The sequence below is a fragment of the Streptomyces sp. NPDC002055 genome, assembly GCF_040296705.1.
Taxonomy (GTDB): domain Bacteria; phylum Actinomycetota; class Actinomycetes; order Streptomycetales; family Streptomycetaceae; genus Streptomyces.
Window position 1 is genome coordinate 1 of record NZ_JBEOXS010000021.1, and the last position, 57671, is coordinate 57671.

Here is a 57671-nt window from a genome sequence, read left to right on the forward strand (position 1 = left end):
CCTCGATCTTGCATGAGGGGCCGTCAGCTTGCTGACGGCCCCTCATGCAAGATCGAGGCTGGTCTCCATGTTTCACCGCCGCGACCTTCCCCACTAGAGATCGCGCGTGGGATCCCGGGCCAGGACGTGGGCGAGCATGAGCATCCAGTTGGCCAGCTCGTCGATGAACTGCTGGGCCGTCGGCAGCTTTCACCAGTCTTCGGGCCACGCCAGCAGGCGGTCTACCGAAGCTTCAGTCGCCGCGACGCGCCAAAATAAGCGATGTCTAAAAGGCTGAGGCCTGCACAGATCGCAGTGGGGCGACAAGGTCTGCCTCTGGGCGCACTATGCGGATATCGATGCCTGACCGCGTGACAAAGCGCCGTCGACGAAGAGACAGCCTGAGCTGAACGGCATCCTCCGCCTGCACGAGTGTCGGTTTCCGACGGCTTCAGCCGCGACCAGGACGTCCTCCCGCTGGCGTTCCGGGGACGAGGTGGCAGCTTCATCCGGGACAGGCGGCGCACACCGAGTAGGCACTTGCCGCACCCGTCGTAGGGGCGTTCGAGCATGTTCAGGTCCGTACCGCGCAAGATCTCTCCGTTTCGGGCACGCAGGGTACGAAGAATTCACGGCCACCCCCGGGACGATCTTGGTCAGCCCAGGAAGCTCAGCCGCACCTGACGGTTGGGGTTGTCCTTGTTGGTGTCCACCAGGCATACCGACTGCCAGGTGCCCAGTGCCAGTCGGCCGCCGATGACCGGCAGGGTTGCGTGCGGGGCCACCAAGCCGGGGAGGACGTGGTCGCGGCCGTGGCCGTGGCTGCCGTGCCGGTGCTGCCAGCGGTCGTCGGCCGGCAGCAGGGTGTGGAGGGTGGCGAGGAGGTCGTCGTCGCTGCCCGCGCCGGTTTCGATGACCGCGATGCCGGCCGTGGCATGCGGGACGAAGACGTTGAGCAGACCGTCGCGGCCGCGGGCCGCCTCGCGGAGGAAGTCCTCGCAGGAGGCGGTGAGGTCGTGGACCGTCTCGGACGAGCCGGTGGAGAGGTCGATCAGGCGAGTGGTGAAGGCGTCGGACATGTCTCCATCCTCACTCACCTCGCGGAAAAACGCGTCCGCCTGGCGAGACGGCGATTGACCGTGTCGTACGGGGCTCGCTACCTTCCTCGGCATGTTGCGTTCAGCCCTGCTCACCACGCGCGGTCACATCGACCTGCTGCGGGTGGCTTCCGCGTCCTGTCGCGGTCGCTGACGCCTCGGGCGCGTCGCGGGCGCCGTTTCCACCGGTTCGGCGAGTCGGCTTCCCACTCCTGATGTCTGCCGTCCCCGACGGTCGGCGTTGAGTACCGGGTGGCATCGGCGCTCCGGACCGGACCCCATCGGACAGGCCGCTATCCGGTCGGCGTCCACATCCCCCTGGTGCTCGCGTCTCTCCGACGAGCCGCGGATGACTGCGGCCTCCTCGCTCCATTGCCCCGTTGCTGTGCCTCCGACGTGCGCTGATCCGGCGTACGGGCGCTGAGGCACAGCGGTGGGGTGGGCAGGCCGTGCCGTTGTCCGTTCCGTCCCCCCTGGCTCTCCTCCTCTCCTCTTCCCCCCCTCGGCCCTTGTCGGCCGTTCCCCCGCCCTCTGCCTCCCTGGAGTCCCTTGTGGCCACTGCCACCGCGCCGCCGGATATATCGCCCACATCACGAGATCGGCCGGTGGAGCTGGAACCCGTGGTTCCTGCGTCCGGCCGCCGTCGTCCGGTGCCTCGCTGGGTGCGGCGGACCGTCGGTCCCGTCGGACTGCTCCTCCTCTGGCAGGTGTTGAGCAGTACGGGAGTCCTCCAGCCGGACATCCTCGCCGCGCCCGGGACCATTGCCTCGGCCGCCGCGGACCTGGTCGCCGACGGGACGCTGCCGTCCGCGATGGCCGTCTCGCTGCAACGGGTCGCCGTGGGGCTGCTCATCGGCGGTGTCACGGGCACGGGCCTGGCGCTGCTCTCCGGCCTGTCGCGGCTCGGGGAGGATCTGATCGACGCGACCGTGCAGATGCTGCGCACGGTTCCCTGGGTGGGGCTGATCCCCCTGTTCATCATCTGGATGGGCATCGGTGAGGCACCGAAGATCGCGCTGATCGCGCTGGGTGTCGCCTTCCACCTGTACCTCAATGTCTACGCCGGGATCCGCGGGGTGGACGAGCAACTCATCGAGGCCGGAACGTCCCTCGGGCTGTCCCGCGCGGCGCTGATCCGCCATGTGGTGCTCCCCGGGGCGCTGCCCGGCGCGATGACCGGGCTCCGCTACTCGCTGGCGACCGCATGGCTGGCCCTCGTCTTCGGTGAGCAGGTCAACGCCGATGACGGCATCGGCTTCCTGATGAACCGGGCCCGGGAGTTCTTCCAGACCGATGTGATCGTCGTCTGCCTGGTCGTCTACGCCTTCCTCGGCCTCACCGCCGACATCGTCGTCCGCACTCTCGAAAGGCTGCTGCTGCAATGGCGACCCAGCTTCACGGGCCAGTGACCCGCACCGCGACCGGCCGCGCCGGTTCCTCCACCGGCAACGATGACGCCCTCGCCGAGGGGCCCGTCACCAAGCCCTCTGGCGCCGAGACCCCCGACATCGAGACCTCCGGCGTCGAGACCTCCCGCGTCGGGACCTCCGGCGCCGAGGCCCCCGACACCAAAGTCCCCGACTCCGAAGTCCCCAGCACCAGGGCCCCCGTCGCCGATGACACCGCTCTCAGTGACACCGCTCTCAGTGACGCCACGCCCGGTGACCCCGCTCCCAGTGAGGCCGTCTCCCGGGACGCCGCGCCGGGTGACGCCTTCTCCCGGGACGCCGAATCCGAGCGTGCCGCGCCCCAGGACGCCGCCGTGCGGATCGAGGGGCTGCGCCGGTCCTTCGGCGGGAAGCCGGTGATCGACGGACTCGAGCTGACGCTGCGGCCCGGGGAGTTCACCGTGCTGCTGGGGCGCAGCGGCTGCGGCAAGAGCACGTTGCTGCGGGTCCTCGCCGGGCTGGACCGGGAGATCGAGGGCGAGGTGCTGGTGCCCCGGCGGCGTGCCGTGGCGTTCCAGGCGCCGCGGCTGATGCCGTGGAAGCGGGTCTGGCGCAATGTGCTGCTCGGTCTGCCGGGGCGTCCCGACCGTGCGGTGGCCGAGCAGGCGCTGGAGGAGGTGGGGCTGGGCCACCGGTCGGGGGCCTGGCCGAAGACGCTCTCCGGCGGTGAGGCGCAGCGGGCCTCGCTCGCGCGGGCGCTGGTCCGGGAGCCCGATCTGCTGCTGCTCGACGAGCCGTTCGGCGCCCTGGACGCGCTGACGCGGATCAAGGCCCAGCAGCTGGTCGCCGAGTTGTGGCAGCGGCGGGGGTGCGCGGTGCTGCTCGTCACCCATGACGTCGAGGAGGCGCTGCTGCTCGCCGACCGGGTGCTGGTCATGCGCGACGGTGCCATCGCCTGGGAGACCCGGGTCGGGTTGGACCGTCCGCGGGCCGTGGGCGGTGCGGAGTTCGCCGCGCTGCGGGCCCGGCTGCTCGCGGAGCTCGGCGTCGCGGAGCCCGGAGCCCCCGCCGCGCGCGCCGCCTGATGTGCCCCGCCCGGCGCCCCGTCCCTGTCCCCGGCCGTCACCGGCTTCACCCCCACCGGCCTCACCCCCACGGGCCTCACGCTCACCGGCCTCACCCGCTCCGGCCTCGTTCACGGCCGGCCTCGTTCACGGCCGGCCCTCAACCGAAAGACGCACGATGAAGATTCCGAAGTCCGTGCTGCCCGCGCTGCTGCTCCCGTTGTCCCTGCTCCTGAGCGCCTGCGGCGGTGCCTCGACCGCAGCGGGCGGTGCCGGGGGCGACACCACCGACGGGAAGGGGGACGTCACGCTGAACGTCGGTGACCAGAAGGGCGGGGCCGAGGCCGTGCTGCGGGCGGCCGGCGAGCTGGACGACCTGAAGTACCGGATCAAGTGGTCGACGTTCACCTCCGGTCCCCCGCTGCTGGAGGCGGTCAGTGCCGAGGCGGCGGACATCGGCGGGGTCGGCAACACGCCGCCGGTGTTCGCGGCGGGGTCGAAGTCGAAGATCAGAATTGTCGGCGCCTTGCACGGCACCACCGACGGCGAGGTGATCGCCGTGCCGAAGGACTCCCCGCTGAAGAAGCCGAAGGACCTCAAGGGGAAGACGATCGCCGTCGCCCAGGGCAGTTCGGCCCACTTCCAGCTGATCGCCTCCTTGAAGCGGGCCGGGCTGTCCGTGGGAGACGTCAAGGTCAGCTATCTGCAGCCGGCGGACGCGCTGGCCGCGTTCAGCCGGGGCAAGGTCGACGCCTGGGCCATCTGAGATCCGTACACCTCGCAGGTGCTGCGGACGGCGGACGCCCGGGTGCTGACCACCGGCAAGGGAGTGTCCAACGGCCTGAACTTCCAGGTCGCCTCACCGGCCGCGCTGAAGGACCGGAAGAAGTCCGCGGCCATCGACGACTATCTGAAGCGGCTGCAGCGGGCGCAGAACTGGGTGTTCCGGCACCCCGAGGCGTGGGCGAAGGTCTGGGCGAAGGAGACCGGACTGCCGTACGAGGTGGCGCTGGACTCGGTCGAGCGCACCAACGGGACCCGGGTGACGGTGGCGGTCGACAAGCCGGCCGTGGCCTCCGAGCAGAAGATCGCCGACACCTTCGCCGCGCTGAAGCTGATTCCCCGGCGCTTCTCCTTCGCCGACTACGTCGACACCCGCTACAACCGCGGTCTCCCCGCGTCCTCCACCCCGCCCCGCAGCTACGGAAAGGCCCCGCGATGACAGTCCACCTGCACTGGTTCCTGCCCACCGGAGGTGACGGGCGGACGCTCGTCGACCGGCACGCCTACACCGACGGCGGGATCAAACGGTCCCGGATCACCCCGGTGAGCGGCGTCCGGGCGCCCGACATCGACTATCTCGCGCAGATCGCCAAGGCCGCGGAGCGGCTGGGCTTCGAGGCGGTGCTCACGCCGACCGGTACGTGGTGCGAGGACGCCTGGCTGACCACCGCCGCGCTGGCGCAGCACACCGAGCGGCTGAAGTTCCTGGTGGCGTTCCGGCCCGGGGTGATCTCACCGGTGCTGGCCGCCCAGATGGCGGCGACGTACCAGCGGATCACCCGGGGGCGGCTGCTGCTCAATGTGGTGACCGGCGGGGATTCGACCGAGCAGCGGCGGTTCGGCGATCACCTGGACCACGACCAGCGGTACGCCCGGACCGCCGAGTTCCTGTCGGTGGTGCGGGGCGCCTGGAGCGGCCGGCCGTTCGACTTCGAGGGCGAGCACTACCGGGTCGAGGGCGGGCTGACGGCGCTGCCGCCGGACCCGCTGCCGGAGATCTTCTTCGGTGGTTCGTCCGCCGCGGCCGGGCCGGTCGCGGCCGGGCATGCCGATGTGTATCTGACCTGGGGCGAGCCCCCGGAGCTGGTGCGGCAGAAGATCGACTGGATCCGGGGGCTGGCGGAGCAGCGGGGGCGGACGGTCCGCTTCGGCATCCGGCTGCACACCATCAGCCGGGATTCGGCGCGCGAGGCGTGGGCCACCGCGGACCGGCTGCTCGACGATCTCGACCCGGAGACGGTCGCCGCCGCTCAGCAGGCGCTCGGGCGCAGTGAGTCGGTGGGCCAGCAGCGGATGCTGGCGCTGCACGGCGGGTCGCGCGACGAGCTGGAGATCTCGCCCAATCTGTGGGCCGGGGTCGGACTGGTGCGCGGGGGTGCGGGCACGGCGCTGGTGGGCAGCCACGCGGAGGTCGCGGACCGGATCGAGGAGTACCACGCGCTCGGTGTCGATCACTTCGTGCTGTCCGGCTATCCGCATCTGGAGGAGGCGTACTGGTTCGGCGAGGGGGTGACGCCGGAGCTGGCGGCGCGTGGTCTGCTCGCGGCGCCGCCGTCCCCGCTGGAGCGGGTTCCGGCGGCGAACGGGCGTCCGGCGTCGGCGCCCGGTGGGGCTCCGTTGCTGGTGGCGGGGGGTCGCTGAGCCGTTCCGGCCGGACCGGGAAGGATCCGCCCGCCCCCTGAGTTAGTAGAAACATGAACGACTCTGGGGTGCGTGCGGTGGACGTGGCCGTGGTGGGCGCCGGGCAGGCAGGACTGTCCGCCGCCCACCACCTGCGCCGGGCCGGATTCGAGCCGGACCGGGACTTCGTGGTCCTCGACCACGCACCGCGGCCCGGCGGCGCCTGGCAGTTCCGCTGGCCCACGCTGACCTACGGCAGGGTGCACGGCCTGCACGAGCTGCCCGGGCTTCCGCTGACCGGCGCCCGGGAGGACCTGCCCTCCGCCGAGGTCATCGGCGACTACTTCGCCGTCTACGAGCACGCCTTCGACCTGCGGGTGCACCGGCCGGTGGACGTCCGGGCGGTGCGCGAGGGCCCGGACGGCCGGCTGCTGGTGGAGACCACCGAGGGCGCCTGGGCGGTACGGGCCCTGATCAACGCCACGGGCACCTGGGACCGCCCGTTCTGGCCGCGCTATCCGGGCCAGGAGTCCTTCCGCGGGCGGCAGGTGCACACCGCCGGGTACCGCGGTCCGGAGGACTTCGCCGGTGAGCGGGTGATCGTCGTGGGCGGCGGCACCTCGGCCGTCCAGAACCTGATGGAGATCGCCGAGGTGGCGGCCGGGACGACCTGGGTGACCCGGCGCCCGCCGGTCTTCCGCGACGGGCCGTTCGACGAGGACCGGGGCCGGGCGGCAGTGGCGCTGGTCGAGGAGCGGGTCCGCAGCGGTCTGCCGCCGCAGAGCGTGGTCTCGGTGACGGGCCTGCCGATGACCGAGGCCATGCGGCGCGCCCGCGAGCGGGGAGTACTGGTCCGACGGCCGATGTTCGAGCGGATCACCCCCGAGGGGGCCGAATGGGCGGACGGCGGCACCGTCGCGGCCGACACGATCCTCTGGGCGACCGGCTTCCGCGCGGCCATCGACCATCTGGCGCCGCTGCGGCTGCGCGAACCGGGCGGCGGGATCCGGATGGCGGGCACCCGCACCCTGCGGGACCCGCGGGTGCACCTCGTCGGGTACGGGCCGTCGGCCAGCACCATCGGTGCCAACCGGGCCGGGCGCGCCGCCGTCCGCGAGATCCGCGCACTGCCGGCCGGGGCGGGGCCCGGCGCGCCCGGGCCCGCTCAGGTGTCCAGCGGCTTCCTCGAGGTCTCCGGCAGCGCCAGGTAGACGCCGAAGGAGACCAGGCACAGCAGCGCGACGTACCAGGGGAACCAGTCCGGGTGGCCCGCCTGGGCGAACCAGGTGCCCACATAGGGCGCGGTGCCGCCGAAGAGGGCCACCGTGAGGGAGTAGGGGAACCCGATGCCCGCGGCCCGGACGCGTGCGGGGAAGATCTCGGCGTTCACCGCGGCCGCGACCGAGGTGTAGCCGGTGAGGAGCACCATGCCCGCGCACTGCACCAGCAGCAGGGAGACGAAGGCGTCGGTGACGAGTCGCAGCAGGGGGACGGCCAGCAGCGCGAAGCCGAGGGAGAAGCCGAGCAGCAGCGGCTTGCGGCCGATCCGGTCCGAGAGCAGGCCGCCCAAGGGCTGCAGCACGGCGAAGAACGCGAGGGAGATGGTGCCGACGAGCAGTGCGTCGCCCTTGTCGAAGCCCGCGTTGACGGTGGCGTACGTCGGCAGGTAGGTCGTCCACGTGTAGTACGCGATGGTGCCGCCGGTGGTGACGCCGCAGATCAGCAGGGATGCGCGGGGGTGGTGGCGGAGCGCTTCGAACAGGCCCGGCCGCGGGGCGGACCGCTGTTCGGCGCTGCGGGTCTCCTGCGCGCCGCGCCGGATCCAGAACCCGACCAGGCTGATCACCGCGCCCAGCGCGAACGGCACCCGCCAGCCCCAGTCCGCCATCTGGTCGTCCGTCAGCTGATGGGCGAGGAGTGCCGCGACACCGGAGGCGACGAGCTGGCCGACGGTCGTCGAGACGTACTGGAAGCTGGAGAACAGGCCACGCCGCCCCGGTCCGGCCGACTCCACCAGGAACGTCGTGGAGGCGGCGAACTCACCGCCCACCGACAGCCCCTGGAGCAGCCGGGCGGCCACCAGCACCACGGGGGCGAGCAGTCCCGCGGAGGCGTAGGCGGGGGTGAGCGCGACGAGCAGGCTGCCGCCGCCCATCAGCAGGATGGTGACGGTCAGCGCCGCCCGCCGGCCGTGCCGGTCCGCCACCGCGCCCATCAGCAGCCCGCCGACCGGGCGCATGAAGAAGCCGACGGCGAAGACCGCGAAGGTGGACAGCAGCGGAACGAGCGAGTTCCCGGAGCCCGGCGGGAAGACCTGGTCCGCGAAGTAGACGGCCAGGAAGGAGTACGCGTACCAGTCGTACCACTCGACCGCGTTGCCGACGGAGGCCGCCGCGAGCTGGCGCACGGCGGAGCCCCGGGAGCCGGTCGCGGGGGCGTCGTGCCCCGGAGCCGCATGTCCTGTGCTTGTCATGCCCCTGGACCTCCCCGGGCGGGGAGTCCCGCACACCCGTACGGACACCAGGATGCGGTTCCGCAGGCCGGCCGCTTCGTGGTCCGTGCCCGGGCCGGGCTCAGGTGGCGGCCGGTGCCCACGGCTGCCCGCTCGGGGCGAATCGGGCATCCGCGTCCCGGCGGAGCAGTGCGGCGTACCGGCCGTCCTGGGCCAGGAGTTCCTCGTGGGTGCCCTGCTCCGCTATGCGCCCGGCGTCGAGCACCACGATCCGGTCGGCGTCGCGGACGGTGGAGAGCCGGTGCGCGATGGTGATGGTGGTCCGGCCGGCGGACAGCGCGTCGATGGCCTGCTGCACGGCGTGTTCGGTACGGGTGTCGAGCGCGCTGGTGGCCTCGTCGAGGATGAGGACCGGCGGGTCGCGCAGGATGGTGCGGGCGATGGCCAGGCGCTGCTTCTCACCGCCGGAGAAGCGGTGGCCCCGCTCCCCCACCAGGGTGTCGTAGCCGTCGGGCAGGCCGGCGATGTGGTCGTGGATCTGCGCCGCCCGCGCCGCGGACTCGATCTCGGCGTCGGTGGCGTCGGGTTTGGCGAAGCGCAGATTGTCGGCGACGGAGGCGTGGAAGAGGTAGGTCTCCTGGGAGACGACGCCGACCGCGCGGGCCAGGGTGTCGAAGTCGAGATCGCGGACGTCCGTCCCGTCCAGGGTGACCCGGCCGGCGGTCACGTCGTACAGCCGGGGGACGAGATGGCCGAGCGTGCTCTTGCCGGAGCCGGTGGGTCCGACGACGGCCAGGCTGCTGCCGGCGGGGACGGCGAGCTCGATGGCCCGGAGCGTGTCCGCGCCCTCGGCCCCGTAGCGGAAGTGGACCGCCTCGAAGCGCACGTCGCCGCGGACGGTGGGCAGCCGCACCGGGTCGGCCGGTTCGGCGATGTCCACCGGCAGGTCGAGGTACTCGAAGATGCGCTGGAAGAGCGCCAGCGACGTCTGCATCTGCACTCCGGTGGAGAGCAGGCTGACGGTGGGGCGGAGCAGCCCCTGTTGCAGCGAGACGAAGGCGACCAGGGTGCCCAGGGACACCATCGGACCGCCGAAGTGCTGGGCCATGCCCGCGGCCCAGTAGATGACGGCGGGCATCGCGGCCATCACGATGCCGATCACGGCCATCCGCCAGCGGCCCGCCATGCTGGAGCGGACCTCCAGCCCGACGAGGCGTTCCGACTCCGCGGCGAAGTCCCGCGTCAGTGAGTCGGCGCGGCCCATGGTGCGGCCGAGCAGGATGCCGCTGACCGACAGCGACTCGGTGACCATCGCGGCCATCGCGGCCAGCTGCTTCTGCCGCTGCGCGGTGATGCGCTTGCGCTCCCGGCCGACGCGCCGGCTGATCCAGACGAACAGCGGCAGCAGGGCCAGCGAGACCACCGTCAGCCGCCAGTCGAGGGCGAGCATCGCCACCACCGTGGCGACGACGCTGGTGAGGTTGGAGACCAGCGAGGTGGCGGTGGACGTCACCGTGGCCTGCATGCTGCCGATGTCGTTGGCGATCCGGGACTGCACCTCGCCGGTCCGGGTGCGGGTGAAGAAGGCCAGCGACATCCGCTGGAGCCGGGCGTAGACGGCGGTGCGCAGGTCGTGCATGACGCGCTGGCCGACCGTGGTCGAGATCAGGGTCTGCAGGACTCCGAAGACGCTGCTCATCACGGCCGCCGCGATCATGCCGAGCGCGAGCAGGCTCAACAGACCCGTCCGGGCCTGCGGAATGGCCGTGTCGAGCACTTCGCGCAGCATGAACGGCGACGCCACGGTGGTCAGCGAGGAGGCGCCGACCAGCAGCCCGACCAGGGCGAGGCGGCCGCGGTACGGGCGGAACAGGCGGAGGATGCGACGCAGTTGAGCGGGCGGCTCCCCCTCCGGTGAGGGCGCATCGGCAGCCGTCCGGTCCGGCGGGTTCGCGACCTGCGGGTGAAGCGGGTTCCTGTCGGGGTGCATGGGCTCCTTCGATGGGTGTCGGCAGTCGTCGGCCGGCGCCCTTCCGGTGAGCGTGGGCGCCTTCCGGTGACGGCTCGCCGTCGGGGCAGGACCGTCCGTCCGGGATGGCTCCCCGGGACGGGCCGCGCCTCGGGGGCGCCGCCCTTCGGGTCGGGCATCCGGCCGCCACCCGCACACAGCCGGTGCCGGCGGGGCGGCCGAAGAGAGCTTAGCTCATTGTTACCTAAGCTCACAATGAACACAGTCCTGATAGTCTGGCGGACATGCCCTCCTCGTCCGACCGCCCCGGCACCGGCTCCTCCGGTACCGACTCCTCCGGCACCCTCGCCGAACAGCTCCTGCGGCTCACCCGACGGCTGCACCGCGCACAGCAGCGGCACCTGGAGCCCCTGGGGCTGACCCCCGCGCAGTCCCGGCTCCTGCGGGCCGTCATACACTTCGCCGAACCGCCGCGGATGGCCGATCTCGCCGAGCGGCTGGAAGTCGTGCCGCGCGCGGTGACGACGCTGGTGGACGCGCTGGAGGCGACGGGTTCGGTGCGCCGCGTCCCGGACCCCGCCAACCGTCGCGTGGTGCGCATCGAGGTCACCGACGCCGGCCGGGCGACGCTCCGGCAGTTGCGCACGGCCCGCCGCGCCGCCGCCGAGGAGATCCTGGCCCCGCTGACGGCGGAGCAGCGCGAGGTGCTCGACGGCCTGCTGACCGACCTGTTGACTTCCTCCCCCGCCTAGCTGTACTGATCGGGGAGGTTGATCAACCGCGAGAACGGGGGCTGGTTGCCGCAAGCGCCGTGCGGACGGTGCTGGTTGTACTGGTGCAGCCACGGTGGCAGAGCGTCTCGGCGTTGTTGCTCGCTGGTGTAGCAGCGGGCGTAGGCCCAGCCGTCGGCCATGGTGCGGTGGAAGCGTTCGACCTTGCCGTTGGTCTGCGGACGGTAAGGGCGCGCGTACTTCGGTGTGATCGAGAGGGTGTCGCACGTGTCGCGCCAAAGGTAGGACCGGTAGGCGCCGCCGTTGTCGGAGAGAATCCTCTCGATGGTGACGCCGCGCTCGGCGAACCACTCCACCGGCGATGCAGCACGCCGACTGCGGTCACGGCCGTCTCGTCATCGTGGACCTCGGTGTAGGCGACGCGGGAGTGGTCGTCGATGACGGTGTGCACGAACGCATATCCGAGCTTCGGGCCGCCGCAGGCGTTGCGTGACTTGCCCGGTGTCGCGACGCGGTGCTTCTCGCCTTGGCGGCGACCGACGTACCGCCAACCGCCTCCATCGGGGATGTTCCCGAGCTTCTTCACATCCACGTGCACGAGCGATCCCGGGTGGTCGTGCACGCACCGGCGGACGGTTCACCCGTCGCTCGATCGACGTAGGCGAGTCGGTTCAGTCGGACCGATCGCAGGATTCGGTGCACTGTCGACGGGGCGATGTCGAGTCTCGCGGCGAGCTGGACGGGCCCTTCTCGCAGGCGCAGTCGCAGGCTGACGCATCGCTTCGTCACGTTCTTGGGTGTTTTGGTCGGAGATCCCCGGGGTCATGAGGATCGGTCCTGCATGGACTCGCCTGCAAGGCAGCGATCGGCCCAGCGCTTTACGGTTGGCCAGGACACCTGGAATCGGGCCGCGACTTCGCTGATCGGCCAGCCGTCGTCAACGACGAGTCGAGCGACTTTCAGACGGTGGCGCGGGGTGAGGACGGCGTTCGGATGTGACAAGTTTGAGCTCCTGGACAGCCTGAAGGGCCGACCATCGGGTGCGGGCGGCCCTTCGACAACCAGAAGTGTGGGTAGAGGGCGTGAAGATCAGTCCACCGGGGAGACCCGGATGAGGTTGCCGTCGGGGTCCGTGATGACGAACGTGCGACCGAAGACAGCGTCGTGTGGCTCCTCCGCGACATGGACTCCCTTCGAGACCCAGCTCGTGAAGATCTCGTCAATCGCGGTCGCTCCTCCTGGGACCATCAGTCCGACTTCGCTCGTTCGAGGGGTGCTCGGGACCGCATGCTCGCTGTAGCCCGTCCACAGCGCGAACAGGACGCCGGGGGCAACCTCGAAAGCTACGTAGTGGGGACTGATGAAGGTCGGTTCGATCTCGAACAGGTCGCTGTAGAAGGCGGTAGCGGTCTCGGCGTCGCGGACGCCGATCAGGAACAGGTTGGGTGCGGGCATAGTGCGCTCCTCAGATCGTTGAATGCTCGGTACTGCTCCAGTTGACCGCCGCATCGCGACAGAGCCTGTCACCTTTTCTGCAAAGGTTGGTCAGTATGAAGGCTTCGAGGCTGTTGCATCTCTTGCTGCTCCTGCAGACCCGTCAGCGCATCACCACCACCGAGCTCGCCGGACGTCTGGAAGTGTCTCGGCGGACCGTGCTGCGGGATGTCGAGGCGCTCTCGACAGCAGGTGTGCCTGTCTATGCCGAACGCGGGCGGAACGGCGGGATCGCCTTGCTCCCCAGTGCACGGCTCAACGCATCGCATCTGGAACCATCAGAGCTGGAGGCACTCTCCGTAGCCGGTTTGGACAGCGCGCAACTTGAGCGTATGGGTCTGTCTGCGGTGTGGGAGTCGGCCGCGCGCAAGATCGCCGCTCGGCAGGCTGCAGCACCTGGATCGCCGAGCCTGCCGCAACTGGCGGACCTGGTGCTGGTAGACAGCACCGCGTGGTTTGCTGACTCAGAGGCAGGGGTCGACGTATCGGATCTGGCCTCGGCACTGCGACACCGCCGCCGGCTGCGAATCCAATACCGGCGCAGCGCCGAGCATCAGGCCTCAACGCGGGTGGTCGACCCGTACGGGATCGTCGCGAAATCCGGTCGCTGGTATCTCATCGCCGATGACCAGGGGAACGGTCGGCTGTTCGCTCTGGAACGACTCTCGTCCTACGAACAACTCGACGCGCCAGCTGCTCTCCGACCAAGCGAAACCCTCCGCACCAGATGGGCCGCGTTGAAGGAACGCACCGAGGGGCAAGGTTGCGTGAGCGTGACCGTCCGCCTGCCAGAAAATGGACTCGACCTGGCGCGGCGCATCCTCGGCAGCCGCATCCACGACGTCTCCGACGCGGAAAACGGCTGGTGCACCGTCGTCGTCCGCTACCCCGACATCGAGTCAGTGCGTCAGCTCCTCCAGTTCGGCGACCACATCGAGATACTCACCCCAGAGACAGCCCGCGAACGCATCAGTCAGCTCGCCAGAGACCTGGTTGAAAGGCACTCAACCCCGGCCTCGTGACTGCCGAGCGGAACGCCCTGCTCTCAATCAACGTCTCCGGTCAGTACACCTAGCGGCGGGGGATTCCAGCGGTCGCCCGCTGGGTTTCCTGCTTCACCGACGACCGCCCCGTCCGGGACGACTCCCGTTGAGGTCTTACACCGTCTCCACAGGCAGAAGCCGCCAGCCCGGCGGCCAGGATGTTGAGTGCCGCGTTCACATCGCGGTCATGCACGGCGCCGCACTCGCACGTCCACTCACGGACGTTCAGCGGCAGCTTCTCGCGGACCGTGCCGCAGGCCCCGCACAGCTTGCTGGACGGGAACCACCGGTCGATCACCACGAGTTCACGCCCGTACCAGGCGCACTTGTACTCCAGCATCATGCACAGGTCTGCCCAGGCCACATCCGAGATGGCACGCGCGAGCCTGCCGTCCGCCCCCGACCGGGCCGCATCCCCGCCGCCGGCCGTCACCGCCTTCCACCGCACCCGGGACGATCCGGCCCCACGGCCGCACAGGCCCCGCCGGCGCTCCGCACCGGAGTCCATCAGCCCGGCGGGAGAGTCCAATTCGGATCTCTTGCGCATCACCAGCCCTACCCAGCAGGGTCCTGACCGAGGTGTGGCTCGAGAGCCGGCCGGGGATGGATTCGGAGAAGCCGCAGGGGTGAACTCCGGGTCCCGGACCGGGTGTCCGGGACCCGCTCACGGCCGGCAGCCCGCGGGGAGCGCCGGCGGCGCGAGACGTCAGGCCTTCAGGCCTTCAGGCGGGCCTCGTCCCCCATCACGACGACCGGGTGCCGCGCCGGGTCGAGGGTCCGGAGGAGGTACCGCATGGCCGACTTGGGCACGCTCACACAGCCCGAGGTGCCGCTGCCGTGGTCCAGATGCAGCCAGATACTGCCGCCCTTGGACTGCCCCTGCGGCCGGGTCGGATCGTTGGGCGGCGTCCCCTTCACCCGGTTGTAGTCGATGGCGATGACGTAGTCGAAGTCGTGCCAGTGGGTCCTGGGCCACTGGCGAGGGGCGGTGAATGCGGCCGAGCGGCTGTACGGGAGGGCGGCGCCGCCGGGTTCCGGAAGGACCCCGCCCGCGTCGGAGAGGGTGAACACCCCGACCGGGCTGCGCTTGTCGCCCTCGTGGTGGTCGGTGGTCCAGCCGCGTTTGCCGTTGTGCCCGGACCACTGGCGCGTCCGGTTCCACGTCCCCTCACGCTTGGTCCAGAGCACGACGGTGGCGTCGGCGGAGTCCGCACCGCGGCCGTGGACCGTGACGACCTGCCGGGACGCGGCCGGGATCCGCGACCGGAGCCGGGGGCCGACGTCCGGGATGCGCCCCGCACGGTCGACGGACGAGGCCGACGGAGCAGGGCGTGCTCCGTGCTCGTCGTGCTTTCTGCCGCCGCTTCCGCCGTTCCCGCCGCCGCAGCCGGCCAGCAGGGTCAAGCCGGCAACGGCGGCCACCGTGCGCAGAGTCCCCGGAATTCGCATGGAACACATGGTCGCACTCGACGGGAGCGTGTGGCGTGCGCGCTCCGGCGGGCGGCTCTTGGGGTGCCGCATCTCGCCCCACGCGCTCCGGCGCCTCCGGCGCATCCGTCGGCAGCGGGCGCTCCACCGAAAAATCGGTTGATTCCGGGGAGCCCGACGGACGACCCTTCAGCTCTCCCCCACTGTCGATGCCCGGGATGGTCATGCAGATCCGCGATCTTCCGTATACCGATCCCGGCGTGCCCGACGTCCGGTCCGGGGCCCGGTTCCTGCTCTGGCTCGGCAGACGCCAGGCGGGCGGTCAGCTCAAGGCCGTCGCCTGGGGAATCGTCCATATGGCCGGCGTGGCCCTGCTCCCGGCCGCCGTGGGGTTCGCGGTGCAGGCCGTGGTCGACCGCTCCGGCGGCCGGCTGGCGCTCGGCGGCGGACTGATCGCCGTGCTGGGCGTGCTGATCGCGCTCGGCGACACGATGCTGCACCGCGCCGCGGTCACCAACTGGATCACCGCGGCGGCGCGGTTGCAGCAACTGCTGTCCCGCCGGGCCGCGGAGCTGGGGGCCACCCTGACCCGGCAGGTCGCGGCCGGGGAGGTCACCGCGGTGTCGACCGGTGACGTGGAGAAGATCGGCTGGTTCGTCGAGGGGGTCTCCCGCTTCGCGGCGGCCGCGGTCGCGTCCGTGGGGGTGTGCGCCGGGCTGCTGGTGTACCGGCCCGAGCTGGGCCTCGTCGTGGCCTGCGGGATGCCCGTACTGGCGCTGTCGGTCCTGCCGTTGCTGCCCCGGGCCGCCCGGCGGGCCGACGAGCAGCGGGAGAAGGCGGGCCGGGCCACCGAACTGGCCGCGGACACCGTCGCGGGGCTGCGGGTGCTGCGCGGCATCGGCGGTGAGGAACTGTTCCTGGCCCGGTACCGGAACGCCTCGCAGGAGGTGCGGCGGGCCGCGGTGCACAGCGCCCGGATGTGGGCCCTGATCAGCGCCGTCCAGGTGGCCCTGCCGGGCCTGCTGCTCATCGCCGTGGTCGGCCAGGGTGCCCGGCTGGCGCTCGACGGCCGGATCTCGGTGGGCGAACTGGTCACCGTCTACGGCGCCGTGACCTTCCTGCTCTGGCCGCTCCGCCAGTTCGAGGAGATCGCGATGGCCTACGCGTTCTCCCGGCCGTCGGCCGAGCGGGCGGCCCGGGTCCTGGCCCTGCGCCGTACCCCGCCCGGCGCCGACACACCGTCCGGCACCGCTGAACCGTCCGGCACTGATGAACCGACCGGCACTGCCGAGCCGACCGGCACTGCCGAACCGACCGCGACGGACGGCGCGGAGGCGGTGCCGGGCGGGGACCTGTACGACCCCGGCAGCGGACTCCTCGCCCCCGCGGGACTGCTGACCGTGGTGGTGTGCGGCGACCCGGACGCGGCCGGGCGGCTCGCGGACCGGCTCGGCGGACACGCCCCGCACGCCGTGGAGGGCGGAGCGGGGCCGTCCGCGCTGCTGGGCGGCGCCGCCCTGGACGCGCTGCCGCTGGAACGGGCCCGCGCCGCGGTGCTGGTGCAGGACAAGGACCCGGTGCTGCTCTCCGGGACACTCGCCGACCTGCTGGACGTCCCCGCGTCGGGCGCGGTTCCGGCGGCGGAGGCGCTGGCGGCGGCCCAGTGCGGTGACGTCCTGGACGCGCTCGGCCGGGCCTGCGCGGACGGCTCCGGCGATCCGATGCGGGCCCGGATCACCGAGCGCGGACGGTCACTGTCCGGCGGGCAGCGGCAGCGGCTGGCGCTGGCGCGTTCGCTGGTGGCCGACCCGGAGGTGCTGGTGCTGGACGAGCCGACGAGCGCCGTGGACTCGCACACCGAGGCACGGATCGCCGACGGGCTGCGCGGCCTGCGGAAGGGCCGCACGACGGTGGTGTTCAGTTCGAGCCCGCTGCTCCTGGACCGGGCGGAGCGGGTGGTGCTCGTCCACGAGGGCGCGGTGGCCGCGGTCGGGACCCACCGCGAGCTGCTGCGCACCACCCCCGACTACCGCGCGGTGGTGACCCGGGAGCCGGAGGAGGAGGCCGCGGTTCCGCGCACCAGGGGCGCAGTGGAACCGCCACCGGGCGACGATCACGACGGAGCGGCCCGGGAGAACGGACTCCTCCGGCCGGATCCGCCGCACCGCCCCTCCGCGTCTCCGTCCGGCGGCTCCGCGTCTCCGTCCGGCGGCACGGCACGCGAACAGATCGAGGAGGAGAGCTCATGATCGGCGTCGCACCGCCCGGGTACGACCCGGCGGCATCGGAGTCGGTGGAGATCCTGCCGGTGGCCTCGGCCGCCACGGTGCGCGGCTATGTGACCGGCCTGCTGCGGCGGCACCGCCGTGCCTTCGCCGTGCTGCTGGCGGTGAACACGGTCGCCGTGGTCGCGTCCGTGGTCGGCCCCTATCTGCTGGGCGGGCTGGTCGACGATCTGGCCCGCGGCGCCCGGGAGCTCCACATCGGCCGCGTGGTCGCGCTGTTCGCGGTCGCGCTGGCGGTGCAGACCGTGTTCGTCCGGCAGGTGCGGCTGCGGGGCGCGGTGCTCGGCGAGGAGATGCTCGCCGATCTGCGCGAGGACTTCCTCGTCCGGTCCGTGGGACTGCCGCCGAGCGTGCTGGAGCGGGCCGGGACCGGCGATCTGCTCTCCCGGATCACCACCGACATCGACCGCCTGGCGAACGCGATGCGGGAGGCGGTGCCCCAACTCGCCGTCGCCGTGGTGTGGGCGGGGCTGCTGCTCGGCGCCCTGACGGTGACGGCGCCGCCGCTGGCGCTCGCGGTGCTGGTGGCGTTGCCGGTGCTGGTGATCGGGTGCCGCTGGTACTTCCGGCGGGCCCCGGCCGCCTACCGTTCCGAGACCGCCGGGTACGCGGCCGTCGCGGCGGCGCTCGCCGAGACCGTGGACGCCGGGCGGACCATCGAGGCGCACCGGCTCGGCGCCCGCCGGGTGGGCCGGTCGGAGCTGCGGATCCGGCAGTGGACGGCATGGGAGCGGTACACCTTGTGGCTGCGCTCCGTCCTGTTCCCGGTGGTCAATGCCTTCTACGTGCTGATCCTCGCCGGGGTGCTGATGATCGGCGGCAGCTTCGTCCTGCAGGGGTGGATGAGCGTCGGCGAGCTGACGACCGGTGCGCTGCTCGCCCAGATGCTGTCCGAGCCGGTCGGCATGATCCTGCGCTGGTACGACGAGCTCCAGATCGCCCAGGTGTCGCTGGCCCGGCTGGTCGGGGTCCGGGAGATCGAGCCCGGGGCGGGCGACCCGCGGGTGGTGCCCGCGGGGCGGGCCGTGCGGGCGGACGCGGTGCGTTTCGGCTACCGGGAGGGCGACGACGTACTGCACGGGGTGTCGCTGGAGGTCCCCCCGGGGACCCGGCTGGCGCTGGTCGGCCCGTCCGGAGCGGGGAAGTCCACCCTGGGCCGGCTGCTGGCGGGCATCTACGCCGCCCGGTCCGGGGAGGTCACGCTGGGCGGCGCGGAGCTGGCACGGATGCCGGCGGAGCGGGTGCGCGAACAGGTGGCGCTGGTCAACCAGGAACACCATGTCTTCGTCGGCTCGCTCCGGGACAATCTGCGGCTGGCCCGGACGGACGCCGGGGACGCGGAGCTGTGGGCCGCGCTCGGCGCGGTGGACGCCACCGGCTGGGCGACGGCGCTGGAGCAGGGCCTGGACACCGAGGTCGGTTCGGGCGGGGTGGCGCTGACCCCGGCGCAGGCGCAGCAGATCGCGCTGGCCCGGCTGGTGCTGGCCGATCCGCACACGCTGGTGCTGGACGAGGCGACCTCGCTGCTGGACCCGCGCGCCGCCCGGCATCTGGAGCGGTCGCTCGCGCGCGTGCTGGACGGCCGTACGGTCGTGGCCATCGCGCACCGGCTGCACACCGCGCACGACGCGGATGTGATCGCCGTCGTGGAGGACGGGCGGATCAGTGAGCTGGGCCGGCATGACGCGCTGGTGGCGGCGGACGGGGCGTATGCGGCGCTGTGGCGGTCCTGGCACGGCTGATGCCGGGCGCCGGTCGGCGCGTATCCGCGCGTCCGGGCGCGGAACGCGCCGCCTACGACAGCGGATCGGCAGTTTCCGCGCTTCCGTGACAGCGACGGTGTGCAGTCGTGGTCATCAGTGACAGCGAGGGCGTTCAGGCGTGGTCATCCGTGACGGCGAGGGCGTTCAGTCCTGGCCACCGGAAGGGCTCCTTCGGTCTCCTCCGGAAGTCTGCGGCCGGGCGCCACGTCCGCCCAGCACCCGATGCCGCTGGGCATACGCCCAGGTCACCGCGGTCATCAGGGGCGGGATGGCGATCAGCGGGGCGAAGGCGAAGCCCCAGACGGTCTGTGCCGTGCCGCTGGACATGTATGTCCGGCTCTCGACGGTGAAGGCGACCACGAGCTGCCACAACGCCACCAGGACCAGGAGGGCCGAGGCGGTCCAGGCCAGCGCGGCAAGGGTCCGGGGGCGCAGCGGCCGCCACCGGTCGCTGACGAGCAGCAGCGGGAACAGGGATGCCAACTCGCTGAGGACGGCGAGACCGACGACATACGCGATGCCCCACCCCGGGATGTCGAAGACCTCGCGCAGGACCCGGTCGCTGTAGCCGACGGGGACACCGGCTGCCATGGCGATGCGCCACAGGCCGGACGGCACGGCTCACAGGGCGATGGCGTGGGCGGCCCGGCGGGCCCAGACGGGTGCGGGGGCAGCCTCGGGGAGCGGAAGGGGCGCTGTTGTCATGGCCTCCATGCTGGCCGTGGACATGGCAACCACACATCGTTCAGCAGGAGGGCACACCCCTCTCGGAGGGCCACCTGAGAGGGGGTGCGCCCTCCGCCCGCAGGCTGAGTCCGGGCGGATGATCCGCCCGGACCGCACCTGGGGCCCGTCAGATGAAGTTCAGTGCCCCGAGGCCCCCGATGCCGCCGAGCAGCATGAACACGGGCATGAGGACCTTCAGCTCGACCCAGCTGCCGGCCCGGAACCGCATTCCCTTCGGGGGGCCGAGCGGGTACCAGCGCTTCCCGGCGATGGGGATCGGCCAGAGGATCGGGCAGCCGGAGACGGTCAGGGCGTCGCCGATGTCGTGGACCAGGGCTCCGAGGATGATCGGCAGGCCGAGCCAGAGGTATTCCAGGCCCGGGGCGGTGAACAGCCAGTCGGCGCCGTTGCCGGGTTTGTGCAGGATGTCCGCGAGGATCCAGGCGCTGGTCGCGCCGAGCAGCCAGACCAGGATGTCGCTGGAGACGCGGGCGGCCCGCCACAGCAGGCCCTCGACGGCGAGCACCATGTGGACGAAGAGCAGGCCGAGGACGGCCCAGCGGCCGCCGGTCATGGCCAGCACGGAGGCGCCGGCGCCGATGAGCACGGCCCAGACCCAGGTGTGGGTGAGCGTGCGGTGGCCGCCGGAGCGGCGAGGGTCCACCGAGGTGCGGGTCGCCTTGTAGACGGAGTAGGAGATCTTGTCGATCACTTCGCACAGGACGCGCGAGACGGGCCCGAAGGCCCGGGATATCGTCGCCGCCTTGTGGTCGAGGTCGGGGGCGAGGGCCGCGCCCGCGCAGACGAAGGCGCCGACGACCAGGACGGGCCAGGGCATCGGGTAGCCGGCCGCCGCGGCCGCCGCTCCCACCCCCAGCCAGGCCGCGGCTCCCGACAGCGAATGCGCCGGTCCCATCATGGTCGTTCCCCACCCCTTTGGTGTTGTTGCACTGACGCCTCGTCGGCGGCTCAGCGTATCCTCCGCGATCTTCGTCCACGCGGCCGGTTCCCCGATCCGGGCCGGGGGCAGGCAGTATGGAGGGCGTGACCACCCTTATCGATCATCTGCCGAACGACGCCGACCCCGATGCCCTCTTCGAAGCATTCTCGACGTGGGCCGAGGAGCGGGGTATCTCCCTCTACCCCGCCCAGGAGGAGGCGCTGATCGAGGTGGTCTCCGGGGCGAACGTGATCCTGTCCACACCGACGGGTTCCGGCAAGAGTCTGGTTGCGGCCGGGGCGCATTTCACCGCGCTCGCCAACGATCAGGTGACCTTCTACACTGCGCCGATCAAGGCGCTGGTGTCGGAGAAGTTCTTCGAGCTCTGCAAGATGTTCGGCACCGAGAACGTCGGCATGCTGACCGGCGACGCGTCGGTCAACGCGGACGCCCCGGTGATCTGCTGCACGGCCGAGGTGCTGGCGTCGATCGCGCTGCGGGACGGCAAGGACGCCGACATCGGCCAGGTCGTGATGGACGAGTTCCACTTCTATGCCGAGCCGGACCGGGGCTGGGCGTGGCAGATCCCGCTGCTGGAGCTGCCCCAGGCGCAGTTCATCCTGATGTCGGCCACCTTGGGTGATGTGTCCCGGTTCGAGGAGGACATCACCCGGCGGACCGGCCGTCCCACGTCGGTGGTCCGGTCCGCGACCCGGCCGGTGCCGCTGTCGTACGAGTACCGCACGTCACCGCTCACCGAGACGTTGACGGAGCTGCTCCAGACCCAGCAGGCGCCCGTCTACATCGTGCACTTCACCCAGGCCGCTGCGGTGGAACGGGCGCAGGCGCTGATGAGCATCAACATGTGCTCGCGCCAGGAGAAGGACGAGATCGCCGCGCTGATCGGAAACTTCCGGTTCACCACCAAGTTCGGCCGCAACCTCTCGCGCTATGTGCGGCACGGGATCGGTGTGCACCACGCCGGGATGCTGCCGAAGTACCGCAGGCTGGTGGAGCGGCTGGCGCAGGCCGGGCTGCTGAAGGTGATCTGCGGTACGGACACCCTGGGCGTGGGCGTGAACGTCCCCATCCGCACGGTGCTGTTCACCGCGCTGACGAAGTACGACGGCACCCGGGTGCGCACCCTGCGGGCCCGGGAGTTCCACCAGATCGCGGGCCGGGCCGGCCGGGCGGGCTTCGACACGGCGGGCTTCGTCGTCGCGCAGGCCCCGGAGCATGTGATCGAGAACGAGAAGGCGCTCGCCAAGGCGGGCGACGACCCCAAGAAGCGCCGCAAGGTCGTGCGGAAGAAGGCCCCGGAGGGCTTCGTCAACTGGGGTCAGAACACCTTCGAGAAGCTGATCGGCTCCGATCCGGAGCCGCTGACCTCCCGCTTCCGGGTCACCCACGCGATGCTGCTGTCGGTGATCGCCCGGCCGGGCAACGCCTTCGAGGCGATGCGGCGGCTGCTGGAGGACAACCACGAGGACCGCCGCTCGCAGCTGCGCCACATCCGGCGGGCCATCGCGATCTACCGGTCCCTGCTGGACGGCGGGGTCGTGGAGCGGCTGGACGAGCCGGACGCCCAGGGCCGGATCGTCCGGCTGACGGTGGACCTGCAGTCGGACTTCGCGCTCAACCAGCCGCTGTCGACGTTCGCGCTCGCCGCCTTCGAGCTGCTCGACCCGGAGTCGCCGTCGTACGCCCTGGACATGGTGTCGGTCGTGGAGTCCACCCTCGACGACCCGCGGCAGATCCTGGCCGCGCAGCAGAACAAGGCGCGCGGCGAGGCCGTCCAGCAGATGAAGGCGGACGGCGTCGAGTACGAGGACCGGATGGAGCGGCTGCAGGAGGTCATGTACCCGAAGCCGCTGGAGGAGCTGCTGCTCCACGCCTACGGGATCTACCGCAAGAGCCACCCGTGGGTCGGCGACCACCCGCTGTCCCCGAAGTCCGTGATCCGCGACATGTACGAGCGGGCCATGACCTTCACCGAGTTCACCGCGTTCTACGAGCTCGCCCGGACCGAGGGCATCGTGCTGCGCTACCTCGCGAGCTCGTACAAGGCCCTGGAGCACACCGTCCCCGACGACCTGAAGTCGGACGACTTCCAGGATCTGGTCGCCTGGCTGGCGGAGATGGTCCGTCAGGTCGACTCCAGCCTCCTCGACGAGTGGGAGCAGCTGGCCAACCCGGAGGAGGAGAGCGCGGAGGAGGCGCAGGAGCGGGCCGACCAGGTGCGCCCGGTCACCGCCAACGCCCGCGCCTTCCGGGTGCTGGTGCGCAACGCGATGTTCCGCCGGGTGGAGCTGGCCGCCCTGGACAAGGTCGGCGAACTCGGCGAGATGGACTCCGAATCGGGCTGGGACGAGGACCGCTGGGGCGACGCCATGGACGCGTACTGGGACGAGTACGAGGACCTGGGGACCGGACCGGACGCGCGCGGCCCCAAGCTGCTGCTGATCGAGGAGCAGCCGGAGCACGGGCTGTGGAAGGTGCGGCAGACCTTCGCCGACCCGAACGGCGACCACGACTGGGGCATCAGCGCGGAGGTCGACCTCGCGGCCTCCGACGAGGAGGGCCGCGCGGTCGTCCGGGTCACCTCCGTGGGGCAGCTCTGATGGTCCCGCCTGTGCCGTGCGCGGCAGCCAGCAGTTCCCGGGTGAAGGGGTGGGCGGGGGCGGACCAGAGCTGATCCGCCCGCCCCTGTTCCACCACCCGGCCGGCCTCCACGACGGCGACCGTGTCGGCGAGCCCGGCGGCCACCGCCAGGTCGTGGGTGACGAGCACCAGGGCGGTGCCCGCCTCGTCCCGTTGCCGTCGCAGCAGGTCACCGATGGCGTGCCGGGTGACGGTGTCCAGGCCGGAGGTGATCTCGTCGCAGACGAGGACCCGGGGCCGGGCCAGCAGGGCGCGGGCCAGCGCGGCCCGTTGGAGCTCACCACCGGAGAGACCCGCCGGCCTGCGCCGGGCGGTCTCCTCCGGGAGCCCCAGCCCGGCGAGGAGCGCCAGCGCCTCGGCCCGCGCGGCCTCGGCCGTGGCGCCGCGCAGCCGCACCGCGGTGCGGGAGACCTGGTCCAGCACGGTCCGGTACGGGTCGAAGGCGGCGTGCGCGTCCTGGAAGACGTACTGCACGGCGGCCAGTTGCTCCCGGCTCCGGCCGCGCAGGCTGCGCGGCAGCGGGCGGCCGTCCAGGAGGACGCGGCCGGACCAGCCGCGGTGCAGTCCGGCGAGGCAGCGGGCGAGGGTGGTCTTGCCGGAGCCGGAACGCCCCACCACGGCCAGGCACGCGCCGCCGGCGACGGCGATCGAGGTGTCCCGCAGCACGACGGCGCCGGTGCGGCGCCCACCGTGCCAGGCCCGCACCGCGACGGCTTCCAGACACGGCGCGCCTTCCTCCGGTGCGCGGTCCCCCGCCCCGGGGGACGGCGTGGGCTCGTGGACCGGTGACGCGTCCCGGGCGAGCAGCGCGCGGGCGGCCGGGTGCCGGGGGGCGGTGAGGACCTGTTCCGCGGTGCCCGACTCGACCGCGCGGCCGTTCTGCAGCACCACGACGTCGTCGGCCAGTTCACGGACCAGGCCGAGATCGTGGCTGAGCAGCAGCAGCCCGATGCCCCGGGCCCGCAGCTCCCGCAGTTCGGCCGCCATCCGCCGTTTGGTCAGCGCGTCCTGGCCGGTCGTGGGCTCGTCGGCGACGACCACCCGGGCGCCGGAGAGCAGCGCCTGGGCGAGGACGACCCGCTGCTGCTGGCCGCCCGAGAGCTGGTGCGGGAAGCGCCGCAGCACGGTGTCCGGGTCGGGGAGCTGGGCGAGCCGCAGCGCTTCGGCGACCCGCGCCGTGCGGTCGGCGCGGGTGCCGGGGGTGCGCCGGGCGATGTCGCCCAGCAGCGCGCCTGCCCGGCGGGCGGGGTTGAGCGCGGCGGCCGGGTGCTGCGGGACGTATCCGGTGCGGCCGTCGGGCACGTCCACCCGCCCGGTGACGCACGCACCCGCCGGGTACTCGCCGAGGAGCGCGAGCCCCGTGGTGGTCTTGCCGCTGCCGGAGGGCCCGACCAGGGCGGTGCAGCGGCCGGGGAGCACGCTGAGGCACACCCCGTCGACGAGCGTCCGGCCGCCGGCCTCGACCCGCAGGTCCTCAATCCGTGCGACGGGCTCGGTCATGGGGTTTCCTCCGGTGGGCGAGTACGGCGTCGAAGAGCAGGTTGGCGCCCATGGACAGCGCGATGACGAGCAGAGCGGGAACGGTCACCGCCCAGGGCTGGACGGCGAGTCCGGTACGGTTGCGGTCGACCATCACCGCCCAGTCGGGCGCCCCGGGGGTGACGCCCACCCCCAGGAAGGCGGCGGTGGCGACCAGGTACAGCGCGCCGGTGAGGCGTACCCCGGCGTCCGCGGCCAGGGTGCGGCCGATGGCCCGCCCCACATGGCCGAGCGCGATCCGCAGCCGGCTCTCGCCCTGCATGCGCAGCGCCTCCACGGCCGGGCGGGCGGCCACCGCGGTGGCGGCGGCGCGCACCATCCGGGTGGTGTCGGGCACGGCGATACCGGCCACGATCAGCGCGAGTCCGGCCGCACCGGGCGCGAACAGCGCGGCGACCAGCAGCAGGAGCAGCAGGGACGGCACGGCGAGGACGATGTCCAGCGGGCGCATCAGCAGCTCCTCCAGCCAGGGCCGGCGGGTGAGCGCGGCGGTGAGCCCGGTGGGCACCGCGACCAGATAGGTGAGTGCGGTGGCCGCGAGGGCGATCAGCACCACCGACCGTCCGCCGAGGAGCACCTGCCGCCACACGTCGTCCCCGGTGACGTCGGTGCCGAGCCAGTGGCCGCCGCCGAGGGTGAACGACGCGGCGCGGGGGCCCGGTTCACCGGCGAACCAGGGGCCTGCGAGGGCGAGCAGCAGCGGTACCGCGAGCAGCACGAGGCCGAGGCCGGCGCGGGCGGGGAGAGCTGCGGGAAGGCGGGCGAGGCGGGCGAGCCGGGTGCGTCGGGTGCGTCGGGTGCGTCGGGTGCCGGACCGGCGAGGATCCTCGTCGGCCGGGCGGACGGACGGGGTGTTCGTGCCGGGGGTCATGCGGCGGCCTCCGATCGGGGTGCGAGCCGGTGCACGACCACGTCGGCCGCCAGGTTCAGCGTGACGGTGACGACGCCGAACACCACGGCGAGTCCCTGCATCACCGGGAGGTCCCGGGCGGCGACGGCGTCCACCAGCACCGTGCCCAGCCCGGGTATCACGAACAGCGCCTCCACGACGATCACTCCGGACAGCAGCCAGTCGCAGGTGCGGGCGAGTTGCTGCACCGCGGGCGCCACCGCGTTGGGCAGTGCGTGCGCGTAGCGGACCCGGGCCCCGGTGAGCCCGTACCGCCGGGCCTGCGCGACGTACGGCGAGGCCATCGCCTCGATCATCCCGGCCCGCACCAGCCGGCTGATCGAACACACCGGGCGGGCGAGCAGCACCAGCACGGGCAGGACGAGGACGGCGGGCCGGCCGAGCAGGGGGCCGGCGCCGACGGCGGTCGGCGGCAGCCAGCCGAGTCCGAGGGCGAACACGGCGACGAGCAGCACCCCCAGGGCGAATTCGGGGACGGCGTGGACGCCCAGCGTGCCGGCGCTGATCGCCCGGTCCACCCGGCCGCCTTCGTGCCGCGCGGCCAGCACCCCGAGCCCGGTGGCGACAGGGACGATCAACAGCAGCGCGCAGAGCGCCAGCAGCAGGGTGGGGCCGGTGCCCGCCGCGAGGGCGTCGGCCACCGGCCGGCCGGAGACCAGTGACCGCCCCAGGTCGCCGTGGAGCAGCCCGCCCGCCCAGTCCAGGAAGCGTTCCGTGGCGGGGCGGTCGAGCTCCAGGGTCTCCCGGATCCGCGCGATGCGCTCCGGGTCGGGGTGGTCCCCGGCGAGCGTGACGGCCGCGTCCCCGGGCAGCGCCTCGGTGAGCAGGAAGACGAGCAGGACGACGCCCGCGATCTGGATGCCGCCCAGCGCCAGCCGCCGCGGCAGCCAGGTGCGGCCGGTGCTCACGCGAGCCACACCGTGTCGAAGCGCGCCCAGTCGAGGGTGTTGGCGGGGGCCTCGGCCCGTACCCCGCGGACGGTGCGGGCCGTCCCGACGATCCAGTCGGCGAATCCCCAGACGAGGAAGCCGCCTTCGGCGTGCAGCCGGCGCTGCATCCGGGCGTAGAGCGCGGTCCGCTCCGCTTCGTCCCGGGTCGACTGGATCTGCTGGTAGAGCGCGTCGAAGTCCCGGTGCTTCCAGTGCGTCGCGTTGGTGGTGGAGTCGCTGAGCAGCCGCTGGGAGACATGGGACTCGATGGGCATCGCGCCCGAGCGGTAGCAGCAGAAGGTGCCGGATTCGAGGATGTCGTTCCAGTAGGTGTCCTTGTCGCCGACGGCGATCCGCACGGTGACGCCGGCCCGGGCGGCCTGGTCCTTGAAGATCTCGGCGGCCTCCGGGAAGCCGGTGGCGACCGGGGAGGTGTCGAGGGTGACGGTGAGCCGGTCGTGCCCCGCCTCGCGCAGCAGCTTCCGGGCGCGCTTCAGGTCCTGTTCGCGCTGCGGCAGACCCTTGGCGTAGTAGCGGTAGCCCTTGCCGAACAGGTCGTTGCCGACCTCGCCGGCGCCGGAGAGCGCCCCCCGCACCAGTTCCTCGCGGTCGGCGATGAGGAAGAACGCCTCGCGGACCCGCCGGTCGTCGAAGGGGGCCCGGTCGGTCTTCATGGCGAACGCCTGCATGGCGCTGTTCCGCATCCGGACGATGTCGATCTGGCCGCCGTTCTCGTGGGCGCGGGCCGTGGTGGGGTTCAGCTCGTGCGCGTACTCGACCTGGCCGCCGAGGAGGGCGTTGACGCGGGCCGACTCCTCGCCGGCGATGACGAACTCCAGCTCGTCCAGGTGGGGGGCGCCCTCCCAGTAGTCGTCGAAGCGCTTGACGACGAGGGAGCGGCCGGGCCGGAAGGAGACGAAGCGGAACGGGCCGGAGCCCACCGGCTCGTCGAAGCGGTCGGTCCCCTCGGGCACGATGTACGCGCCGAACGCGGCCAGCACGTTGGGGAATTCGGCGAAGGACCGCTTGAGCCGGAACTCGACGGTCCGGTCGTCCACGGCCCGGCTGGCGTCGAGGTCGATGGGTTCCAGGGAGGCCTTCGCGCGGAACGCCCGGTCGGGGTCGGCGATCCGGCGGTAGCTGTGGAGCACGTCCCGCGCGGTGACCGGCTTGCCGTCGTGCCAATGCGCGGTGCGGAGCGTGACCCGCCAGCGGTCGAGCCCGCCGTGCGGCTCCCAGCGTTCGGCCAGCCGCGGCCGGGCGGTCATGTCGGCCCCGAAGTCGGCGAGCTTGTCGAACAGGGCCTTGGCCCGGGCCGCGTCGACGAACAGGCTGCCCAGGTGGGGGTCGAGCGATTCGGCGGCGCCGCCGCCGGCGAACGCGGCACGGAGCCGCCCACCGCGCCGCGGCTTGCCGCCGCCGGAACCGGAACCGGAATCGGTACCGGGGCCGGTGGCGCAGCCGGCGAGGGCGAGGGCCGCGGCGGCACCGGAGCCGGCGGCGAGCGCCCGGCGCCGGGTCATGGCGGAATCGCCGGAGGAGGAGTGAGCGGAAGAGGGCTCGGTGGAGGAGGCAGCGGAGGAGGGGGCAGCGGAAGGGGCAGCGGAGGGGAAGCTGCCGGGGCGGGGTTCGGTCACCGTCGTCCGTCCTGGGTCGGGAGGGGAGCCACAGGGCTCGGGGTGGGTATGGGGCTCGGGGTGAGTAGCGGGGCGGTTGGGTAGCGGGGTGGATCCGCTTCGCGCATCAGCGGGCGGGGGCGCGGTGCGGAGGCGGGGCGAGGCTCGCTGTGCGTCGGCGGCGCAAGGCACGTGGTCCGCGGTGCGTCGGCGGCGGCCCGAGGCACGTCGTGCGTCGGCGCGGGACCCGTCGTGGATCGGGGTGGTCGGGGCCGTGTGGTCAGGGAGACAGCCGGGCGACCAGGTGCAGGCGGTCCCCGTCGGCGGTGCCGGCGGGCTCGGGTCCGCCGGGGTGCCAGGCCGGCTCCGTGCGCGGGCCGGGGCCGTCGTGGAGTTCCAGCACCTCGAACCCGGCCGAGGCCAGCACCTGGCGCAGCTCCTGCGGGAAGAGCAGCCGCCAGGCGGAGTGCTGTTCCACCGGCGGTGTTCCGGCGTCGGAGGTCCACACCCGCCGTCGGCGCAGCAGTTGGGCGGCGCGGTCGACCCGGAGGGTGGTGGTCGAGGTGTGGGTGGTGCCCTGCCAGGTCAGGTCGCGGGTACGCGGCCGGTCGAGGAGGTCGGTGCGGCCGAGGAAGTACGCGCCGTTGCGCATCTCGGCGACGAGCAGACCGCCGGGGGCGAGATGCCGTCGGCAGCTGTCCAGGAAGCCGGTCAGCTCGTCGTTGGTGTGGCAGTAGAGCAGGGCGCTGTCCAGGCACAGCACGGCGTCGACGGTGCGCCCCAGGTCGAAGGCGCGCAGGTCGGCACGGCGGTAGTCGGGGCCGGGGTGGCGGGCGCGGGCGTGGTCGAGCATGGTCCCGGCGAGGTCGATGCCGAGCACGTCGCGACCGCTCCGGTGGAGCCAGTGCGCGTCGCGGCCGGTGCCGCATCCCGCGTCGAGTATCCGGTGCCCGGCGCCGTGCCGGAGCAGCACGTCCTCGGCCCAGCGGGCGGCGATGCGGTCATGGTCGGGGAACTGGGCCTCGTACAGCTCCGGGTGGTCGGTCAGCAGGTTCCCGCTCATGACACCTTCTCCCCGGAGGTGGAGGTGGCGGTGGCAGCGACGGGCCGGGGCCGGGGCTCGGGCAGGGCACGGAGCCGCCGCAGCCGGTCGACGCCGGCGGCCGAGAGCAGTCCGAAGGCGAGGCAGCACAGCCAGGGCAGCCAGTCCCGGCCCGTGCCCTGACCGGTGTCCATGGCCCAGCCGACCGCGGTGTTCCCGACGGCGGCGGCGATGCCGGAGACGACGTAGAAGATGCCGAAGTAGGTGCCGGTGAGCTCTTCCCGGCCGAACTCGGGTATGAGCTCCATGACGAACGGTTGGGCCACCATGATGCCCAGGTAGAGCAGGAACGCTCCGGCAAGGACGGGCAGCAGCCGCAGCACCGCCTCCCCCGCCCCGTCGGCGGGCGGTCCGCCGAGGGCGACCGCCGGCGGCAGGAACGCGAGTCCCATGAGGACCAGCCCGGCCGTGATCCAGCGTCCGCGGCTGCCGCGGTGCTTCAGCCGGGTGGTGACGCGCAGTTGCAGGGCGAGGTTGGCGACGGTGCCGACCAGGAACACCGCGCTCGCCGCCCCGGGGAGTCCGGTCGCGGCGCGGGCACCGTCCGGGAGGAGCAGATAGAGCTGGTTCTCCAGGGTGAACATGCCGACCATGGCGGTGGAGAAGGCCAGGAAGCGGCGGTTGGAGAGGACTTCGCGCCAGTCCCCCAGCACGCCGCCCCGGTTCGCCGGCACCTCGCGGGCGGGCAGGACGACGGCCTGGGCGACGGTGAGGACGGCGAAGATCCCCGCCGCGGTGAGCGCGGACGCCCGGAAGTCGACCAGCAGCAGGGCGCTGCCGAGCAGCGGACCGATCAGAGCTCCGGTCGTGGCGAACATGTTGAACAGCGCGAACGCCTCGGCCTTGCGGTCCCCGGACTCGACGGAGAGGTAGGCGCGGACGGCCGGGTTGAACAGCGCGCCCGCCAGCCCGCTCAGTACGGAGGCGGCGAGCAGCACCGGGAGGCCGTCGCCCAGGGCGAACAGGCCGAATCCGACCGTGCGCAGGGCGCAGCCGGCGATGATCACGCCGCGGGCGCCGAGCCGGTCGGCGGCCGAGCCGCCGACGATGAACAGGCCCTGCTGGCTGAGGTTCCGCACGCCGAGCACGATGCCGACGACCGCCGCGCTCATCCCCAGGTCCTCGCCCAGGTGGGTGGCGAGATAGGGGATGAGCAGGTAGAAGCCGGTGTTGACACCGAGCTGGTTGATCAGGAGCAACTGCACGGCGAGGGGGAAGTCCCGGATGGTTCGGAGGGTCTTCACGGGGCGGCCTCTTCTTCGGGTTCTACGGGTTCTACGGGTTCCACAGGTTCTTCGGGCTTTTCGGAGGTGGTGCGCGGTTCTTGGGGAGTGGTGCGTGGTTCGGGGCCGGGGCGAACGTCGGGCGGGGTGCGGTGCGTGGCGGAGACGTGCCGGCTCACGGCTGAGACGGGCTGGTTCACGGCCGAGGCATGCTGCGTCACGGCCGAGACACCGAGGCCGGGCTCCGGTGCGGCGCGGACCGTGCCGTCGGTGCCGCCGATGCCCTGCCAGGGATCATGGGCGAGCAGGAGGTGACCGTCGAGGTCGACCCAGGTGGCCCGGTCCACGAGGTGCACGGCGGGGGCGATGCCGAGGGAACTGGCGGTGAGACAGCCCAGCATGACGCCGGTGCCGCTCCCTTCGAGGGCCGCGCAGATCCGCAGGGCCCGGTGGACACCGCCGCACTTGGCGAGCTTGATGTTCACGCCCTGGACGCGGCCCGCGAGACGCAGGGTGTCCTCGTACGCCGTCGCGTCCTCGTCGGCGATGACGGGCAGCGGGGAGTGCTCGGCGAGCCACGCGAGGGTGTCCGGGTCGCCGGGGGCGATGGGCTGTTCCACGGCCTCGACCCCGGCCGCCGCGAAGCGCGGCAGCAGCTTCTCCGCCCGGCGGGGGCTCCAGGCGCCGTTGGGGTCGAGCAGCATCCGGACGGGGCCCGCGGCATCCCGCACCGCCGCCACCCGGTCCAGGTCCTCCGCCGGGTCGGGGGAGCCGGCCTTGATCTTGAGGACGGTGAAGCCCTGGCCGACGAGGGCGCGGGCCTGTGCCGCGGCCCGGTCCGGGGCGGTGATGCCGATGGTGCGGGCGGTGGCGGCGACCGGTGCGGCCGGTGCGCCGAGCAGCGCGTGCAGCGGCAGGCCGTCCCGCTTGCCCACGAGATCGAGCAACGCGCTCTCCAGGGCCGCCTCCACACCGGCGGGCGTGCCGGGCGGCAGCAGGTCACCGTGGTGGAGCGTGTCCAGTGCGGCTTCCGGGTCGGGGAAGCGGGCGAGGGCGGGCGCGATGCCGTGCAGCGTGCGGGCGGCGTCGGCCGCGGCGAGTCCGAGATAGGCGGAGCCGACGGCTTCGCCGTGGCCGGACACGCCCCGGTGCTCGACACGCACCCACACCGCGTCGCGCGAGGACATGACGGAACGGGAGATCCGCAGGGGTTCCCGCAGGTCGAGGGAGGTGGTGCGCACGGTGAGCCTCATGGCCGGTCCTCCTGGCGGGGGCGGTGTGTTCCGAGCACGCCGGGCATTCCGGGTGCTCCGGGCGCCCGGGGTGTCCCCTGTGCCCCGGGGTCGACGACGGTGCGGCAGCGGGTCCAGCCGGTGGCCTCGACGGCGCACGGATGGGGGATCTCGACGGGCCGGTCGGCGGGCGGCCCTCCGGTGCCGAGGCCGTGGGCCAGGCAGTAGTCGTCGTCGAAGACGGTGTGGAGGTAGCGGTGGGGGCCGTCGGGGAAGACGGTGGCGACCGCCGCCCCCGGACGGGTGCGGGCCGCCCAGGCGGAGACCAGGGCGACGGCCCCGGTGCTCCAGCCCCCGCTGACGAAGCAGCCGCGAGCCAGCCGGCGACAGGAGTCCACGGCCTCGACGGGACCGACCCAGTGCACCTCGTCGAACAGCTCGTGCCGCACGTTGCGCGGGTGGATGCTGCTGCCGAGGCCCCGCATCAGCCGGGACCGGCCGGGCTGTCCGAAGATCGTGGAGCCGATGGAATCCACCCCGATGACGTGCAGTCCGGGCCAGCGGCGGCGCAGCGGCCCGGTGATCCCGGCGCTGTGCCCTCCGGTTCCGACACTGCACACCAGCACGTCGAGGTGGTCGAGCGTGTCGCCGATCTCGGCGGCCATGGCGGCGTACCCGGTGGTGTTGTCGGGGTTGTTGTACTGATCGGGCCAGTAGGCGTCGGGGAGTTCGGCGAGCAGTTCACGCAGCCGGGAGATGCGGGCGGCCTGCCAGCCGCCGACGGGCGCGGGCCTGTCGACGAGTTCGAGTCGCGCTCCGTGGGCCCGCAGCAGCCGGCGCATGGACGCCTCGAGTTCGGTGTCGCCGACGAGCACGATCGGGTGGCCGAGGGCCTGCCCGGCGAAGAGCAGTCCGAGCCCGAGCGTTCCGGAGGTGGACTCCACCACGGGCGCGCCGGGCCGCAGTTCGCCGCGTGACCGGGCTCCGTGCAGCATGGCGACGGCGGCCCGCGCCTTCATCCCGCCCGCGCCCTGGGCCTCCAGCTTCGCCCAGAAGCCGGGGTGAGGCAGCGGCAGGGGCGCGGTGATCCGGGCCATGGGAGTACGGCCCAGCAGGGCCAGCAGCTCCGGCGCGGCGGGCTGTTCGGTGACGGTCGTGGTCATCCGGCACCTCCCGCGCCGTGGGGCGCGACGCCGTAGCGGTGGACGGTTCCGGGGCCGCCGTCGAGCCAGAAGAAGGGGTAGGGCTCGGCGCTGACCGCGGTGACCCCGGCGCCCAGGAACCGCGGCAGCACGGCGCTGCCGGTCTGCGCGAACAGCACGAACGGCTTGGCCGTGGCGCGGGCGTGCTCCAGCAGCGGCTCGAACGTGCCGTTGCCGAGCGTCATCCCCGAGGCCAGGATCGCGTCGCAGTGCGGGAGCTCGGCCATGGCGTCGGTACGGATCCGGTCTCCCCACTCCGTGGTGCCGCCCTTGAGGTCGCAGGGCACATACGCCGTGCCGCGCTCCCGCAACTGCTCCAGCAGGGAGTTGACGACACCGACGACCAGCACCCGCCGCACCGCGGGAGCGGACGGCAGCAGCTCGACGACGGCCCGGGCGCGGGCCCGTGACTTGTCCAGGCTGCTTCCGGCGGGCAGCGGATACGGCTGCGCCCCCTGCTGGGGCGTGTGCGGGAGCCGGTGCATCAGATAGGCGTCCAGCGCTGCGACCCGTACAGCCCGCAGCGGGTGGTCGAGCAGCCCGGCGACATCGGCGCCGACGCAGTCGTCGAGGGTCGTGAGAGAGAGCGCACCGGGCTCCACGGCGCACGAGCCGACGGCTTCGGCGAGCCGCAGGCTGAGCACCTCGTTGCGATAGCCGCCGGCGCGCCCGTCGTGGCGCACCGCCTGGCAGGTGGTGAAGGCGAGGGCGATGCGCAGCCTGGCCGGATCGGGACCGAACTCCCCGTCCCGGACCCGGCGTACGAGCTCGGCCCAGGTGCGGGCCGGGGCGGGAACCGGGGTGGTGGGCACCGTTGACGCAGTGGCGAGGGGCACCGTCAAGGCGGTGGCGGCGGGCACCGTCGAGGCGGTGGATGCGGCCGTCACCGGGCACCCTCCGCCGCATCGGCGGGCGCATGCTCACGCTCGCGTCGGGCCGGGGAGGGGTGACCGGCCGACGTCACCGGCCGCTGCTCGGCGGGGGACGGTCCGGCCGGCTCCGCGGACTCCCCCGGCGCGGTGGCTTCCGTACCTCGTGGGGCGGCCGTACCTCGTGGGGCGCCCGTGTCCCGTGGTGCGTCCACGTCTCGTCGCGCGTCCACGTCTCGGGGTGCGTGCGTACCTCGCGGGTCATCCGTACCTCGCGGGTCGTCCGTACCTGCGTCCTCGAGACCGAGGGCTCCGTCAGCGGCGTACCGGGGGCGCAGTCCGGCGAGGATCTCCTCCACCAGGGCCCGGGCTCCGGCCCCCGTGGTGTCGACGGCCAGGACGTGCCCCAGGTACTCGTTGTTGCTGGTGGCCGTGCGTACCGTCCTGCCGGGCTCGGCCAGCTGCAGTTCGCGGACCCCGGCCGCGGATGCGGCGGCGTCCGCTCCGTCGAAGCCGGTGAGTTCGCCGTCCCGGTCGGGCAGCAGGAAGCCGATGGCCGCGCTGTGCACTCCCGTGGGGCGGGGCTTCAGATCGGGCGTGCGGCCGAGCGCCACGTCGACCGCCGCGGCGGCGAGGTCGACTCCGTTGACGTGCCGCACCAGTTCGGTGATGCGGTTGCCCGCCGGGCGCGGGTTCACCTCGACCACACGCGGGCCCCGGTCCGTCAGCTTGATCTCGGTGTGGGCGACCACCTGATCCAGTCCGAGGGCGGCGAGCGCGGCCACCGCCGTGCCGGTCGCGGCGCGCTCCCGGTCCGCGTCCAGTCCGGCCGGGAACATGTGCCCGGTCTCGATGAACGACGGGGCGCCGCCCACGCTCTTGTCGGTCACCCCGACCACCTGGCACGTGCCGTCGTGGGACACGGTCTCGACGCTCACCTCGGGCCCGGTGAGCAGCTCCTCCAGCAGGACGACGGGAGTACGGCGCTGCCCCCGGGCATTGACGGGGAAGCCGCGCAGTGCCTGGTAGCAGTCGGCCAGTTGGGCCTCGTCGGCGACCTCCCGGACATGCATTCCGGCGCACAGGTCGACCGGCTTGACGACCAGGGGGAAGCCGATCCGCCGGACAGCCGCGACGACCTCGGTCCAGTCCTCGCACACGGCGTAGCGCGGGCCGGGCACGCCCGCGGCCTCCAGGGCCCGCCGGGTCGCGTCCTTGCGGCAGGCGGCCTCCACGGCGTGCGGGGCGGGCCCGGGAAGCCCGAGGTGTTCGGCGACGCGTGCGACGGCCGGGAGGTAGTAGTCGCAGGACGACAGCACGCCGTCGAACTCCAGCACCTCGTGCAACCGGGCCGCGTGGGGCAGCAAGGCGGAGAGGTCGTTGGTGTCCGCGGTGACCACGTTGTGCGCGGCGAGCAGCGGATGTGGCGCGCCGGGCGGGGCGGACCGCAGGTAGTGGTGCAGGTCCCTGGTGAGGAACGTGAATCGGTGCCCGGCTTCGCCGATGGCGCGCGGCAGTAGCCGGCTCATGGCTCCCACCCAGCTCTCGATCATCAGCAGATGTCCCACGGTGTCCCTTCCAGTGGTGCGGCCCGTCGTCGGGGCAGCGGCGTTGACCGAGCAAGACGATATCGATAATCATTTTCATTGTCATCCCGGAGCCCTCCGCGCATCGATCCCCGCATCGATCCGCACTCGAGAAACGAGACCCATGAACTCCCCCGCACCACGCCGCCCTTGGCGTTCACCCGCCCTGATCTGCACCGCCGTCACCCTCGTGACCTCGATCACACCGGCTCTTCCGGCCCGCGCCGGGACTGCACCGTCAGGCGTGGTGGCACCCGCCGAGCGGCCGCGCTTCGCCCCGTGCCCCGCGGACGTCCCCGCCCCGCCCGCACCCGACCGCATCGAATGCGCCACACTGCGGGTACCGCTCGACCGGCGGCACCCCGAGGGCCGCCGCACCGACATCGCGATATCCCGCATCCCCGCCTCCGGGAAGCCGTCCGAGCGGCGCGGCATCCTGTTGGTCAACCCCGGCGGGCCGGGCGGCACCGGACTCGACTACGCCACCACCAAGCGGGCCAAACTGCCCGAACCGGTGCGCCGCTCGTTCGACGTGATCGGCTTCGACCCACGCGGCACCGGGCGCAGCGGCCCGGCGGACTGCGGCCCCATGGGAGGGCTGTTCGACGCGCCCGGACGCGACCCCCTGCCGCACGACGCGGCCTCCGAACGCGCTCTCCTCGACAGCCTGCGACGCACCGCGCAGGACTGCGCCTCCGGAACGGGCACCGCCCTCCCCCACCTCGGCACCACCGAGGCCGCACGGGACATGGACGCCATCCGGGCCGCCCTGGGCGAGCGCCGGCTCAGCTTCCTCGGCGTCAGCTACGGCACCTATCTGGGCGCCGCCTACGCCGCGCTGCATCCCCGGCGGGTCGATCGCATGGTGCTGGACAGCGTCGTCGCCCCCGAGGACTGGCACGACTTCGACCTCCGACAGGCCGAGGCGCTGCTCCGGGCGCGTGACACGTTCTTCGACTGGGCCTCCGCGCACCCCGCCCGGTTCCGGCTCGGCGCGACGCGCGCGGAGGTCCGCGCCCACTACACGCGCGCCCGCGTCGGCCTCGCCGGGCGTCCGGTAGACGGGTTCGGCACCGCCGAGTTCGACCGGGCGGTCTACCGGGCGCTGGGCCGCACCGAGCGCTGGACCGGCCTGGCCGCGGGGATCCGTGCCTACCTCGACCACGGCACGGTGGACGGCCTGCGCCCCGCCGAGCCGTTCACGGGCCCCGAGTCCCGGACCTACGAAGCCGCCAACCGTGCCGTCAAATGCGCCGACGGCCCCGGGCCCACCCCGTCGCGGATCCGGCACGATCTGGACCGGCTGCGCTCCCTCGACCCGCTGCCGGTGCTCACCGGCATGGAGGCCTGGACCTGCGCCTACTGGTCCCACCGGCCGGAACGCAGGACCGCGCTCGGCTCCGCCGCCGCTCCTCCGGTCCTGCTGGTGAACTCGGCACACGACCCGGTGACCCCGCTCCCCGGGGCACGGGCCATGCACCGCCGCCTGCCCGGATCGCGCCTGGTGACGCTCCACCAGGACTACTCGCACGGCGTCTTCGCCAGCCGCGGCAACGCCTGCGTGGACACCACCGCCGCCGAGTACCTGGTGCGGGGCACCGTGCCACGGCGGGACGTCCACTGCACGGGGCCGGGGCTGCCGACTCCCACTGACGGTACGTCGGGGTGAGGCGCACGCCGGTCACCGCCCGGTTGTGCAGGGCGCCGGTCGCCGCCGGGTTGTGAAGGGTGCCGGTCGCCGCCGGGTTGTGAAGGGCGCCCCCGCCCGGTTCGTTCGGGTGCCCGCCCGGTTCGTTCGGGTGCCCGTCCGGATGGCGCGGGCGCCTGTCCGGACCGTTTCCCCTTCCGTGGACGCGCTGTCCGACCTCGGCGCGTCCACGCACCGTGCCGTGGGCGGCACGGAGTCCCCCTCCACGGGATTCACCACCGCGCCACGGCCCGGAATACGGGGATGGCCGGATCACGCTCTAAGGTCTGTCTTCCGAACCGGGCTCACCGGAGGAGCGAGGCCCGGTGAGGGCCACCCTCCCCACCGAAGCCCCGGGGAGCGCCGCCCGGCGGAGACGCCCTCCCGGATCCGGAGCATCACCGGCCGGGAACGCCGCCGTGAGGTGCGGCCTCCGGGCACGTGGGCACGGCACGATCGGTACGGCAGACCTGGTCCGGCACCGCCGGCACGGGGAGCGCCGGACACGAGACGAGGAGCAGTGATGACCAACCCCGCCGAACGGCTCGTCGACCTGCTCGATCTGGAACAGATCGAGCTGAACATCTTCCGCGGGCGCAGTCCTGAGGAGTCCCTGCAGCGTGTGTTCGGCGGCCAGGTGGCCGGGCAGGCCCTGGTGGCCGCGGGGCGGACCACGGACGGAGAACGGCCCGTGCACTCCCTGCACGCCTATTTCCTGCGACCCGGGCGGCCCGGCGTGCCGATCGTGTACCAGGTGGAGCGGGTCCGGGACGGCCGCTCCTTCACGACCCGTCGTGTGGTGGCCGTGCAGCAGGGCCGCACCATCTTCAACCTCACCGCCTCCTTCCATCTGCCGGAGTCCGGCATCGAACAGCAGCTGCCCATGCCCCAGGTCCCCGGACCCGAGGACCTGCCGAACCTTGCGGACGAGATCCGGGAACACCTCGGTGCCATGCCCGAGAGGCTGGAGCGCATGGCCCGGCGGCAACCCTTCGATATTCGCTACGTCGACCGGCTGCGCTGGTCCCCGGAAGAGCTGAAGGGCGTCGAGCCGCGCAGCGCGGTGTGGATGCGGGCCGTCGGGCCGCTGGGCGACGACGAACTGACCCACACCTGCGCGCTCACCTACGCAAGCGACATGATGCTTCTGGACGCGGTCCGCGTACCGGTGGAACCGCTCTGGGGCTCGCGCGGGTTCGACATCGCTTCCCTGGACCACGCCATGTGGTTCCACCGGCCGTTCCGGGCGGACGAGTGGTTCCTGTACGAGCAGGAGTCCCCCATCGCGACGGGAGCGCGCGGGCTGGCACGGGGCCAGATCTTCGACCGCCAAGGCCGACTTCTGGTGTCGGTGATGCAGGAGGGGTTGTTCCGCAGGATCGACGACTGATGCCGGGAGCTCGCCCAGCGGGTACCCGTGCTCCGGCTTCCAGCGACGCCGGCTCGGAGACCCGGGGCACGGGGCACGCGACACGGGGCACGCGGCACGCGGCACGGGGCACGGGGCACGGGGCACGGGGCACACGACACGGAGACTCTCGGCTCCGAGGGCCGGTGCTTCGACAACCACGAATCCAAGGACCGAGAATCCAAGGACCGGGACTCCTGGGAAGAAGGGACGCCGGAAGCGCATGCCCGGAGACCATGGCCCCATCGGCTGTGGGCCGAGAGGACACGACCAACGCGGCCGGAACACAGTCCGTGTTCATGGCCCGCACGCGCCCCGGCGACGCCGCGGGCCATCCGGGCCCCGTGTCACGGACGCCGGTGTCGGTGCAGGCGTCCGACGACTGCCGGTCTCCGGCTTCCGTCCCGGTGGCCGCCGGGACCCACCCACGTAGGCCCGGCCGGCGCGCTGCCCGGCCGCCGGGGCAGTCGGTCCAGTCGAAGTGGTCGGAGCGGTCGGAGCAGGCAGGGCTGTGGCAGCGGACGCACGCACCGGACCGCACTCGTCACTCCGTGGCGGCTCCTCCGTTGGTTCCCGCGGTGCGGGCTCGCCCAACGGATCCGCCCCGTCGGGCGGTTCGGGCCGCGGCATCCCGTCGGACCGGGCGTCCGGCGCCGAGCGTGCCGCTCTCGCTTCCTCCAAGGAGAGCACCAGCCCGATCCGGTGCCAAAGGACCTCGTCCGGGTCATCCGCGGTGATCAGCCGCCGCACCACACTCCAGGTCGGAGTCTCGACACGGGGCACGGGCACCAGGGCGGGCCGCAGCCCCCGCAGGTAGTCGCGCTCGGCGGGATCACCGACGACGGCCGCGAGCTCCTCGGGGCCGAGCACCGCGGCTGATACCGCCGCGCGCTCCCATGGGTCCTCCGCCTGCCGCGCCAGTTGCCCGATCCGGCGACTGCGCCAGTTCCGGGCCCGCCAGTCCTCTCCGGCATCCAGCATCGACCGGAGGTTCTTGGGTGTACTGCCGGTCAGCAGGCCCGGATGGCGAGCCGCGAACGTCCGCAGCTCCACCGCGGCATACAGCCACACCACGGCCCGATAGCGGTTGATGCGAAAGGTCACCGGGCTGAAGCAGCCCACTTTCGCGAGACGGGTGAAGCGCTCCGGCGTGATCCCCATCAGCTCCGCCGCCGCTGCCGTCACCAGGAGTCGGACGCACTCCCGCAGCCCCCACGGGAAGCCTTCGCCCCGGGTCAGCCGGGACACTTCGGCTCGGGGCACCCGTCGGCGCCCCGAGCCGGGCTCGGTGACCGTCCGCACTTCGTCCAGCCGGACCGCGAGGTCCAACTCCTCCGGCTTCAGGCCCAGCTCCTCCGCGGCCCGTGCGGGCGCAAGCGTCTCCTCGGTACCCGGGACTCCATGCACTCCATGCCGTACTGCCATGACGGTCCTCCCCCGACCACGCTCCACGATCCGTTCACTCTCGGTGACGACCGTAGTCGGGTTCCGCTCACAGCGCCGGGCCTGTGGATAACTCTTCGCGAGCGCGGTGGCGGTCACCCCGCCGCGCCGCGGAGGGGCCTCCCTGCGGGACGTGCCCATCAGGAGCAACCGCCGGAGACGACGTCCCCGGAGGCCTCTCCCTTGTCCCCCGGAGACCACTTCCTCCGCTGGCCGACATCCGCCGGAGCGACGACGACAGGGGGAGGACCGTCACCGGAGAACCGTCAGGGACCGCTGTGCCGGGGGAGCCGCCCCCTCCGGACGCATGCCGGGCCATGCGGCAGGCCCGCCCCGAGCACCAGCCCATCGAGCGCAGCGAGCAGCCAAGCACCGAAAGCCGAAAGCCGAGAGCCCACATGCCCACATGCACCCAGCACCCAGCACCCAGCACCCAGCACCCAGCACCCAGCACCCAGCCATGCGGAACGGAACGGAATCGCGGGGAATTCCGTTCCGCCCACCGCGTCAGAGGCCGCTGATCGTCCCGCCGTGCTGCCGGGCGGCGACCGCCAGGTGCTCACCGACCCGGTTGACCAGCAGCGTCATCTCGTAGGCCACCTGACCGATGTCGGCATCGGCGGTGCCGAGCACGCACAAGCAACTGCCGTCGCCGGCGGCCGTCACGAACAGCACGCCGTCGTCGAATTCGACCATGGTCTGCCGCACCCGGCCGACGCCGAAGTGGTGCCCCGAACCCTTGGCGAGGCTGTGCAGCCCGGAGGAGACGGCGGCGAGGTGTTCCGCGTCCTCCCGCGCGAGCGCTTCACTCGCCGCGGTCACCAGACCGTCATTCGACAGCACCAGGGCGTGCCGTATGTGCGGAACCCGTTGTGTCAGATCGTCCAGCAGCCAGTCGAGTTCTTTGTCGAGGGCCATGCGGTGCCTCCCCGTCGGCGGTTCGGTGCGACTTCCGTGCCAGCCTGTCCCACCTCGGCCATCCGGGCAACCCGCTGACCACGGACCGGGCGTCGCAGCGCGCGGTGCCCTCACCCATGGCACAGGATGGACCGCATGGCACACACGATGAGTCATGACGAGTGGCGCGCGTTCGTCACGCAGGGTACCCGCACCGCCAAGGTGTCGACCGTGCGGGCCGACCAGGCCCCGCACGTCGCCCCGGTGTGGTTCCTGCTGGACGGCGACGATCTGGTCTTCACCACCGGCAAGGAGACCGTCAAGGGACGCAATCTGACCCGTGACCAGCGGGTGGCCATCTGCGTGGACGACGACCGGCCGCCGTTCGCGTTCGTCACCCTCACCGGGCGGGCCGAGTTGAGCGACGACCTCGCGGATCTCCGGAAGTGGGCGACGCGGATCGCCGCCCGCTACATGGGGGCGGATCACGCCGAGGAGTTCGGCGCCCGGAACGCCGTGCCGGGCGAGGTGCTGGTACGGGTGCACATCGACCGGGTCGTCGCCATGGCCGGCCTGGCCGACTGACGAAGGTGCCGGCCGACCCGCCGGACGGCCACCGCAGCGATTGCGGCACCGGCGCGGCCCGTCGACGGATGCCGTACCCGCCCGGCCTGCTGGACGCGCTCCTCACCGAGACGGACGAGCCCGGGGTGGCGCGCCCTTCCGATGCCCCATGTCGTCACCCCGAAGCGGGAAATCTGTGGCGGGCCCGGCCGTCGCAGGCGAACATGCCCGGTATGACTGACTGACCCGCGCGCTGGACCCAGGCAACCGTCTACCCCGACATGTGGGCCGACCCGGACAAGGACCCGCGCAACAGCGAGGGTCCCAGTCCGGACGGCGAGCCGGCGACGCTGCAGGACTTCCTGACGAACTACCGCATGACCCTGCGGATGAAGTGCGAGGGCCTGGATCCGGGGCAGCTGGCCCGTCGGTCGGTTCCGCCGTCGACGATGTCGCTGCTCGGCCTGGTCCGGCACCTCGCCGAGGTGGAACGGGACTGGCGCAACTGGATCAGCGACGGCGACCCGCTGCCGAAGCTGTACGGCGAGCGGGACGCGGACTTCGGCGGAGCAGTCGCCGAGCAGGCCGTGGTCGACGCCGCGTTCTTTGATCTGGAGCGTGAGCAGGCCGCGACCGACGCCGCGCTGGCCGAGCACCCGGACCTCGGCGAGCGCGTGGGGAAGGACGGGATCGCGGTCCGGGAGCTGATGGTGCACCGGGTCGAGGAGTATGCCCGTCACTGCGGGCACGCCGACCTGTTGCGCGAGTGCGTCGACGGAAGGGTGGGCCAGTGACCGGGGTCGGTTTTCGCACCCGCCCCCATCGGCACATCACCCGGGAGTGAGGCTTCGGCGTCCGCCGGTCTGCGGGGAGTCCGGCAGATCGGGCCGACGCCGAGGCCGACGCGCTCTGCCGAACCAGCCTCGTCGACGCGGTGGCTGACCGGCCTGCGCGCGCCGCTCCGGGCCCCTCAGCGGATCCCGCTCCGGCCGGGGGACGGCACTGCCCCCGGCCGCTCGGGGCCCAGCCCGGCGAGGTCCTTGGTGACCAGATGCAGCCAGACCGCGGTGTTCGTCGCCCCGAGGACGGCACGGCTGTCCATGGCCGGGTTCACCGCCGGGACCTCGGGCGCGGCCCCGTCGGTATCCGCCCCGCACCACCGCACCGGCCGGCCGCTGCCCAGCCGGGCGGCCAGCGCTTCGCCCTCCTGCTCGACCCGGCGCGCCACCCCGGTGAGATGTCCGCGCACCCCGGGCCCCGCGTCCAGTGCCCCGGGCGGGTAGTGCACCGTCAGGCTCTCGGCGCCGAGCACCATCTCCTGGCCGGTGCCGAACAGCGCCTGCCAGTCGACGTGGGGCAGCGCGGGGTCGGTGCGTTCGGAGGCGTACATCTCGTACGCGGCCTGGGCCAGTCCCATCGTCTGCCGGGCCGCCGCGTTGGCGGTCCGGGCCGCGGTGACGGACACCGGATCGCCCGGCGGGCCGGACACCATGTCGACCGCGGCGCGTACGGCCGCTCCGGCGCGGTCCATGAACTCCGCGGCGAGGCGGCACAGTTCACCGGAGCTCCCCCGCGGCCAGGCGACCGTCCCGATCAGGGCCCCGACCACACCGCCCACCAGCACGTCGACGAACCGCACCTCGGCGAGCGTCCAGTTGACCGGGGACAGCTGGGCGAACGCCATCGACACCACCAGGGTGAAGAGGCCCTGGACCGCCCCCGGCCCGATCAGCGAGGCGCAGAAGGCGACGAACATCAGCGGCGGCAGCAGCAGCCGGTAGACCACGTGGTGGCCGGCCACGGCGGTCAGGACGACGGCCGCGGAGGCCGCGCCGCAGAGGGTGCCGATCAGCGCCTGTCGCAGTGACGTCCGGGTGTCGGCGGCGGTGCCGCGCATCAGCGTCAGAGTGGCGAGCAGGACCCAGAAGCCGTGGGTGAGCGCCAGCGGTGCCACCACCAGCCGGGCCGCGGCCAGGGCGAGAGCGGTGCGCACCGCCCCCTGCCAGTACACCGAACGGCGGGTCAGATGGGCGTGGAAGCGCCGCATCCACAACGTGGCGGCCGACTGGCGGGCGTAGCGGAACGGTGGTGCCACCCGGCTCACCGCAGCCCGCCCCTCGGCGGCGACCCGGCTCGCGGTGACGAAGATCTGGCCGTTGAGGGCGGCCTGCCGGGCCAGGACGTCCCAGGGTGCCCGGCGCGCCCAGTCGCCGGGGTCGGTCCGCAGCGCCTCCGCCCGCTCCTCGGCCAGTGCCTTGAGGCCGTGGGCCAGCAGGGGGGCGTCCGCCGGTACGACGCCGGCGGTCAGGGCGTCCGCGGTGCGGTCCAGGGTCCGCGCCACTTCGGCGAGCAGCGCCCGGCCGGCCGCGGCGGGCGCCACCGGGCGGGCACCCGAGAGGTCCTCCAGGTGGGTGCCCAGCCGGCGCAGGGCCATGGCGGCCTGGCTGAGGGCGCGGTCGTGGGCGGAGGGTGAGGCGGGCCGCTCCAGATGGGGCAGGTGGCTCGGCCGCAGCGCGTTCAGGGCCGCCGGCGCCTCGGCGGTGACCTCCGCGTCCCGGTCCGCCGGGGTCCTGGGCGCCGCCCCCGGCTCCCGGGCGGCCGGCGCCTGTTCGGTGACGTGGCCGCTCCCGTCCGGCGCGGCGGCGGGGTGGTGGTCGCCGTCCCGGGAGGGGTTCGGGTCCGGTGCCGGCAGCCGGCCGAGCCAGGCGGCGAGCGCGGTGGCCGCCCGGGCCAGCCGCTCCTCGTACCGGGTGGGCACCGGGTCGGGCCAGAGGAACCGCTGGGCCACCGCGAGGCCCAGGACGCCGATGGTGACACCGGTCAGCCGGGAGCCGAGCGTGTCCAGTGCGTAGGGCGGGAAGCACGGCAGGATGTAGAAGAGCTGGAGGCCGTTGGCGGTTCCACGGAGCGCGGGCCCGGCCACGCCGGCGAAGCTGACGACGAAGCCCACCACGGCCATGCCGGCGGCCGCGGCCCAGGTGTTGCCGGCCAGCACGGTTCCGGCGGTGACGAGCGCCCAGGCCGCCGGGAGGGCGCCCAGGCAGATGCGGGACTGGCGCCGGGGCGGCGGTGGCAGCCGGGACAGCGCCCCCAGTGCCACCGCCCCGAACAGCGCATACACCGCCATCACGGCGTCGTCGAACACATAGCGGGTGACGTAGAAGCCGATGCAGGCCACGAGCGTCACCCGGGCGGCCTGCCGGATGACGACCAGGCCCGGGTCCTTGCGGCGGAGGGTGTCCAACGGCGTCACGTCAGGCCGCTCCGGATCGTCCGGCGACGGCGGTCCGCGGCCGGTCCGGGGCGGGTCCACGCTCGACTCATGCGCGACATTCTTCTCATACCGCACCCCGGATGCAGCCCGGCACTCCGGTCCGGCCCGTGCGGGGCGCCCGGCCCGCACCCACCACGCCACGCGTGCCGGGGCCCACTCCCCCGCGACGGCCGTCCCGACGCGGCGCGGCAGCGGCAGCGGCAGCGGCAGCGGCACGAACGGGCGCGGCAGCGGCAGCGGCAGGAACCGATATGGCGCGCCACCTCGGTGAACCGACGTCAGCGCATGACGCGGGCGGCGTCAGCCCACCGAGGCGAGCAGCCGGGCGGAGTGCACCCGGCCGGCGTACTCGACCAGCCGGACCAGCACCTCCTTGCCGGAGTCCCGGTCCCGCGCGTCGCACAGCACCACCGGGGTGCCCCGTTCCAGGTCGAGGGCGCGCGACACCTCGTGCGCACCGTACGCCCGGGCCCCGGCGAAGCAGTTGACCGCCACCACGAACGGGATGGAACGGTGCTCGAAGAAGTCGACGGCCGGAAAGCACTCCTCCAGCCTGCGGGTGTCGGCGAGCACGACGGCGCCGAGCGCACCGGTGGACAGCTCGTCCCACAGGAACCAGAAGCGGTCCTGGCCGGGAGTGCCGAAGAGATAGAGGGACAGACCGGAACGGATGGTGATGCGACCGAAGTCCAGTGCCACGGTGGTGGTGGTCTTACGGTCGACACCGCAGGTGTCGTCGATGTGCTGCCCGGTGGCACTGAGCCGTTCCTCGGTGCGCAGCGGGCGTATCTCGCTCACCGAGCCGACCAGGGTGGTCTTGCCCACCCCGAAGCCGCCCGCCACCAGGATCTTCAGGGCGAGATCCGGTTCGGGGGGTTCGGCGGCGGATGCCGCGGAGCGGTCGGTGATGTCAGAGCGCACGGAGTCCATCGATCACTTCTCTCAGAATGTCCTGGTCGGGAAGGTGGCCCGGGGGCGAGGGCGGGCTGACGCGCAGGCAGTCGAGGGCGAGCAGATCGCCGAGGAGTACCCGCACCACGCTCAGCGGCAGCCCGGATGCGGCGGCCAGTTCGGCGACGGAGCGGTGCCGGGAACGGCAGAGGTCGAGCAGCGTCCGGTGCTCCGGGCCGAGGCGGTCCGGGCCGGCGCCGTCGCGGGTCCGGCTGTCGACGGTGACCTGGCTGAGCAGGTCCAGGTCGAGGGCCGGGGTTCCGGGGTCGGGGCGGGTCCGTCCGTCGGTCACGGCGTAGGGGCGGACGAGTGGGCCCGCCGCGGAGTCGAACCAGTGCCCGCCGTGCCGCGGTGGGGTGCAGTGCGCCGGGCCGGCCGGCGCCGTCAGCACCGCGGTGCCCGGGGCGGCGGGTGACGGGCCGTCGGGGTGTGGGTGCGGGGTCATCGCGTCGCCTCCCGTCCGGCTCAGCCCGCGGCCGGCGGGTGCGGGGCGGCGCGGCGGGCCGGGGTGGCCAGATGTTCGCCCACCCGTTTGATGAGCCGGGCCATCTCGTAGGCGACCATGCCCACATCGGCGCCGACTGTGGTGAGGACGGCCAGGCAGGAGCCGTCCCCCGCGGCGGCGACGAACAGGAGGCCGCCGTCCATCTCCACCATGGTGCGGTGGACGTCGCCGGCCCGGAAGCGCCGGCCGGTCCCGGCGGCGAGGCTGTGGAACCCGGCGGCCACGGCGGCCAGGTGCTCGGCGTCGTGGCGGGTGAGTCCGTCCGTGGTGCCCACGGTCAGCCCGTCGTCGGAGAGCACCACGGCGTGCCGGATCTCCCGGATCCGGGTGGCCATGTCGTCCAGCAGCCAGTCGAGTTCACGAGTGCGGTAGGCGGCTTCGAGCCGGGCGCCGATCCGGTGGGGCTCGGTCATGGGCGGTCTCCTTCGCGGGTCGCATGGCTGCGCCGGCCGCGTGCCCAGCCCTCGGCGAAGGCCGTCATACGGGCGCGGGCCACGTCCGGGGTGCGTTCGCCGGCTCCGGTGTCGGGTTCCGTTTCCGGTTCCGGGGTGGCGCGCAACCGGGGCGCCAGGCCGGCCTGGCGGATCCGGCGGGGCAGCGCGTCGTCGGCTTCACGGCCGGCCCGCGCGTGCTCCGGTCCGCCGGGGTGGGCGGTCGGGAGGGCCGGCTGTGCGACGGGGCCCGGCCCGGGTCTCGGCTCTCCCGGCCCCGGCCCCGGGTCCGGCGTCCGCCGCCTGGGCCGCCGTTCTCCTGCCGGTTCCGGTTCCACTTCCGATTCCGCTTCCGGCTCCGGCTCCGGCTCCGGCTGCAGGAGTGCTCGGGGCACCAGGACCACGGCGGTGGTGCCCCCGTACGCGGAGGGGCGCAGCGAGACCTTCACTCCGTGCCGTGCGGCCAGCCGGCTCACCACGAACAGTCCCAGCCGGTCGCTGTCGAAGAGGTCCGCGGCGTCCGGCGTACCGAGGCGCCGGTTGGCCGCCGCCAGGGCCTCCTTGCCCATGCCGAGCCCCCGGTCCTCGACCTCGAGCGCGCAGCCGGTGCCGACCGGTTCGCCGCTGACCCGGACCCGGGTGTTCGGGGGTGAGAACTGGGCGGCGTTCTCGATGAGTTCGGCGAGCAGATGGCGCAGGCCGGAGGCCGCGGCGCCGGAGACGGACACCTCGGGCAACGGCCCCGGCTCCACCCGGGCGCCGTCCTCGGTCTCGGCCACGGCGGCACGCACGACGGCGGGCAGCGGGACGGGCAGCCGTCCGGTCCGTCCCGGGGCGGCGCCCGCCAGGACGATGAGGCTCTCCGCGTGCCGGCGCATCCGGGTGGTGAGCTGGTCGAGACGGATCAGCTCGCCGCGGGTGTCGGGGTCCTCGGTGCACCGCTCCATGCAGTCCAGCAGGGCGAGTTGGCGATGGACCAGGATCTGGCTGCGCCGGGCGAGGCCGACGAGGACGCCGGACACCGCCCCGGCGAGCTCGGCCCGTTCGGCGGCGGCACGGAGCGCCTCCCGGTGGACGCTCTCCAGGGCCGCACGGACCTGGGCGATCTCGTCGTCGGCGGCCGGGGCCGCCGCGTCCGCCGGGGCCGGGGGTGTCTCGGGCGGGATGTCGATCGACTCGCCGGCCCCGATGCGCCGGATCGCCTCGGGCAGAGTGCCGTGGGCGAGTTCGCGTGCGCTGTCCCGGAGCGCGCCCAGCTCCGTGACCAGGCCCCGGCCCAACCGCAGGGAGACGGCGAGGGAGACGAGCAGAGCGCACAGCCCGGCGGACGCCGCGATTCCGGCCGGGCCGGTGAGCGCCCGGACAACCGGTTCGCCCTGTCCGGCCGCCGAGGGCCTGACGGTCCGCTCCAACGCGGCGAGTGTGCCGTCCAGTTCCCGGTGCGGCGCGTCCCAGGCGGCGGCCGGCGCGGCGGCTGCCGCCGCGCGTCCGGGGTCGGCGCCGAGCACTTGGTCCTCCACCGCACGCACCTCGGCGTGGGCGCCGCCGCGGGCGACCGCGGCCCACTGCCGGGACGCGAGGGCGCCCAGGTCGGCCACGGCGGATGCCTCGTAGGCGCGGCGGGTGGCGACGGCGCCGGTGAACTGCCGGTAGGCGGCGCCGTTCAGCGAACGGGCCGGACCGGCCGCGGCGAGCAGGGCGTCCTCGCGGGCGAGCTGTTCCCGGGAGCGGGAGAGCGCCGTCGCGGCGCGTTCCCGCGGGGCCGGGCGTGGGCTGGCGAGTGTCTGCTCGGCGGTGAGCGCGGCGTCGATGACCTCGGTGTACGCGGCGTAGACCGCGTCGCGGCTCTCCCGCCCGAGGCCGGCGGCACGGGCCTCGGCCAGTCCGCCGGCCAGGGTGACGAAGGTGACGACGTGGCGGGCCGCCCTCGGGGGCAGACCGTCCGCCACGGTGCGGCCACCGGCCGAGCGGAGGCGGCCGACCGCCCGGTCCGTGCGCCGGGCGTGGTCCTCGACCGCACCGGCCGCGCGCCGCTCCCCGCCGGCGAGCCGTCGCAGGGCGGCGCTCCGCTCGCCCTGCAGCGCGGCGACGGCGGCGGCGATCGGCGCCCGGACCCGGGTGTCCGCCTCCCGGGCCTCGTGGAGCCGTACGGCGTCCCGGACCACGCCGGCGGTGACGAGGACCCACAGGGCTAGCAGCGCGGCGACGGGCACGGTGACCGTCCAGGCGATCCGCGCCCGTACGGTCCGGGGACGCGGCGTCCGGGGGCCGCCGACGAACCGGCGCCGGGCGGGCCCCGTCGGGGGCCGATCCCCCGCGGCCGGCGGGCCGGTGGGGGCGGCGCCCCGCGCCCCGGCCGGAGGCGGACCGTCCGGCCCGTCGACCGGCTCCGTCGCGGCCTCCGCATTCCCGGTGCGCTCGCCGCTCCCGTCCCGGGGCGCGGCGTCCCGGGCTGCCGCCTCCCGGGTGTGCTCGCTGCGGGTGGGCTCCCTGCGGGTGGGCTCGTCGCGGGGCCCGGCTCCGGGGCGTCCGGTCGCCGGGAGGCCGGTCCGACGCCGTGCTCGGCGGATCATCCGGCTCCCCGGACGGTCCGGCGGGCGGCGACGGGCAGGGCGCACGCCCGGGCGCACGCCCGGTCCGCCGGGGCGGGGAGGGCGGCGCGGGCCGGCGGATGCGTGGGGGCGGGCCGCCCGGAGGCGGCATGGTCCAGGTGTCCCATGGCCCGGGACGCTAGTCCGGCGCGGGGCGGCCACCGGGGGAACGTTTCGGAACCACGCGCAATATGACAGGGACACGCTGCCGAACGATCAGTCCGTGTTCGAACATGCGCACCACGCCCCCGCGTGATCGATCCCCTCCACGGGTGAACGCGGGGCCGCCGCGCGGGATCATGGCGGCATGGACGACGACGCACACGCGCACATCCGGGAGTTCTTCGCCGCCCGGGCCGACGGCTGGGACGACCGTTTCGGCGACGACGGCCCGGCCTACGCCGCCGCGGTGGCCGAGCTCGGACTGCACGAGGGGGACGCCGTGCTCGACGCGGGCTGCGGGACGGGGCGGGCGCTGCCCGCGCTGCGGAACGCCGTGGGCCCCACCGGAACCGTGCTGGGCGCCGACCTCACCCCTCAGATGCTCCGCGCCGCCGTCCGGGCCGGACGGGACCGTTACGGGCTGCCGGCGGTCGCGGACGTGGCCCGGCTGCCGCTGCGCGGCGACGCGCTCGACGCGGTGTTCGCCGCCGGCCTGATCTCCCATCTTCCCGACGCCCGAGCCGGGTTGCGGGAGCTGGCCCGGGTGGTGCGCCCCGGAGGCCGGCTCGCGCTCTTCCACCCGCTCGGCCGGGCGGCGCTCGCCGCCCGGCACGGCCGGACACCGTCCCCGGACGATCCGCGGGCCGAACCCCGCCTCCGGCCGCTGCTGGCCGGCGCGGGCTGGAAGCTGACCGCGTACACCGACGAGGACGCCCGCTTCCTGGCGCTCGCGGTGCGCCGCCCCGTCGGCTGAGAACCGGAGCGGGCCGGGATCTTCTCTGTTCGAAGGCGGTCCAACTGTACGAATCCGGGGCACACTTGGAAGATCGGAAATGCCGTCCGACCGGGGAGAGGTGGTCCGCGTGCTGCGCAGACTTCGCAAGCTGATCGCACCGGCGCGACGCGGGGAGCGGCCGGTGCGGCCCGCGCCCCGTGGGCACAACCTGTTCGAGGCCGCCGCCGTCTATGTGGCGGCGGGCATCGAGGACGACGAGAACCGGCTCACCGAGGCGGCAGGCTGGGTCTCGCCGGAAGCGCTGTCCTTCGGGGTGAACGAGCTGGCCCAGCGGGCCGTACTGGCTCTCGCGCGCGAGCGGCGCACCTCACCGCAGACCGTGGCGCGGGACCTGCTGGGCCTCCCCGTCGGCTGACACGGCAGGCCGGAAGAGCCCGCCCCGGCGTGGACGGGCTCTCGACGGCGGGGTGTGCCACTGGCTAGGGTGCGCGCACCACGAGCCGGTGAATCGCAGACCAAGGGGAGGGTGGCCGTGTCCGTGACCGAGGACGCCCAGGACACCGACGACGCGTTGTTCGTACTGACCGCGGTACTGCTCACCCCCGCACAGTTCCCGAGCGTGCTCGGCGACGACTATCCGGAGGCGTGTGCCGTCCTCGGTCTGGAGCCGTTCGAGGACGGCTACGGCCTGGTACTCGGACAGGACGGCGACGGGGCGCGCTGGACCGTGGTCGTCGACGACGTGTCCCTCGTCGCCTGCGCCGTCGCGGCCTGGGACTGCGGCATGGAGTACGACCTGTCGCCGGACGAGCGGACCGTGGTGGCCGCCCTGCCCGGCTGGCCGCTGGCCGTGGCGGTCGCCGCGCCGGGCGTGCCCGCCCCGCACGATCCGGCTCCCGACCCGGAGCTGGGCCTGGACCGGCCGCCGCTCAGCCCGCCGGACGCCGGGCAGTGGGGGCCGGCCCAGCGGCGGCTCGGGGCGGACGAGATCGCGCTGCAGTGGGCCGTCTGGCGGGAGCAGGTGGACGAGGACGTCGAGTTCGTGCAGCCGGGCGAGTCCGCGGATGGGCCTCGGCACAGCGGGGTGCGCGCGGTCCTGGAACAGGCCCACGCCTATCTGGAATCGCCCCCGCCGCCCGGGCGGATCCGGTCGGCGTTCGCCGCGGGCGGCGCGCGCACGCTGCGCGTCGAAGGCCCGGGCTGGAGCATGGTCGCCCGCACCGACGACATCGCGTTCGTGCTGCTGGACGACGAGCCGGGCGAGATCCTGCCGGTGGGCCGGGGCCCCGAACTGCCGGGGCTGCTCAAGGCCCTCGACGACCTGGCCGTACGCCCGTCCTGACCGTCCTCGGCCCTGCCCCTCACCCTCCGGGCCGTTGGCCCGGATCCGTGAGGGGGTGATCGTCCGCCGTGGTCAGCGGTGCAGTTCCTTGCGGCTCACCCGGCGCAGCCGGCGGCGCTGCGAGGAGTCGAGCAGCAGGTACGCGCCCACGGGTACACCCACCATGACCAGCACCGCGGCCCAGAACGGCAGCAGCCAGATCAGCACGACCCCCAGGGCCACGCCCCCGATGGCCACCTTGGCATTCCTCGACATCTGACGCCTCCTTCACCGGCGACCGCCGCGGTCACCTGAGAGCCGCGGTCACTGGTGAGAACGGGCACCTGCACGCCACAGTTCCACCGCCACGCGGCCGCCTGTCACCAGTGTCCCTCGGTACGCACCGGGACGCCGCCCCTTTGCGGCGGCTCCGGCGCCCGGACGGAGAAGGCGCGGCCCCCGGCCGGCGTGCGGGGGCCGCTCCCGGTGCAGGGCGGCCGGTCTCAGGGCAGGGCGGCCGGGCCCGGCGCACGGGGCCTCCCGGTGCGCGGGCCCGTCCCGGCGCGCACGGGCGGCGGCCGGGACTGCCGGAGCGCCCCGCGCCTCAGCGCTCCAGGACGAGCGCGATGCCCTGGCCGACCCCGATGCACAGGGCCGCCAGTCCCGTTCCCGATCCGGCGGCGGCGAGCTGGTGGGCGACGGAACCGGCCAGCCGGGCGCCGGACGCCCCGAGCGGGTGGCCGATGGCGATGGCGCCGCCGCGCGGGTTGACGATCTCCGGGTCGAGGTCGGGCCACTCGGCGAGGCAGCCGAGCGCCTGCGCCGCGAACGCCTCGTTGAGCTCGACGGTGTGCAGGCCGGAGAAGTCCCGGCCCGCCCTGCCGAGGGCCCGGCGCACCGCTTCGACCGGGCCGAGGCCGAAGTACTGCGGCTCGATGCCGGTGACGGCGGAGGCCCGGACCCGGGCGAGGGGCTCCCGGCCGGTGGCCCGCAGCCCCGCGTCGTCGACCAGCAGGAGCGCCGCGGCCCCGTCGTTGAGCGGTGAGGAGTTGCCCGCGGTGACGGTGCCGTCGGGGCGGAACGCGGGCTTCAGCTTCGCCAGGGCCTCCAGCGAGGTGGTGTCCCGGATGCATTCGTCCCGGGTCAGGTCGACGCCCTCGTACGGCACGGTCTCCGCGTCGTACGCGCCGTCCTTCCAGGCGCGCGCCGCCTTCTCGTGGCTGGCGAGCGCGAAGGCGTCCTGTGCCTCGCGGCTGATCCGGTGCCGGTCGGCGACGAGTTCGGCCCCCTCGCCCAGCGGCACCGTCCACTCCCGCGGCATGCGGGGATTGGTCATCCGCCAGCCGAGCGTGCTGGAGTACAGCTCCTGATGGCCCGCGGGGAAGGCGCGCTCCGGCTTCTGCAGGACCCAGGGCGCCCTGCTCATGGACTCCACTCCCCCGGCGAGGACGACCGAGGCGTCACCGACCGCGATGGCGCGGGCGGCCTGGAGGACGGCCTCCAGGCCGGATCCGCACAGCCGGTTGACGGTGGTACCCGGGACGGTGACGGGCAGGCCGGCGAGCAGCACGGCCATGCGGGCGACGTCGCGGTTGTCCTCCCCGGCGCCGTTGGCGTCGCCGAAGTACACGTCGTCGATGCGGTCCGGTTCGAGTCCGGGGGTCCGGTCCACGAGCGAGCGCACCACGTGGGCGGCGAGGTCGTCGGGGCGCACCCCGGAGAGCGCACCGCCGTACTTGCCGATCGGGGTGCGGACGGCGTCCACGATCCAGACGTCACGCAGACGGTCGGTCATCCAGTGCTCCTTCCGGCGGCCTCGGGGGCGCACGGGGCCGTGAGTCCGCGGTGAACGGCTGATGCGGTTGTTCCTCCTGCTCGCGCAGCGAGTTTCCGTCCGGTCCGGGGCCGTGTCAACGGCCGGCCGGGCCGCCCCGGTGCCGGGCGGCCCTCCCGGCACCGGGGCGCGGCGGACAGCGGGAGCGCTCCCGGGCCGGTGGGCCTGCGGGCCGGCCGGCGCGGGCTCAGCGCGGGAAGACCTCGAAGGCCACCGCCGGCCGGCCGCCGAAGCGGGCCGCCGCCGCGTCCGTGGCGCCCGTCAGAAAGGTGCGGCAGTACGTCTCCGGATCCTCGTCCGTCAGTGCCTCGATATAGGTGCGGTGCGCGAGGAGGGACCGCACCCCGCGGTCGATCCCGGCGGTGACGTCGACGGCGTGGGTGGGGTGCGGGGAGCCGGTGACGGCCACCCAGCGCACTCCGTTCCACGGCAGCAGCCCCTCCTCGATCAGCTCGGGGAAGATCCACCGGTTTCCCGCGTCGGCGGCGGCGTCGAGCACGGCACGGCCCACCGCACGGTGGTCGGGGGTGTTCCAGTAGGTGCCGCCCCAGGTGTCGTGGTGATTGAGGGTCAGGACCAGGTGCGGCCTGTGCCGGCGGATGGCCGCGGCGAAGTCGCGCCGCAGCGCGGTGCCGTACTCGACGACCCCGTCCGGGTGGCCGAGGAACTCGACCGAGCTCACGCCCACGACGGCCGCGCTGTCCCGCTGTTCCCGCTCCCGCAGCGGCGCGCACCGGTCGGGCTCCAGGCCGTCGATGCCGGCTTCGCCCCGGGTGGCCAGCAGGTAGGACACCTCGGCGCCGCGGTCGGTCCAGGTGGCGACCGCGGCGGCGGCGCCGTACTCCAGATCGTCGGGGTGAGCGACGATCGCCAGGGCGCGTTCCCAGTCGGTGGGCAACGGCTCGAGCTGCTCGGTCATCGGCGCCTCCAGGTGCGAACGGGCGGGTTCGTACGGATCTGTTGTCGAACCCAGCCTTGCAGGCCACGATGGATCCAGCCGCTCCGACATCCGCAGACCGTCCGTTCCGGCAGGGCGAAGCCGGCCGGGACGGCGCACCAGTCCGGGAAGTACGCCTTGGCCAATCCGTGGGTCGCCCTGGAAGCGGGCGCCGACTGCACCGAACGGGCCGCCGCCGTGCGCCGGGCCCATGAGGTCTTCACCTCGGCCGGCGCCGTGGGCCGTCCCGTGCGGTCCGTCGTCGCCGAGTCCTGGCGGCGCTCGGCCCGGGCCCGGGTCAGCCCCGATGTCACCGCCGCGGTCGAACTCCGCGACGGCGACCTGGACCTGCACCGGGAGGCGCATCCGCTCGCCCGGGTGATGCCGCTGTTCCGGGAGCTGATGGGGACGTTCGCGGTGGACGGGGAGCATCTGCTGGCGGTCTGCGACGCCGAGGGCAGGCTGCTGTGGGTGGAGGGCCATGCCTCCGCGCGGCGCCGGGCGGGCCGGATGAACTTCGTCCCCGGGGCGCGCTGGGCGGAGTCGGCGGTGGGGACCAACGCTCCGGGCACGGCCGTCGCGGTGGACCGTCCGGTCCAGGTCTTCGCCGCGGAGCACTTCAGCCGTGGCGTGCAGACGTGGACCTGTGCGGCGGCCCCGGTGCACGATCCGCGGACGGGGCGACTGCTCGGCGCGGTGGACATCACCGGCGGCGACCGGCTCGCCCATCCGCACAGCCTGGCCTTCGTGCAGGCCGTGGCGCGGGCCGCCGAATCCCAGCTCGCCCTGCTCGCGCCGGAGCCGGGCGGGCCGCCGGCCCTGGAGCTGCGCGCCCTCGGCCGGGACGAGGCGCTGCTGGTGCACGGTGGCCGGAAGGTGCGGCTGAGCCGCCGGCACAGCGAGATCGCGGTGCTGCTCAGCTGTCATCCGCAGGGGCTGACCGGGGACGAACTGCTGCTCGCCCTGTACGAGGACGAGGCGGTGACGCCGGTGACGCTGCGCGCCGAGATGTCCCGGCTCCGACGCACCGTGGGCAAGGACGTGCTGGGCTCCCGTCCCTACCGGTGGACCGTGCCCGTGGAGGCCGATTTCGAGACGGTTCTGCGGCGGCTGGGCTCCGGCGCCCCGGCCTCGGCCATGGGCTGCTACGACGGGCCGCTGCTGCCGGGGTCCGCCGCTCCGGCGGTGGCCCGGCTGCGCGCCCGGATCCAGGGGCAGTTGCGGGCCGCGCTGCTCGCCGGGCGCGACCCGGAGCTGCTGGGGGCCTGGACGGGCAGCCCGTGGGGCGCCGACGATCTGGAGGCCTGGACCGCTCTCGCCGCGGCTCTCCCGCCGGCGTCCGCCCGGACCGCGGTGGTCGTGGCGCGGCTGCGCGAGCTGGACGCCGGGCTGCGGGCACCGGGTGACGAACACGCCGACAGCGCAACGTGGTTGCAACCTCGCTGTCAGTAGCCTGGGCGCGGACGCCGTCCGACGACGGGCGGCACGACTCCCGGGAGGCCACCGAGATGACCTTGTACTCCGCACCCGGCACGGACGGCGCGAAAGTCTCCTTCCAGTCCCGTTACGACCACTGGATCGGCGGCGCGTACGTCCCGCCCGCACGGGGCCAGTACTTCGAGAACCCGTCTCCGGTGAACGGCCGGACGTTCACCGAGGTGGCCCGCGGCACGGCGGAGGACGTCGAGGCGGCCCTCGACGCGGCGCACGCCGCGGCACCCGCCTGGGGCCGCACGGCGCCGGCCGAGCGCGCGGGCGTCCTGCTGCGCATCGCCGACCGGATGGAGGAGCACCTGGAGGAGCTGGCGGTCGCCGAGAGCTGGGAGAACGGCAAGCCGATCCGGGAGACGCTGGCCGCCGACATCCCGCTCGCCATCGACCACTTCCGCTACTTCGCCGGCGCGCTGCGCGCTCAGGAGGGCGGCCTCAGCGAGGTCGACGACGACACGGTCGCGTACCACTTCCACGAGCCGCTGGGCGTGGTGGCCCAGATCATCCCGTGGAACTTCCCGATCCTGATGGCCGTGTGGAAGCTGGCTCCGGCGCTGGCCGCCGGGAACGCGGTCGTCCTCAAGCCGGCCGAGCAGACCCCGGCGTCCGTCCACGTCTGGCTGAACCTGGTCGCCGACCTGCTGCCACCGGGCGTGGTGAACATCGTCAACGGCTTCGGCGTGGAGGCCGGCAAGCCGCTCGCCTCCAGCCCCCGGGTCGCGAAGATCGCCTTCACCGGCGAGACCACGACGGGCCGGCTGATCATGCAGTACGCCAGTGAGAACATCAAGCCGGTCACCCTCGAACTGGGCGGCAAGAGCCCGAACATCTTCTTCGACGACGTCTCGGCCTCCGACGACGACTTCCTCGACAAGGCGCTGGAGGGCTTCACCATGTTCGCCCTCAACCAGGGCGAGGTGTGCACCTGTCCGTCGCGGGCGCTGATCCAGCAGGGCCACTACCAGGAGTTCCTGGAGGCGGCGGTGGCCCGCACCGAGAAGATCGTGCCCGGCCATCCGCTGGACACGGACACGATGATCGGGGCCCAGGCCTCCAACGACCAGCTCCAGAAGATCCTCTCGTACCTCGACATCGGCCGGCAGGAAGGCGCCAAGGTGCTGACCGGCGGCGGAGTCGCCGAACTCGGCGGCGAGCTGGCGGAAGGCTTCTACGTCCAGCCGACGATCTTCGAGGGCGGCAACCACATGCGGATCTTCCAGGAGGAGATCTTCGGCCCGGTCGTGTCCGTCACCTCGTTCACCGACTTCTCCGACGCCATGAAGATCGCCAACGACACGCTCTACGGCCTGGGCGCCGGGGTGTGGACCCGCGACATCAACACCGCCTACCGGGCGGGCCGGACGATCCAGGCGGGCCGGGTCTGGACGAACTGCTACCACGCCTACCCGGCCCACGCGGCGTTCGGCGGCTACAAGCAGTCGGGCATCGGGCGCGAGACCCACAAGATGATGCTGGAGCACTACCAGCAGACGAAGAACCTGCTGGTGTCGTACTCGCCGAAGAAGCTGGGGTTCTTCTAAGGGCCCGAAGAAGGGCGCTTGAACAGGCACGATGCCCTTCAGGCGCCCTCCGGGGCGCACGACTGAGACCGTGTCCAATGTGGTGAGTTTGAGTAGTCGTTTGTAGCAACGGTTGGCGGCTGCGAGGCTGAGGAAGGCCGGATGGTTGCGGCGATGGCGTTCGTAGCGGTGGTTGAGGCGGGGTAGGCGGTCAGCCAGGACATGGCGTGTTCGATGACCCAGCACCGTCGTCCGAGTCGCTCGGAGGAGTCCACACCCTTGCGGGGC

General features: G+C 73.4%; 45 protein-coding genes and 5 pseudogenes. 20 read left to right on the forward strand and 30 right to left on the reverse strand.

Annotated elements, in window-relative coordinates:
* Positions 1-635 precede the first annotated feature (635 nt).
* Positions 636-1058: a secondary thiamine-phosphate synthase enzyme YjbQ gene (locus tag ABT112_RS15315; RefSeq protein ID WP_351509609.1), complete on the reverse strand. Its 423-nt coding sequence runs from the start codon at positions 1056-1058 to the stop codon at positions 636-638.
* Positions 1059-1149: 91 nt separating this feature from the next.
* On the opposite strand from ABT112_RS15315, the gene ABT112_RS15320 reads away from it, so the two are divergent.
* From ABT112_RS15320 to ABT112_RS15345, 6 genes and pseudogenes are all read left to right on the forward strand, one after another.
* Positions 1150-1230, forward strand: a complete 81-nt coding sequence (locus ABT112_RS15320) for a putative leader peptide (RefSeq protein ID WP_351509790.1) — start codon at positions 1150-1152, stop codon at positions 1228-1230.
* A gap of 397 nt (positions 1231-1627) precedes the next feature.
* Positions 1628-2485: an ABC transporter permease gene (locus ABT112_RS15325; protein ID WP_351509611.1), complete on the forward strand. Its 858-nt coding sequence runs from the start codon at positions 1628-1630 to the stop codon at positions 2483-2485.
* Positions 2486-2838: 353 nt separating this feature from the next.
* The gene (locus ABT112_RS15330) at positions 2839-3549 is read left to right on the forward strand and encodes an ABC transporter ATP-binding protein (RefSeq protein WP_351509792.1); all 711 of its coding nucleotides are present in this window, start codon (positions 2839-2841) and stop codon (positions 3547-3549) included.
* A 157-nt stretch (positions 3550-3706) separates the two neighbouring features.
* Positions 3707-4750: pseudogene (locus ABT112_RS15335) on the forward strand (ABC transporter substrate-binding protein).
* The gene (locus ABT112_RS15340) at positions 4747-5952 is read left to right on the forward strand and encodes an LLM class flavin-dependent oxidoreductase (protein WP_351509613.1); all 1206 of its coding nucleotides are present in this window, start codon (positions 4747-4749) and stop codon (positions 5950-5952) included. Before ABT112_RS15335 ends, ABT112_RS15340 begins: the two are co-directional and overlap by 4 nt.
* A gap of 53 nt (positions 5953-6005) precedes the next feature.
* Positions 6006-7142 carry an NAD(P)-binding domain-containing protein gene (locus tag ABT112_RS15345; protein WP_351509615.1) on the forward strand — a complete coding sequence of 379 codons (1137 nt, stop codon included), beginning with the start codon at positions 6006-6008 and terminating at the stop codon, positions 7140-7142.
* On the opposite strand, the gene ABT112_RS15350 is transcribed toward ABT112_RS15345, so the two are convergent.
* A complete protein-coding gene (locus ABT112_RS15350; protein WP_351509617.1) occupies positions 7097-8404 on the reverse strand; it encodes an MFS transporter in 1308 nt (435 codons plus the stop codon). The two genes, ABT112_RS15345 and ABT112_RS15350, sit on opposite strands and share 46 nt — an antisense overlap.
* A gap of 100 nt (positions 8405-8504) precedes the next feature.
* Positions 8505-10373, reverse strand: coding sequence for an ABC transporter ATP-binding protein (locus tag ABT112_RS15355; protein ID WP_351509619.1), 1869 nt, complete (start codon positions 10371-10373; stop codon positions 8505-8507).
* Positions 10374-10636: 263 nt separating this feature from the next.
* Between ABT112_RS15355 and ABT112_RS15360 the strand changes: the two genes are divergently transcribed.
* Complete coding sequence (locus tag ABT112_RS15360) at positions 10637-11104, forward strand: MarR family transcriptional regulator (protein ID WP_351509622.1); 468 nt, start codon at positions 10637-10639, stop codon at positions 11102-11104.
* Here the strand turns inward: ABT112_RS15360 and ABT112_RS15365 are convergent.
* Together ABT112_RS15365 and ABT112_RS15370 are read right to left on the reverse strand one after the other, a co-directional pair.
* A pseudogene (locus tag ABT112_RS15365) lies at positions 11101-12085 on the reverse strand (IS481 family transposase). The gene ABT112_RS15360 and the pseudogene ABT112_RS15365 sit on opposite strands and share 4 nt — an antisense overlap.
* A gap of 87 nt (positions 12086-12172) precedes the next feature.
* Complete coding sequence (locus ABT112_RS15370) at positions 12173-12538, reverse strand: VOC family protein (RefSeq protein WP_055548848.1); 366 nt, start codon at positions 12536-12538, stop codon at positions 12173-12175.
* Positions 12539-12633: 95 nt separating this feature from the next.
* Between ABT112_RS15370 and ABT112_RS15375 the strand changes: the two genes are divergently transcribed.
* Positions 12634-13599: a helix-turn-helix transcriptional regulator gene (locus tag ABT112_RS15375; RefSeq protein WP_351509624.1), complete on the forward strand. Its 966-nt coding sequence runs from the start codon at positions 12634-12636 to the stop codon at positions 13597-13599.
* Positions 13600-13648: 49 nt separating this feature from the next.
* Here the strand turns inward: ABT112_RS15375 and ABT112_RS15380 are convergent.
* Together ABT112_RS15380 and ABT112_RS15385 are read right to left on the reverse strand one after the other, a co-directional pair.
* Positions 13649-14014, reverse strand: a pseudogene (locus ABT112_RS15380) (RNA-guided endonuclease InsQ/TnpB family protein); the annotation flags it as partial.
* Between the two features lie 320 nt (positions 14015-14334).
* Positions 14335-15078 (reverse strand): L,D-transpeptidase family protein, encoded by a 744-nt coding sequence (locus ABT112_RS15385; RefSeq protein WP_502975349.1) that lies wholly within the window; start codon positions 15076-15078, stop codon positions 14335-14337.
* 194 nt (positions 15079-15272) lie between these two features.
* Here ABT112_RS15385 and ABT112_RS15390 point away from each other — a divergent pair, with 194 nt between their 5' ends.
* Positions 15273-17297 (forward strand): ABC transporter transmembrane domain-containing protein, encoded by a 2025-nt coding sequence (locus ABT112_RS15390; RefSeq protein ID WP_351509628.1) that lies wholly within the window; start codon positions 15273-15275, stop codon positions 17295-17297.
* Positions 17294-19075, forward strand: a complete 1782-nt coding sequence (locus ABT112_RS15395; RefSeq protein ID WP_351509630.1) for an ABC transporter ATP-binding protein — start codon at positions 17294-17296, stop codon at positions 19073-19075. The genes ABT112_RS15390 and ABT112_RS15395 overlap by 4 nt, the downstream gene beginning before the upstream one ends.
* Positions 19076-19240: 165 nt before the next feature.
* Here the strand turns inward: ABT112_RS15395 and ABT112_RS15400 are convergent, their stop codons facing one another.
* Entirely contained in the window at positions 19241-19714 is a 474-nt protein-coding gene (locus ABT112_RS15400; RefSeq protein ID WP_351509631.1) for a hypothetical protein, read from the reverse strand.
* Between the two features lie 235 nt (positions 19715-19949).
* Positions 19950-20741 (reverse strand): metal-dependent hydrolase, encoded by a 792-nt coding sequence (locus tag ABT112_RS15405; protein WP_351509633.1) that lies wholly within the window; start codon positions 20739-20741, stop codon positions 19950-19952.
* 116 nt (positions 20742-20857) lie between these two features.
* Between ABT112_RS15405 and ABT112_RS15410 the strand changes: the two genes are divergently transcribed.
* Complete coding sequence (locus ABT112_RS15410) at positions 20858-23383, forward strand: DEAD/DEAH box helicase (protein ID WP_351509636.1); 2526 nt, start codon at positions 20858-20860, stop codon at positions 23381-23383.
* On the opposite strand, the gene ABT112_RS15415 is transcribed toward ABT112_RS15410, so the two are convergent.
* From ABT112_RS15415 to ABT112_RS15460, 10 genes and pseudogenes are all read right to left on the reverse strand, one after another.
* Positions 23361-24923, reverse strand: coding sequence for an ABC transporter ATP-binding protein (locus ABT112_RS15415; RefSeq protein WP_351509638.1), 1563 nt, complete (start codon positions 24921-24923; stop codon positions 23361-23363). The two genes, ABT112_RS15410 and ABT112_RS15415, sit on opposite strands and share 23 nt — an antisense overlap.
* On the reverse strand, positions 24898-25833 hold the full coding sequence (locus ABT112_RS15420) for an ABC transporter permease subunit (RefSeq protein ID WP_351509641.1): 936 nt from the start codon (positions 25831-25833) through the stop codon (positions 24898-24900). The genes ABT112_RS15415 and ABT112_RS15420 overlap by 26 nt, the downstream gene beginning before the upstream one ends.
* Positions 25830-26780, reverse strand: coding sequence for an ABC transporter permease (locus tag ABT112_RS15425; protein ID WP_351509643.1), 951 nt, complete (start codon positions 26778-26780; stop codon positions 25830-25832). Before ABT112_RS15425 ends, ABT112_RS15420 begins: the two co-directional genes overlap by 4 nt.
* Positions 26777-28324, reverse strand: coding sequence for an ABC transporter substrate-binding protein (locus ABT112_RS15430; protein ID WP_351509794.1), 1548 nt, complete (start codon positions 28322-28324; stop codon positions 26777-26779). The genes ABT112_RS15425 and ABT112_RS15430 overlap by 4 nt, the downstream gene beginning before the upstream one ends.
* Before the next feature lie 373 nt (positions 28325-28697).
* Complete coding sequence (locus tag ABT112_RS15435; protein WP_351509645.1) at positions 28698-29480, reverse strand: class I SAM-dependent DNA methyltransferase; 783 nt, start codon at positions 29478-29480, stop codon at positions 28698-28700.
* On the reverse strand, positions 29477-30763 hold the full coding sequence (locus ABT112_RS15440; protein WP_351509647.1) for an MFS transporter: 1287 nt from the start codon (positions 30761-30763) through the stop codon (positions 29477-29479). Before ABT112_RS15440 ends, ABT112_RS15435 begins: the two co-directional genes overlap by 4 nt.
* Positions 30760-31995 (reverse strand): dipeptide epimerase, encoded by a 1236-nt coding sequence (locus tag ABT112_RS15445; protein WP_351509649.1) that lies wholly within the window; start codon positions 31993-31995, stop codon positions 30760-30762. The genes ABT112_RS15440 and ABT112_RS15445 overlap by 4 nt, the downstream gene beginning before the upstream one ends.
* On the reverse strand, positions 31992-33137 hold the full coding sequence (locus tag ABT112_RS15450; protein WP_351509650.1) for a PLP-dependent cysteine synthase family protein: 1146 nt from the start codon (positions 33135-33137) through the stop codon (positions 31992-31994). Before ABT112_RS15450 ends, ABT112_RS15445 begins: the two co-directional genes overlap by 4 nt.
* The gene (locus ABT112_RS15455) at positions 33134-33988 is read right to left on the reverse strand and encodes a Rossmann-like domain-containing protein (RefSeq protein WP_351509796.1); all 855 of its coding nucleotides are present in this window, start codon (positions 33986-33988) and stop codon (positions 33134-33136) included. Before ABT112_RS15455 ends, ABT112_RS15450 begins: the two co-directional genes overlap by 4 nt.
* 383 nt (positions 33989-34371) lie before the next feature.
* Positions 34372-35613 (reverse strand): annotated as a pseudogene (locus tag ABT112_RS15460) (ATP-grasp domain-containing protein); the annotation flags it as partial.
* Between the two features lie 142 nt (positions 35614-35755).
* Here ABT112_RS15460 and ABT112_RS15465 point away from each other — a divergent pair.
* Complete coding sequence (locus ABT112_RS15465; RefSeq protein ID WP_351509652.1) at positions 35756-37300, forward strand: alpha/beta hydrolase; 1545 nt, start codon at positions 35756-35758, stop codon at positions 37298-37300.
* Between the two features lie 541 nt (positions 37301-37841).
* Positions 37842-38708, forward strand: coding sequence for an acyl-CoA thioesterase (locus ABT112_RS15470; protein WP_351509654.1), 867 nt, complete (start codon positions 37842-37844; stop codon positions 38706-38708).
* Positions 38709-39023: 315 nt separating this feature from the next.
* Here the strand turns inward: ABT112_RS15470 and ABT112_RS15475 are convergent, their stop codons facing one another.
* On the reverse strand, positions 39024-40151 hold the full coding sequence (locus ABT112_RS15475; RefSeq protein ID WP_351509656.1) for a DUF6397 family protein: 1128 nt from the start codon (positions 40149-40151) through the stop codon (positions 39024-39026).
* A gap of 525 nt (positions 40152-40676) precedes the next feature.
* Positions 40677-41087 carry a roadblock/LC7 domain-containing protein gene (locus ABT112_RS15480; protein WP_351509658.1) on the reverse strand — a complete coding sequence of 137 codons (411 nt, stop codon included), beginning with the start codon at positions 41085-41087 and terminating at the stop codon, positions 40677-40679.
* 135 nt (positions 41088-41222) lie between these two features.
* Between ABT112_RS15480 and ABT112_RS15485 the strand changes: the two genes are divergently transcribed.
* Positions 41223-41651 (forward strand): PPOX class F420-dependent oxidoreductase, encoded by a 429-nt coding sequence (locus ABT112_RS15485; protein WP_351509659.1) that lies wholly within the window; start codon positions 41223-41225, stop codon positions 41649-41651.
* 260 nt (positions 41652-41911) lie between these two features.
* Positions 41912-42424, forward strand: coding sequence for a DinB family protein (locus ABT112_RS15490; RefSeq protein ID WP_351509661.1), 513 nt, complete (start codon positions 41912-41914; stop codon positions 42422-42424).
* A gap of 176 nt (positions 42425-42600) precedes the next feature.
* Here the strand turns inward: ABT112_RS15490 and ABT112_RS15495 are convergent, their stop codons facing one another.
* The 5 genes from ABT112_RS15495 to ABT112_RS15515 form a co-directional block, all read right to left on the reverse strand.
* A complete protein-coding gene (locus ABT112_RS15495; protein ID WP_351509663.1) occupies positions 42601-44883 on the reverse strand; it encodes an FUSC family protein in 2283 nt (760 codons plus the stop codon).
* 321 nt (positions 44884-45204) lie between these two features.
* Positions 45205-45834: a GTP-binding protein gene (locus tag ABT112_RS15500; RefSeq protein ID WP_351509664.1), complete on the reverse strand. Its 630-nt coding sequence runs from the start codon at positions 45832-45834 to the stop codon at positions 45205-45207.
* Positions 45815-46300: a DUF742 domain-containing protein gene (locus tag ABT112_RS15505; protein ID WP_351509666.1), complete on the reverse strand. Its 486-nt coding sequence runs from the start codon at positions 46298-46300 to the stop codon at positions 45815-45817. The genes ABT112_RS15500 and ABT112_RS15505 overlap by 20 nt, the downstream gene beginning before the upstream one ends.
* Positions 46301-46320: 20 nt before the next feature.
* Positions 46321-46773 carry a roadblock/LC7 domain-containing protein gene (locus ABT112_RS15510; protein WP_351509668.1) on the reverse strand — a complete coding sequence of 151 codons (453 nt, stop codon included), beginning with the start codon at positions 46771-46773 and terminating at the stop codon, positions 46321-46323.
* Positions 46770-49364 carry a sensor histidine kinase gene (locus ABT112_RS15515; RefSeq protein ID WP_351509671.1) on the reverse strand — a complete coding sequence of 865 codons (2595 nt, stop codon included), beginning with the start codon at positions 49362-49364 and terminating at the stop codon, positions 46770-46772. Before ABT112_RS15515 ends, ABT112_RS15510 begins: the two co-directional genes overlap by 4 nt.
* A gap of 325 nt (positions 49365-49689) precedes the next feature.
* Between ABT112_RS15515 and ABT112_RS15520 the strand changes: the two genes are divergently transcribed.
* The 3 genes from ABT112_RS15520 (at position 49690) to ABT112_RS15530 (ending at position 51622) form a co-directional block, all read left to right on the forward strand.
* The gene (locus ABT112_RS15520; protein ID WP_351509673.1) at positions 49690-50298 is read left to right on the forward strand and encodes a class I SAM-dependent methyltransferase; all 609 of its coding nucleotides are present in this window, start codon (positions 49690-49692) and stop codon (positions 50296-50298) included.
* Positions 50299-50407: 109 nt separating this feature from the next.
* Positions 50408-50695, forward strand: a complete 288-nt coding sequence (locus ABT112_RS15525) for a hypothetical protein (RefSeq protein WP_502975350.1) — start codon at positions 50408-50410, stop codon at positions 50693-50695.
* Between the two features lie 117 nt (positions 50696-50812).
* Complete coding sequence (locus tag ABT112_RS15530) at positions 50813-51622, forward strand: hypothetical protein (RefSeq protein ID WP_351509675.1); 810 nt, start codon at positions 50813-50815, stop codon at positions 51620-51622.
* A gap of 72 nt (positions 51623-51694) precedes the next feature.
* On the opposite strand, the gene ABT112_RS15535 is transcribed toward ABT112_RS15530, so the two are convergent.
* The 3 genes from ABT112_RS15535 to ABT112_RS15545 form a co-directional block, all read right to left on the reverse strand.
* The gene (locus tag ABT112_RS15535) at positions 51695-51877 is read right to left on the reverse strand and encodes a tail-anchor membrane protein (RefSeq protein ID WP_351509677.1); all 183 of its coding nucleotides are present in this window, start codon (positions 51875-51877) and stop codon (positions 51695-51697) included.
* Positions 51878-52205: 328 nt separating this feature from the next.
* Complete coding sequence (locus tag ABT112_RS15540; protein WP_351509679.1) at positions 52206-53396, reverse strand: thiolase family protein; 1191 nt, start codon at positions 53394-53396, stop codon at positions 52206-52208.
* Positions 53397-53622: 226 nt separating this feature from the next.
* Positions 53623-54354 carry a PIG-L deacetylase family protein gene (locus tag ABT112_RS15545; protein WP_351509681.1) on the reverse strand — a complete coding sequence of 244 codons (732 nt, stop codon included), beginning with the start codon at positions 54352-54354 and terminating at the stop codon, positions 53623-53625.
* Positions 54355-54510: 156 nt separating this feature from the next.
* Between ABT112_RS15545 and ABT112_RS15550 the strand changes: the two genes are divergently transcribed.
* Together ABT112_RS15550 and adh are read left to right on the forward strand one after the other, a co-directional pair.
* Positions 54511-55824 (forward strand): GAF domain-containing protein, encoded by a 1314-nt coding sequence (locus tag ABT112_RS15550; protein WP_351509683.1) that lies wholly within the window; start codon positions 54511-54513, stop codon positions 55822-55824.
* Between the two features lie 56 nt (positions 55825-55880).
* Complete coding sequence (adh, locus tag ABT112_RS15555; protein WP_351509684.1) at positions 55881-57404, forward strand: aldehyde dehydrogenase; 1524 nt, start codon at positions 55881-55883, stop codon at positions 57402-57404.
* 78 nt (positions 57405-57482) lie between these two features.
* Here the strand turns inward: adh and ABT112_RS35365 are convergent.
* Positions 57483-57667, reverse strand: a pseudogene (locus tag ABT112_RS35365) (IS5/IS1182 family transposase); the annotation flags it as partial.
* Between the last annotated feature and the right edge of the window lie 4 nt (positions 57668-57671).

Coding starts and splice junctions, on each gene's coding strand:
- ABT112_RS15315 (WP_351509609.1), bottom strand. CDS start 1,058: ATGTCCGACGCCTTCACCACTCGCCTGATCGACCTCTCCACCGGCTCG.
- ABT112_RS15320 (WP_351509790.1), top strand. CDS start 1,150: ATGTTGCGTTCAGCCCTGCTCACCACGCGCGGTCACATCGACCTGCTG.
- ABT112_RS15340 (WP_351509613.1), top strand. CDS start 4,747: ATGACAGTCCACCTGCACTGGTTCCTGCCCACCGGAGGTGACGGGCGG.
- ABT112_RS15345 (WP_351509615.1), top strand. CDS start 6,006: ATGAACGACTCTGGGGTGCGTGCGGTGGACGTGGCCGTGGTGGGCGCC.
- ABT112_RS15350 (WP_351509617.1), bottom strand. CDS start 8,404: ATGACAAGCACAGGACATGCGGCTCCGGGGCACGACGCCCCCGCGACC.
- ABT112_RS15355 (WP_351509619.1), bottom strand. CDS start 10,373: ATGCACCCCGACAGGAACCCGCTTCACCCGCAGGTCGCGAACCCGCCG.
- ABT112_RS15360 (WP_351509622.1), top strand. CDS start 10,637: ATGCCCTCCTCGTCCGACCGCCCCGGCACCGGCTCCTCCGGTACCGAC.
- ABT112_RS15370 (WP_055548848.1), bottom strand. CDS start 12,538: ATGCCCGCACCCAACCTGTTCCTGATCGGCGTCCGCGACGCCGAGACC.
- ABT112_RS15375 (WP_351509624.1), top strand. CDS start 12,634: ATGAAGGCTTCGAGGCTGTTGCATCTCTTGCTGCTCCTGCAGACCCGT.
- ABT112_RS15385 (WP_502975349.1), bottom strand. CDS start 15,078: ATGTGTTCCATGCGAATTCCGGGGACTCTGCGCACGGTGGCCGCCGTT.
- ABT112_RS15390 (WP_351509628.1), top strand. CDS start 15,273: ATGCAGATCCGCGATCTTCCGTATACCGATCCCGGCGTGCCCGACGTC.
- ABT112_RS15395 (WP_351509630.1), top strand. CDS start 17,294: ATGATCGGCGTCGCACCGCCCGGGTACGACCCGGCGGCATCGGAGTCG.
- ABT112_RS15405 (WP_351509633.1), bottom strand. CDS start 20,741: ATGATGGGACCGGCGCATTCGCTGTCGGGAGCCGCGGCCTGGCTGGGG.
- ABT112_RS15410 (WP_351509636.1), top strand. CDS start 20,858: ATGGAGGGCGTGACCACCCTTATCGATCATCTGCCGAACGACGCCGAC.
- ABT112_RS15415 (WP_351509638.1), bottom strand. CDS start 24,923: ATGACCGAGCCCGTCGCACGGATTGAGGACCTGCGGGTCGAGGCCGGC.
- ABT112_RS15420 (WP_351509641.1), bottom strand. CDS start 25,833: ATGACCCCCGGCACGAACACCCCGTCCGTCCGCCCGGCCGACGAGGAT.
- ABT112_RS15430 (WP_351509794.1), bottom strand. CDS start 28,324: ATGACCCGGCGCCGGGCGCTCGCCGCCGGCTCCGGTGCCGCCGCGGCC.
- ABT112_RS15435 (WP_351509645.1), bottom strand. CDS start 29,480: ATGAGCGGGAACCTGCTGACCGACCACCCGGAGCTGTACGAGGCCCAG.
- ABT112_RS15445 (WP_351509649.1), bottom strand. CDS start 31,995: ATGAGGCTCACCGTGCGCACCACCTCCCTCGACCTGCGGGAACCCCTG.
- ABT112_RS15450 (WP_351509650.1), bottom strand. CDS start 33,137: ATGACCACGACCGTCACCGAACAGCCCGCCGCGCCGGAGCTGCTGGCC.
- ABT112_RS15465 (WP_351509652.1), top strand. CDS start 35,756: ATGAACTCCCCCGCACCACGCCGCCCTTGGCGTTCACCCGCCCTGATC.
- ABT112_RS15470 (WP_351509654.1), top strand. CDS start 37,842: ATGACCAACCCCGCCGAACGGCTCGTCGACCTGCTCGATCTGGAACAG.
- ABT112_RS15475 (WP_351509656.1), bottom strand. CDS start 40,151: ATGGCAGTACGGCATGGAGTGCATGGAGTCCCGGGTACCGAGGAGACG.
- ABT112_RS15480 (WP_351509658.1), bottom strand. CDS start 41,087: ATGGCCCTCGACAAAGAACTCGACTGGCTGCTGGACGATCTGACACAA.
- ABT112_RS15485 (WP_351509659.1), top strand. CDS start 41,223: ATGGCACACACGATGAGTCATGACGAGTGGCGCGCGTTCGTCACGCAG.
- ABT112_RS15490 (WP_351509661.1), top strand. CDS start 41,912: ATGTGGGCCGACCCGGACAAGGACCCGCGCAACAGCGAGGGTCCCAGT.
- ABT112_RS15500 (WP_351509664.1), bottom strand. CDS start 45,834: ATGGACTCCGTGCGCTCTGACATCACCGACCGCTCCGCGGCATCCGCC.
- ABT112_RS15505 (WP_351509666.1), bottom strand. CDS start 46,300: ATGACCCCGCACCCACACCCCGACGGCCCGTCACCCGCCGCCCCGGGC.
- ABT112_RS15510 (WP_351509668.1), bottom strand. CDS start 46,773: ATGACCGAGCCCCACCGGATCGGCGCCCGGCTCGAAGCCGCCTACCGC.
- ABT112_RS15515 (WP_351509671.1), bottom strand. CDS start 49,364: ATGATCCGCCGAGCACGGCGTCGGACCGGCCTCCCGGCGACCGGACGC.
- ABT112_RS15520 (WP_351509673.1), top strand. CDS start 49,690: ATGGACGACGACGCACACGCGCACATCCGGGAGTTCTTCGCCGCCCGG.
- ABT112_RS15535 (WP_351509677.1), bottom strand. CDS start 51,877: ATGTCGAGGAATGCCAAGGTGGCCATCGGGGGCGTGGCCCTGGGGGTC.
- ABT112_RS15540 (WP_351509679.1), bottom strand. CDS start 53,396: ATGACCGACCGTCTGCGTGACGTCTGGATCGTGGACGCCGTCCGCACC.
- ABT112_RS15545 (WP_351509681.1), bottom strand. CDS start 54,354: ATGACCGAGCAGCTCGAGCCGTTGCCCACCGACTGGGAACGCGCCCTG.
- adh (WP_351509684.1), top strand. CDS start 55,881: ATGACCTTGTACTCCGCACCCGGCACGGACGGCGCGAAAGTCTCCTTC.